42 protein-coding genes and 1 pseudogene (1 of these 43 running past the window's edge) are annotated in these 57,671 nt (G+C 75.0%); 32 read left to right on the forward strand and 11 right to left on the reverse strand.

Annotation, left to right across the window (positions count from 1 at the left end; genetic code table 11):
- Positions 1-212: 212 nt before the first annotated feature.
- From ACZ7JA_RS19660 to dhaK, 3 genes are read right to left on the reverse strand one after another with little or no spacing between them, the layout of a single operon-like run.
- The gene (locus ACZ7JA_RS19660; RefSeq protein WP_351660894.1) at positions 213-623 is read right to left on the reverse strand and encodes a PTS-dependent dihydroxyacetone kinase phosphotransferase subunit DhaM; all 411 of its coding nucleotides are present in this window, start codon (positions 621-623) and stop codon (positions 213-215) included.
- Positions 616-1,230 (reverse strand): dihydroxyacetone kinase subunit DhaL, encoded by a 615-nt coding sequence (dhaL, locus tag ACZ7JA_RS19665; RefSeq protein WP_351660897.1) that lies wholly within the window; start codon positions 1,228-1,230, stop codon positions 616-618. The genes ACZ7JA_RS19660 and dhaL overlap by 8 nt, the downstream gene beginning before the upstream one ends.
- Before the next feature lie 45 nt (positions 1,231-1,275).
- A complete protein-coding gene (gene dhaK, locus ACZ7JA_RS19670) occupies positions 1,276-2,268 on the reverse strand; it encodes a dihydroxyacetone kinase subunit DhaK (RefSeq protein WP_351660900.1) in 993 nt (330 codons plus the stop codon).
- Positions 2,269-2,543: 275 nt separating this feature from the next.
- On the opposite strand from dhaK, the gene ACZ7JA_RS19675 reads away from it, so the two are divergent.
- Positions 2,544-2,909 (forward strand): DUF3040 domain-containing protein, encoded by a 366-nt coding sequence (locus ACZ7JA_RS19675; protein ID WP_470809442.1) that lies wholly within the window; start codon positions 2,544-2,546, stop codon positions 2,907-2,909.
- 141 nt (positions 2,910-3,050) lie between these two features.
- Here ACZ7JA_RS19675 and ACZ7JA_RS19680 read toward each other — a convergent pair whose 3' ends face one another.
- Entirely contained in the window at positions 3,051-3,614 is a 564-nt protein-coding gene (locus ACZ7JA_RS19680; RefSeq protein WP_351660905.1) for a hemerythrin domain-containing protein, read from the reverse strand.
- A gap of 632 nt (positions 3,615-4,246) precedes the next feature.
- On the opposite strand from ACZ7JA_RS19680, the gene ACZ7JA_RS19685 reads away from it, so the two are divergent.
- From ACZ7JA_RS19685 to ACZ7JA_RS19760, 16 genes and pseudogenes are all read left to right on the forward strand, one after another.
- Positions 4,247-5,305: an NAD-dependent epimerase/dehydratase family protein gene (locus tag ACZ7JA_RS19685; protein WP_470809445.1), complete on the forward strand. Its 1,059-nt coding sequence runs from the start codon at positions 4,247-4,249 to the stop codon at positions 5,303-5,305.
- Between the two features lie 34 nt (positions 5,306-5,339).
- On the forward strand, positions 5,340-6,974 hold the full coding sequence (locus ACZ7JA_RS19690) for a carbamoyltransferase family protein (RefSeq protein ID WP_351660910.1): 1,635 nt from the start codon (positions 5,340-5,342) through the stop codon (positions 6,972-6,974).
- The gene (locus ACZ7JA_RS19695) at positions 6,971-7,972 is read left to right on the forward strand and encodes a glycosyltransferase family 2 protein (RefSeq protein WP_351660912.1); all 1,002 of its coding nucleotides are present in this window, start codon (positions 6,971-6,973) and stop codon (positions 7,970-7,972) included. The genes ACZ7JA_RS19690 and ACZ7JA_RS19695 overlap by 4 nt, the downstream gene beginning before the upstream one ends.
- Positions 7,969-8,541, forward strand: a complete 573-nt coding sequence (locus ACZ7JA_RS19700; protein WP_470809447.1) for a D-glycero-alpha-D-manno-heptose-1,7-bisphosphate 7-phosphatase — start codon at positions 7,969-7,971, stop codon at positions 8,539-8,541. Before ACZ7JA_RS19695 ends, ACZ7JA_RS19700 begins: the two co-directional genes overlap by 4 nt.
- Positions 8,538-9,548, forward strand: a complete 1,011-nt coding sequence (locus ACZ7JA_RS19705; RefSeq protein WP_470809449.1) for a glycosyltransferase family 9 protein — start codon at positions 8,538-8,540, stop codon at positions 9,546-9,548. The genes ACZ7JA_RS19700 and ACZ7JA_RS19705 overlap by 4 nt, the downstream gene beginning before the upstream one ends.
- Positions 9,545-10,507, forward strand: a complete 963-nt coding sequence (locus ACZ7JA_RS19710; RefSeq protein ID WP_470809451.1) for a glycosyltransferase — start codon at positions 9,545-9,547, stop codon at positions 10,505-10,507. The genes ACZ7JA_RS19705 and ACZ7JA_RS19710 overlap by 4 nt, the downstream gene beginning before the upstream one ends.
- Positions 10,504-11,742 (forward strand): glycosyltransferase, encoded by a 1,239-nt coding sequence (locus ACZ7JA_RS19715; protein ID WP_351660924.1) that lies wholly within the window; start codon positions 10,504-10,506, stop codon positions 11,740-11,742. Before ACZ7JA_RS19710 ends, ACZ7JA_RS19715 begins: the two co-directional genes overlap by 4 nt.
- A 13-nt stretch (positions 11,743-11,755) precedes the next feature.
- Positions 11,756-12,337, forward strand: a pseudogene (locus ACZ7JA_RS19720) (D-sedoheptulose-7-phosphate isomerase); the annotation flags it as partial.
- A 239-nt stretch (positions 12,338-12,576) separates the two neighbouring features.
- Positions 12,577-14,013 (forward strand): PfkB family carbohydrate kinase, encoded by a 1,437-nt coding sequence (locus ACZ7JA_RS19725; RefSeq protein ID WP_470809453.1) that lies wholly within the window; start codon positions 12,577-12,579, stop codon positions 14,011-14,013.
- A 38-nt stretch (positions 14,014-14,051) separates the two neighbouring features.
- Positions 14,052-15,056 carry a glycosyltransferase family 9 protein gene (locus tag ACZ7JA_RS19730; RefSeq protein WP_470809455.1) on the forward strand — a complete coding sequence of 335 codons (1,005 nt, stop codon included), beginning with the start codon at positions 14,052-14,054 and terminating at the stop codon, positions 15,054-15,056.
- Positions 15,046-15,972 carry a glycosyltransferase family 2 protein gene (locus ACZ7JA_RS19735; RefSeq protein WP_450753339.1) on the forward strand — a complete coding sequence of 309 codons (927 nt, stop codon included), beginning with the start codon at positions 15,046-15,048 and terminating at the stop codon, positions 15,970-15,972. The genes ACZ7JA_RS19730 and ACZ7JA_RS19735 overlap by 11 nt, the downstream gene beginning before the upstream one ends.
- Positions 15,969-16,925 (forward strand): glycosyltransferase family 2 protein, encoded by a 957-nt coding sequence (locus ACZ7JA_RS19740; protein ID WP_470809458.1) that lies wholly within the window; start codon positions 15,969-15,971, stop codon positions 16,923-16,925. The genes ACZ7JA_RS19735 and ACZ7JA_RS19740 overlap by 4 nt, the downstream gene beginning before the upstream one ends.
- A gap of 235 nt (positions 16,926-17,160) precedes the next feature.
- Positions 17,161-17,580: an STAS domain-containing protein gene (locus ACZ7JA_RS19745; protein ID WP_389297304.1), complete on the forward strand. Its 420-nt coding sequence runs from the start codon at positions 17,161-17,163 to the stop codon at positions 17,578-17,580.
- Positions 17,581-17,713: 133 nt separating this feature from the next.
- A complete protein-coding gene (locus ACZ7JA_RS19750) occupies positions 17,714-18,964 on the forward strand; it encodes an ANTAR domain-containing protein (protein WP_351660945.1) in 1,251 nt (416 codons plus the stop codon).
- Between the two features lie 108 nt (positions 18,965-19,072).
- On the forward strand, positions 19,073-19,267 hold the full coding sequence (locus tag ACZ7JA_RS19755) for a hypothetical protein (RefSeq protein ID WP_389297308.1): 195 nt from the start codon (positions 19,073-19,075) through the stop codon (positions 19,265-19,267).
- 192 nt (positions 19,268-19,459) lie between these two features.
- Positions 19,460-19,915 (forward strand): RpiB/LacA/LacB family sugar-phosphate isomerase, encoded by a 456-nt coding sequence (locus ACZ7JA_RS19760; RefSeq protein ID WP_470809461.1) that lies wholly within the window; start codon positions 19,460-19,462, stop codon positions 19,913-19,915.
- Between the two features lie 83 nt (positions 19,916-19,998).
- Here the strand turns inward: ACZ7JA_RS19760 and ACZ7JA_RS19765 are convergent, their stop codons facing one another.
- Positions 19,999-20,367, reverse strand: coding sequence for a DUF6479 family protein (locus ACZ7JA_RS19765; RefSeq protein WP_351660954.1), 369 nt, complete (start codon positions 20,365-20,367; stop codon positions 19,999-20,001).
- Positions 20,368-20,523: 156 nt separating this feature from the next.
- On the opposite strand from ACZ7JA_RS19765, the gene ACZ7JA_RS19770 reads away from it, so the two are divergent.
- The 7 genes from ACZ7JA_RS19770 (at position 20,524) to ACZ7JA_RS19800 (ending at position 29,005) form a co-directional block, all read left to right on the forward strand.
- Positions 20,524-20,895: a four-helix bundle copper-binding protein gene (locus ACZ7JA_RS19770; protein ID WP_351660957.1), complete on the forward strand. Its 372-nt coding sequence runs from the start codon at positions 20,524-20,526 to the stop codon at positions 20,893-20,895.
- Between the two features lie 273 nt (positions 20,896-21,168).
- A complete protein-coding gene (kdpF, locus tag ACZ7JA_RS19775; protein WP_351660960.1) occupies positions 21,169-21,258 on the forward strand; it encodes a K(+)-transporting ATPase subunit F in 90 nt (29 codons plus the stop codon).
- 8 nt (positions 21,259-21,266) lie between these two features.
- Positions 21,267-22,928, forward strand: a complete 1,662-nt coding sequence (gene kdpA, locus ACZ7JA_RS19780) for a potassium-transporting ATPase subunit KdpA (RefSeq protein WP_470809464.1) — start codon at positions 21,267-21,269, stop codon at positions 22,926-22,928.
- Positions 22,928-25,057 (forward strand): potassium-transporting ATPase subunit KdpB, encoded by a 2,130-nt coding sequence (gene kdpB / locus ACZ7JA_RS19785; protein WP_470809466.1) that lies wholly within the window; start codon positions 22,928-22,930, stop codon positions 25,055-25,057. The genes kdpA and kdpB overlap by 1 nt, the downstream gene beginning before the upstream one ends.
- 5 nt (positions 25,058-25,062) lie before the next feature.
- Entirely contained in the window at positions 25,063-25,770 is a 708-nt protein-coding gene (locus ACZ7JA_RS19790) for a potassium-transporting ATPase subunit C (protein WP_389452643.1), read from the forward strand.
- Between the two features lie 99 nt (positions 25,771-25,869).
- Positions 25,870-27,429 carry a phytoene desaturase family protein gene (locus tag ACZ7JA_RS19795; RefSeq protein WP_470809468.1) on the forward strand — a complete coding sequence of 520 codons (1,560 nt, stop codon included), beginning with the start codon at positions 25,870-25,872 and terminating at the stop codon, positions 27,427-27,429.
- 58 nt (positions 27,430-27,487) lie between these two features.
- Entirely contained in the window at positions 27,488-29,005 is a 1,518-nt protein-coding gene (locus ACZ7JA_RS19800) for an acyl-CoA synthetase (protein WP_470809470.1), read from the forward strand.
- On the opposite strand, the gene paaK is transcribed toward ACZ7JA_RS19800, so the two are convergent.
- Complete coding sequence (gene paaK / locus ACZ7JA_RS19805) at positions 29,002-30,297, reverse strand: phenylacetate--CoA ligase PaaK (RefSeq protein ID WP_351660978.1); 1,296 nt, start codon at positions 30,295-30,297, stop codon at positions 29,002-29,004. The genes ACZ7JA_RS19800 and paaK overlap by 4 nt on opposite strands.
- A 197-nt stretch (positions 30,298-30,494) precedes the next feature.
- Between paaK and ACZ7JA_RS19810 the strand changes: the two genes are divergently transcribed.
- The 4 genes from ACZ7JA_RS19810 to ACZ7JA_RS19825 all read left to right on the forward strand — a co-directional run bounded on the left by ACZ7JA_RS19810 (position 30,495) and on the right by ACZ7JA_RS19825 (position 33,342).
- Positions 30,495-31,349 (forward strand): alpha/beta fold hydrolase, encoded by an 855-nt coding sequence (locus tag ACZ7JA_RS19810; protein WP_389452655.1) that lies wholly within the window; start codon positions 30,495-30,497, stop codon positions 31,347-31,349.
- Positions 31,350-31,441: 92 nt separating this feature from the next.
- Positions 31,442-31,681 carry a DUF397 domain-containing protein gene (locus tag ACZ7JA_RS19815; RefSeq protein WP_351660984.1) on the forward strand — a complete coding sequence of 80 codons (240 nt, stop codon included), beginning with the start codon at positions 31,442-31,444 and terminating at the stop codon, positions 31,679-31,681.
- Positions 31,682-31,816: 135 nt separating this feature from the next.
- A complete protein-coding gene (locus ACZ7JA_RS19820; RefSeq protein ID WP_470809473.1) occupies positions 31,817-32,722 on the forward strand; it encodes a universal stress protein in 906 nt (301 codons plus the stop codon).
- Between the two features lie 122 nt (positions 32,723-32,844).
- A complete protein-coding gene (locus ACZ7JA_RS19825) occupies positions 32,845-33,342 on the forward strand; it encodes a glycosyltransferase family protein (RefSeq protein ID WP_351660989.1) in 498 nt (165 codons plus the stop codon).
- A gap of 20 nt (positions 33,343-33,362) precedes the next feature.
- On the opposite strand, the gene ACZ7JA_RS19830 is transcribed toward ACZ7JA_RS19825, so the two are convergent.
- Positions 33,363-35,333, reverse strand: coding sequence for an N-acetylmuramoyl-L-alanine amidase (locus ACZ7JA_RS19830; protein WP_470809475.1), 1,971 nt, complete (start codon positions 35,331-35,333; stop codon positions 33,363-33,365).
- Positions 35,334-35,634: 301 nt separating this feature from the next.
- On the reverse strand, positions 35,635-36,780 hold the full coding sequence (locus tag ACZ7JA_RS19835) for an aminoglycoside phosphotransferase family protein (protein WP_389297328.1): 1,146 nt from the start codon (positions 36,778-36,780) through the stop codon (positions 35,635-35,637).
- A 266-nt stretch (positions 36,781-37,046) separates the two neighbouring features.
- Here ACZ7JA_RS19835 and ACZ7JA_RS19840 point away from each other — a divergent pair, with 266 nt between their 5' ends.
- Positions 37,047-38,540, forward strand: coding sequence for a DNA-binding protein NsdB (locus tag ACZ7JA_RS19840; protein WP_351660996.1), 1,494 nt, complete (start codon positions 37,047-37,049; stop codon positions 38,538-38,540).
- Between the two features lie 58 nt (positions 38,541-38,598).
- Here the strand turns inward: ACZ7JA_RS19840 and ACZ7JA_RS19845 are convergent, their stop codons facing one another.
- A complete protein-coding gene (locus ACZ7JA_RS19845; protein WP_470809478.1) occupies positions 38,599-40,029 on the reverse strand; it encodes a PP2C family protein-serine/threonine phosphatase in 1,431 nt (476 codons plus the stop codon).
- 352 nt (positions 40,030-40,381) lie between these two features.
- On the opposite strand from ACZ7JA_RS19845, the gene ACZ7JA_RS19850 reads away from it, so the two are divergent.
- Positions 40,382-40,795, forward strand: a complete 414-nt coding sequence (locus ACZ7JA_RS19850) for an SsgA family sporulation/cell division regulator (RefSeq protein ID WP_351661001.1) — start codon at positions 40,382-40,384, stop codon at positions 40,793-40,795.
- Between the two features lie 8 nt (positions 40,796-40,803).
- On the opposite strand, the gene ACZ7JA_RS19855 is transcribed toward ACZ7JA_RS19850, so the two are convergent.
- Together ACZ7JA_RS19855 and ACZ7JA_RS19860 are read right to left on the reverse strand one after the other, a co-directional pair.
- Positions 40,804-41,829 (reverse strand): Gfo/Idh/MocA family protein, encoded by a 1,026-nt coding sequence (locus tag ACZ7JA_RS19855; RefSeq protein WP_470809480.1) that lies wholly within the window; start codon positions 41,827-41,829, stop codon positions 40,804-40,806.
- Positions 41,830-41,940: 111 nt separating this feature from the next.
- On the reverse strand, positions 41,941-43,035 hold the full coding sequence (locus ACZ7JA_RS19860; protein ID WP_470809482.1) for a baeRF3 domain-containing protein: 1,095 nt from the start codon (positions 43,033-43,035) through the stop codon (positions 41,941-41,943).
- 463 nt (positions 43,036-43,498) lie between these two features.
- On the opposite strand from ACZ7JA_RS19860, the gene ACZ7JA_RS19865 reads away from it, so the two are divergent.
- On the forward strand, positions 43,499-45,220 hold the full coding sequence (locus ACZ7JA_RS19865; protein ID WP_470809484.1) for a fatty acyl-AMP ligase: 1,722 nt from the start codon (positions 43,499-43,501) through the stop codon (positions 45,218-45,220).
- Positions 45,221-45,410: 190 nt separating this feature from the next.
- Positions 45,411-57,671 carry the 5' portion of an SDR family NAD(P)-dependent oxidoreductase gene (locus tag ACZ7JA_RS19870; RefSeq protein WP_470809486.1) on the forward strand. The gene runs 1,866 nt beyond the window's last position, so the window shows 12,261 of its 14,127 coding nt (coding positions 1-12,261); it begins with the start codon at positions 45,411-45,413; the stop codon falls past the right edge of the window.

Genomic DNA, 57,671 nt, shown 5'->3' on the forward strand with positions numbered 1-57,671 from the left:
GGCCGTGCGGCAGGGCTTGCGTCCGCCGAGCCGTGCGGCAGGGCTTGCGTCCGCCGAGCCGTGCGACAGGCCCTGCGTCCGCCGGGTCGTGCGCAGGGCCTGCGTCCGCCGGGCCGTGCGGCGGGCCCTACGTCCATCGAGCCGTGCGGCGGGCCGCCTTCGCCGGGGCGGGCCCCGGTGGTCGGCCCGCGGTCCGCCGCCGGCCCCGGAACTCACTCCTTGCGGTAGCTGTACGCCTCGGCCGCCGCGGCCTCGACCGCGTCCAGGTCGGCGCCCGTGGCCGCCGTGACCACCGCGGCGACCGCGCCCTCGACGAAGGGGGCGTCCACCAGGCGCGCGCCCTCGGGGAGTTCGTCGCCCTCGGCGAGCAGGGCCTTCACGGTGAGCACCGCGCTGCCGAGGTCCATGAGCACGGCGACACCCGCGCCCCGGTCCACGGCGGCGGCCGCGGCGCTGATCAGCTCGGCGCTGGTGCCGAGCCCGCCGCCCTCGGTGCCGCCCGCCGGGGCGACCGGCACCGCCGTTGCCCCGCCCGCCAGCCCCTTCGCCAGCTCGGCGACCGAGGCGGCGACCTCCGCGCTGTGCGACACCAGCACGATCCCCACCAGCTTCTCGTCACTCACCGCTGACCTCCTCACCGGCCGCCTCCACGAGCCCGGCGATCAGCAGGGCGGAGGACGTGGCGCCCGGGTCCTGGTGCCCGATGCTGCGCTCGCCGAGGTAACTGGCCCGGCCCTTGCGGGCCTGCAGCGGGGTGGTGGCCACTGCGCCCTCCTCGGCGGCCGTGCGCGCCGCGGCGAACCCGTCGCCGAGCGCGTCCACCGCCGGTACCAGGGCGTCGATCATGGTCTTGTCGCCGGGGACCGCCTTGCCGAGCGCCATCACCCCGTCCACGCCCGCGCGGAGCGCCTCGGCCAGCTGCTCCTCGCTCACCTCGGCGGCGTCCCCGAGCGCCTTGCCGGTCCGGCGCAGCAGGGTGCCGTAGAGCGGTCCGGACGCCCCGCCGACCGTCGAGATCAGCAGCCGCCCGGCGAGAGTCAGCACGGCCCCGGGAGTGTCCGGCGCCTCCTTCTCGAAAGCGGTCGTGACCGCCGTGAACCCGCGCTGCATGTTGCTGCCGTGGTCGGCGTCGCCGATGGCCGAGTCGAGGGCGGTGAGCCGGTCCGCCTCCCGGTCGACCGACGCGGCGGTCGCGGTCATCCAACGGCGGAAGAAATCGGCGTCGAGCACTGGATCTCCTTGCGTGGTAGGGGGTTGGCCGCTTCGTCCGCCGCGTCACATCCCCCAGCGCAGCCCGGGGGTCTTCACCGGCGCGTCCCACAGCCGCAGCAGTTCCTCGTCGACCTGGCACAGGGTGACCGAGGCGCCCGCCATGTCGAGGGAGGTGACGTAGTTGCCGACGAGGGTGCGGGCCACGGTCACACCGCGTTCGGTGAGCACCCGCTGCACCTCGGCGTTGAAGCCGTACAGCTCCAGCAGCGGAGTGGCGCCCATGCCGTTGACCAGGACCAGCACGGGGTTGTGCGGGGGCATGTCCTCCAGGATGGCGTGCACCGCGAAGTCGGCGATCTCGCCTGAGGTCATCATCGCCCGCCGCTCCCGGCCCGGCTCGCCGTGGATGCCGATGCCCAACTCCAGCTCGCCGTCCGGAAGATCGAAGGTGGGGCTGCCCTTCGACGGCGTCGTACAGGCACTGAGCGCCACTCCGAAGCTGCGGGCGTTCTCGTTCACCTGGCGCCCGATGGCCTCCACCCGCTCCAGGGGCTGCCCCTCGGCCGCGGCCGCGCCGGCGATCTTCTCCACGAACAGCGTGGCGCCGGTGCCGCGCCGCCCGGCCGTGTACAGGCTGTCGGTCACCGCCACGTCATCGTTGACCAGGACCTTGGCGACCTGGATGCCCTCGTCCTCGGCGAGTTCCGCGGCCATGTCGAAGTTGAGCACGTCACCGGTGTAGTTCTTCACGATGAACAGCACGCCGGCCCCGCTGTCGACGGCCGCCGCGGCCCGCGCCATCTGGTCCGGCACCGGCGAGGTGAACACCTCTCCGGGGCAGGCCGCCGAGAGCATGCCCGGACCGACGAAACCACCGTGCAGCGGCTCGTGCCCCGACCCGCCGCCCGAGACCAGCGCGACCTGACCGGCCACGGGGGCGTCCCGGCGCACGACCACCCGGTTCTCCACGTCCACGGTCAGCTCCGGATGAGCGGCCGCCATCCCGCGCAGCGCATCCGCCACGACGGTCTCGGGGACGTTGATCAGCATCCTCATGGGTGCCTCCTGGCAAGCCTGGCGGGGGGCCGGCGGCCCGGTACCCGCTGTCATATGGGCGATGTGAGAGGGCTGGAGACGTTGCTACTGGCAGTATCGGCCCTGCGGCACGGAAGGTCACGTGCGCGGCCTCGGGTGCGATGGCGCCCGTCCCGGTGGCGGAGGTACCCGCGGCGAACGGCCGCTTCGGGGCGGCCGCACGGGGAACTCGGCTCCCGCAAGAGCCCGGAAGAGGGGGGGCGGGCCGTCGGCCGGTGCGAGGAGGTGCCGTTCCCGTGGACGACTGGGAGACCCCCGAGGACGTGCTGCTCTCGTCGCGCGAGCGGCTCGCGCTGCTGCAGATGGAGGCGAACCTCCGGCAGGACCGCCGGTTCGTCCACCGGATGCGGGCCGCCGAGCGCCGAATGGGCGGGGACCGCCGGAGCACCCGCGGTGAGCGGGGCGTGTGGCTGCCGCTGTCCGTCCTGCTGCTGCTCACCGCGTCGGCCTTCGCGGCCGTCACGGGGGTGCGCACCTCCGCACCCGCACCGCTGTGGTGCTTCGCCCTGCTGTGGCCGCTCACCCTCGTCCAGTCGTTCCGGCTGCTGTGCCGCGTGACCCGCCGGGTCCGGCCCGGCCGCCTGCTCACCCGGTGGCTGTGAGCACCCGCTCCGCGGGCCTCCGCTCGGGACGCGGTGACGGGAGGGCCGTGGACACGGCAGACCCTCCGGCGCCCGCCGCCCCGTCATCAGGGGGCGGCGGGCGCCGGAGGGTCCCGACCGGGCCGGCGGGCGTGAGCCTGCTCAGCTCTCCTTGCCCCGCCCCGACATCGCGTCCCGCAGCCGGTCCACCATGCCGGCGCCGGGCGCCAGCAGCTTGTTGGCCGGGGGCTTGTCCGGGGCCATCGGGTGCGGGCGGGTCGGCGCGGTCTTCTTCGCCTTGCGCACCTTCTCGCCGAGCTCGTCCAGCGCCTCCGGCGGACAGGCCGCCTGGAGCCGCGGGAAGAGGTTCTGCTCCTCGTCGGCCACATGCGAGCGGATCTCGCTCATCAGCCGGGTCATGAGGGTGTCGAACCGGGCGTCGTCCGCGTCCAGGCCCTCCAGGTCCTTCATGATCTGCTCGGCCTGGGCGTGGTCCTCGAGCTCCTTGTCGGCCAGCGCGTCCCCGCCCTCGATGTGCTTGCGCACCGCCGGGTAGAGATAGGCCTCCTCGGCCACCGAGTGACGGACCAGTTCGATGGTGGCCTGGTCGGCCAGCTTCTTGCGTTCCCCGGAGCCGGGAGGCATCGCCTCGATGCGGCCGAAGATCTCCTCGACCTCCCGGTGATCGGTCGTCAGTTCCTGGATGACGTTTCCGCCGTGACCCATGTCGTTGCCTCCTCGGATGCGCGCGGGAGCCGTGCGCGGCCCGCCGCTCGTCGCCGCGCCGAGTGCCCCGTCCCCGCCCGGCCACACGGCCGGGCCCCCGCCGCTCAGTCCATCGAGTGGCGCTGCGCCGCCGTTCGGCCCGTTCCGGGGAGCGCCCGCCCCGCCCGCGGTCCACGATCCGCGCGGACGGCGCACCCGCCTCGGTCACCGCCGGTGGCCCGGCGGCTCCACCCGGCCCTCGCCCGTGCGCCGTCCGTCACCGGAGCGACGGCGGTCACCGGGCCGGCGCACAGGGCACCGCGGGGGGCCGGAAGCCCAGGTCGTCCCGAGGCGTTCCCGGGCCGGCCGATCATCCGGAGTCGCGAGTACCCGGCATTCCGGACATGATGGATTTAAGGTGTGAAGCCAACTGGCAGGGGAACACCACTGCCAGTGCCGTCCAGAAAGCGGCGGCCGACGAGGGCGGTCCTCCGGATCAGCGGGGACCGGGCCCCTTTCCGTCTTCCATCACAGTCCCGCTCGATGAGCCGGCGACGAGGCCGGCCGGGCCGTGACACGCGCCGAGCGCCCGCGGTACGCGGGGTTCCGGGCGCCCCGGCGACGCGGGTGACGTGGACTAAGGACGAGCCTCCATGACTGGTGAGACCTTCCCGGTGCCCTGGCGCCGTGCCGTCGTGACCGGCGGTGCCGGCTTCCTCGGTTCCCATCTGTGCGAACGCCTGCTGGATTCGGGTGCCGAAGTCGACTGCGCCGACAACCTCGTCTGCGGCCGGCGGGAGAACGTCGCCCACCTCGAAGACCGGCCCGGGTTCCGCTACGTGCCCTGCGACGTCAGCGCGCCCGACTGCCCCGAGCGGCTGGCCGGACCGTACGACCTGGTCCTGCACTTCGCCTGCCCGGCGTCGCCCGCCGACTACCTCCGGCTGCCGCTGGAGACCCTGGACGCGGGCAGCCTCGGCACCCGCAACGCCCTGACGATCGCCGGACGCGACGGCGCGCGCTTCCTGCTCGCCTCCACCTCCGAGGTGTACGGCGACCCCTTGGTGCACCCCCAGCACGAGGGATACTGGGGCAACGTCAACCCGGTCGGCCCGCGCAGCGTGTACGACGAGTCCAAGCGGTTCGCCGAGGCGCTCGTCACCGCGCACGCCGGCGCCCGCGGCACCGACGCCGGGATCGTCCGGCTGTTCAACACCTACGGGCCCCGTATGCGCGCCCACGACGGACGCGCCGTGCCCACCTTCATCAGCCAGGCCCTGGCCGGCGAACCCCTCACCGTGACCGGCGACGGCAGCCAGACCCGCTCGCTGTGCTACGTCGACGACACCGTCGACGGGGTGCTGCGGGTGGCGGCCAGCCGGTCGGTGCGGCCCGTCAACATCGGCGGCGCCGACGAGATCACCATGGCCGACCTCGCCCGCCGCGTGGTCGCCCTGACCGGCTCCCGCTCGCCGATCGCGTTCGTCGACCGGCCCGTGGACGACCCCGGCCGGCGCCGCCCCGACACCGCGCTCGCCCGCGAACTGCTCGGCTGGTCCCCGCAGGTGCCCTGGGAGGAGGGCCTGAAGCAGACGATCGCCTACTTCACCGCCCTGTCCCCAAAGGAGCGGACCCTGCCTCCGCGGGAGCCCGCCGGGGCCCCGGACGAGCGGACACCGCCCACGGACGAGGAGCCGGCCGCACAGACCTGACCACCCGCCCCCGCCCGCCGCCCAGGAGACAGCGATGCACGTCCTCGGTATCAACGCACTCTTCCACGACCCTGCCGCCGCCCTGGTGACGGACGGCAAGGTCGTGGCGGCGGCGGAGGAGGAACGGTTCTCCCGTCGCAAGCACGGCAAGCGGCCCCTGCCCTTCTCCGCCTGGGAACTGCCCGGGCTCTCCGCCCGCTGGTGCCTGGAGCAGGCCGGCCTGAGCCCGTCCGACCTGGACGCCGTCGCCTACTCCTACGACCCCGCGCTGGCCCGCCCCGCCGAGCGGATGGGCCTGCACGACCCCTGGGACCACCTCCGCCAGGAGTACGCCCGCCAGGCCCCGAGCTTCCTCGCCGAGGCGCTGCCCGGACTGGACCCGGCCAAGGTCCGCTTCGTCGCGCACCACGTCGCGCACGCGGCCTCCGCCGGACCCGTCTCGCCCTACCCGGACTGCGCCGTCCTCGTCCTGGACGGCCGCGGCGAGTGCGGCTCCCACCTGGCCGGCCGGTACACCAACCGCGAGCTGACCGTCCTCGGCGCCCAGGAGCTGCCCGACTCCCTCGGCCTGTTCTACGAGGACCTCACCCAGCACCTCGGATTCCTGCGCAGCAGCGACGAGTTCAAGGTGATGGCGCTGGCCTCGCACGGCACCCCGCGCTTCGCCGACCGGCTGCGCGAGTACGTCGGGGCCGACGACCGCGGCGGCTTCCGGGCCCGCCCGGTGCCCTGGGCCGACATCGTCCCGCCGCGCGAGGCGGGCGGGGCCTGGAGCCAGGACCACGCCGACCTCGCGGCCAGCGCCCAGAAGTGCCTGGAGGAGACGATGCTGGCCCTCGCCCGGTGGCTGCGCGAGCGCACCGGCGAGGACGCCCTCACCATGGCCGGCGGCGTCGCCCTGAACTGCGTCGCCAACACCCGGATCTGGCGGGAGAGCGGCTTCAGGCACGTGTGGGTGCAGCCCGCCGCCGGGGACGCCGGCACCGCCCTCGGCGCGGCCGCCCACGTGGCCGGCCAGAAGGACACCCTGGAGCCGATGCCGACCGCCGCCCTCGGCCGCGGCTGGAGCGACGCCGAGCTGCGCGACTGGCTCGAACGCGCGGCGGTGCCCTACGAGGAGCCCGCCGACATCGCCGAGACCGCCGCCGAGGCCCTGGCCGCCGACGGGATCGTGGCCTGGTTCCAGGGCCGCGCCGAGTACGGGCCCCGCGCCCTCGGCCACCGCTCCCTGCTCGCCCACCCCGGGCACGCCGCCAACCTGGAACGGCTCAACGCCGTCAAGGGTCGCGAGGAGTTCCGGCCGGTCGCGCCCATGGTCCTCGCCGAACGCGCCGCTGAACTCTTCGACGGGCCGCTGCCCAGCCCGCACATGCTCTTCGTGCACGACGTCGCGGCCGGCTGGAAGGACCGCATCCCGGCCGTGGTGCACGTCGACGGCACCGCCCGCATCCAGACCGTGGACCGCGCGCAGGAGCCGCTCGTCGCCCGGGTGATCGACGGCTTCGAGCGGCGCACCGGACTGCCCGTCGTGGTCAACACCAGCCTGAACACCGCGGGGCGGCCCATGGTGGACGACCCCCGGGACGCCCTGGAGTGCTTCGGCTCCGCCCCCGTGGACCTGCTGGTCCTCGGCCCGTTCGCCGTCCGCCGCGGAAAGGCCTTCGCATGAGCGCCGCTCCCGCCTACACCGTCGTCGTCCCGACGATCGGCCGCCCCTGTCTCGCCGAGTGCCTGCGCGCGCTGGCCGCGGCCGCGGGACACCCCCCGCACGAGGTGATCGTCGTCGACGACCGGCCCGCCACCGACCCCGACACCGGACTGCCCCTGGAGTCCGCCGGACAGCTGCTCGACCGGGTGCGTGCCCTGCACACCGGCGGCAAGGGCCCGGCCGCGGCCCGCAACGCCGGCTGGCGGACCGTCCGCACGCCCTGGACCGTCTTCCTCGACGACGACGTCCAGGTGCTGCCGGACTGGTCCCGGCGGCTCGCCGAGGATCTCCGGGCGGCCGGCGACCACGTCGGCGGCATCCAGGGGCGGCTGCGGGTCCCCCTGCCCCTGGACCGCCGCCCCACCGACTGGGAGCGCACCACCAAGGGCCTGGAGAACGCGGCCTGGGCGACCGCCGACATGGCGTACCGGACCGCCGCGCTCACCCAGGTCGGCGGCTTCGACGAGCGCTTCCCGCGGGCCTTCCGGGAGGACGCCGACCTCGCCCTGCGCATGGAGCGGGCCGGCTGGACCCTGCACCGCGGCACCCGCCTCACCCGGCACCCGGTCCGCCCGTCCCAGTGGTGGGCCTCGCTGCCCGCGCAGCGCGGCAACGCCGACGACGCCCTGATGAGCCGGCTGCACGGACGCGACTGGTGGGCTCGCGCCCAGGCCCCGAGGGGGCGGCTGCCCGGGCACGTCGCCGTGACCGGCGCCGCGCTCGCCTCCGCCGTCTGCGCGCTCACCGGCCGCCGCCGCGCCGCCGCCGTCTGCGCGGCGCTGTGGACGCTGGGCACGGCCGAGTTCGCCCTCGCCCGGATCCGGCCCGGCCCCCGCACCGCCCGCGAGGTCGCCGGGATGCTGGGCACCAGCGTGCTCATACCCCCGCTCGCGGTACGGCACTGGCTGCGCGGGGCCGTCCGCCACCGGGGCGCCGTACCCCTGGGAGGCGCCGCGTGAGCAAGGCCCCGCCGCCCGTCCGCGCCGTGCTGTTCGACCGCGACGGCACCCTGCTCGCGGACGTCCCCTACAACGGCGACCCCGACCGCGTCCGCCCGCTGCCCGGCGCCGCCGAGGCCGTGGCGCTCGCCCGCCGCGCCGGACTCGCCACCGCCGTGGTCAGCAACCAGTCGGGCATCGGCCGCGGCCTGCTGACCGCCGGCCAGGTCCACGCCGTCAACGAGCGGGCGGACGAACTCCTCGGCGGCCTCGGCGTCTGGGTCTTCTGCCCGCACGCCCCCGAAGCCGGCTGCGGCTGCCGCAAGCCCCGCCCGGGCCTCGTCCTCACCGCCGCCGCCCGCCTGGGCGTCCGCCCCGACCGGTGCCTGGTGATCGGCGACATCGCCGCCGACCTGCTCGCCGCCCGGGCCGCGGGCGCCCGGGGCGTCCTCGTCCCCAACGCGGCCACCGCGCCCGCCGAGGTGCGGCGCTTCGCCGCCCAGTGCGCCCCCGACGTCCTCACCGCGGTGCGCACGGCACTGGGCGCCCCGGAGCGCGGACTCCCGCGCGACGGGAGGCGGTCACCGTGAAAGCGCTCGTCGTCCGGCTCGACGCCTTCGGTGACGTACTGCTCGCCGGCCCCGCCGTCCGCGCCGTCGCCGCGCACAGCTCGCACGTCGCCGTGCTGTGCGGACCGCGCGGCGCCGAGGCCGCCCGGCTGCTGCCCGGCGTCGACGAGGTGCTGGTGTGGGAGGCGCCCTGGGAGGGCTTCGACCCGCCCCCGGTCGACGCCGCCGACGTCCACGCGCTCGCCGGGCGGCTGCGCGCGGCCGCCTTCGACTCCGCCCTCGTCCTCACCTCATTCCACCAGAGCCCCCTGCCGACCGCGCTCGTGCTGCGCCTCGCCGGGATCGGCCGCATCGGCGCCGACAGCACCGACCACCCGGGCCGGCTGCTGGACGTCCGCCACCGCAGGCGGCCGGGCCGGCACGAGGTCGAGGCGGCCCTGGACACCGCCGCCGCGATGGGCTTCACCCTCCCGCCCGGCGACGACGGCCGCCCGCGGGTCCTGCCGCCGCCCGACACCGACGCCCTGACCGGCCACGGCCCCTACGTGGTGCTGCACCCCGGCGCCACCGCGCCCGCCCGTGCCTGGAGCCCCCGCCGGTGCGAGGAGGCGGTCGCGCTGCTGGCCGACGCGGGGCACCGCGTGGTCGTCACCGGCGGGCCGGACGAGACGGCGCTCACCCGCCGGGTGAGCGGGGACGTGGCCGTGGACCTCGGCGGCCGCACCACCGCGCCCACCCTCGCCGGCGTGCTCCGCACGGCCGACGCCGTGGTCAGCGCCAACACCGGCCCGGCCCACCTGGCCGCGGCGGTCGGCACCCCCGTCGTCTCGCTGTTCGCGCCCGTGGTCCCGGCCGGCCGCTGGGCGCCGTACGGCGTCCCCGTCATCCTTCTCGGCGACCAGTCGGCGCCGTGCGCGGACACCAGGGCCCTCGTCTGCCCGGTGCCCGGCCACCCCTGCCTGGACGAGGTCACCGGACAGGACGTGGTGCGCGCGGTGCACAAGCTCATCCAGGAGCGGCAGTCATGAACATCCTCGTCTGGCACGTGCACGGATCCTGGCTCACGGCCTTCGTGCGGGGCCCGCACACCTGTCTGCTCCCGGTCACCGAGGACCGCGGACCCGACGGCCTGGGCCGCGCGGTGACCTGGGACTGGCCCGCGACCGTGCTCGAACGCACCCCCGCGCAACTGCGCCACGACGACATCGACCTGATGGTGCTGCAGCGCCCGCACGAGATCGACCTCGCCCGGCGCTGGACCGGTCGCCGGCCCGGTGTGGACGTGCCCGCCGTGTACGTCGAACACAACAGCCCCGACGCCTCCCCGGAGCGGCAGCTCCACCCCCTCGCCGGGCAGACGGAGATCCCCGTCGTCCACGTCACCCACTTCAACCGGCTGATGTGGGACAACGGCAGAGCCCCGGCCGAGGTCGTGGAGCACGGCATCGTCGACCCCGGCCGGCGCTGGACCGGCGAGGAGCTCCGCGCCGCGGTCGTGGTCAACGAGCCGGTGCGCAGGGGCCGTACCACCGGAACCGACCTGCTGCCCCGCTTCGCCCGCGCGGCGCCCCTGGACGTCTTCGGGATGCGCACGGACGGACTCGCCGCACACCTCGGCCTGCCCGCCGAACGCTGCCGCACCCGGGACCTGCCCCAGCACGAACTGCACCGCGAGATGGCCCGCTGCCGGCTGTACCTGCACCCGGTGCGCTGGACCTCGCTCGGCCTGTCCCTGCTGGAGGCCATGTTCCTGGGCATGCCGGTGGTCGCCCTCGACACCACCGAGGTCCGCGAGGCGGTCCCCGCCGGCGCCGGGGTGGTCTCCAACCGGCTCGACGTCCTCGAGGACGCCGTACGGACGTTCCTCGCCGAACCGGAGCACGCCCGCCTGACGGGGCAGGCGGCCCGCGCCGCGGCCCTGGCCCGCTACGGAGAACGGCGCTTCCTCGACGACTGGGAGCGCCTGATCAAGGAGGTCACCCGATGAGCCGCATACTGCCCCCCGCCGGGCGCGTCGCCATGGTCTCCGAGCACGCCAGCCCGTTGGCCGCGCTCGGCGGACCGGACGCGGGCGGCCAGAACGTGTACGTGGCCCAGCTGGCCCGGCAACTGGCCCGCAGGGGATACCGGGTCACGGTGTACACCCGGCGGGACTCCACCGGCCTGCCGGACCGGATGACCCTCATCGACGGCGTCCAGGTGGTGCACGTGCCCGCCGGGCCGCCCGCACCCGTGCCGAAGGACGAACTGCTGCCCCACATGGCCGCGTTCGGCGCCTTCCTGGCCCGGCAGTGGGCCGCGGACCCGCCCGACGTCGTGCACGCCCACTTCTGGATGTCGGGACTCGCCGCCCTGACCGGAACCCGGGGCCTGGACGTCCCCGTCGTGCAGACCTACCACGCCCTCGGCACCGTCAAGAAGCGCTACCAGGGCGCCGACGACACCAGCCCGCCCGAGCGCCTCGCGATCGAGGAGGCCGTCGGCCACGAGTGCGCGCGGATCATCGCCACCTGCTCCGACGAGGTGGCCGAACTGAGGGCCATGGGCCTGCCGGAGGACCGCGTCGCGGTCGTGCCCTGCGGCGTGGACCCCGACCAGTTCACGCCGTCCGACCGCGCCCGGACCCTGCCCGGCGGCCGCAGGCGGCTGCTCGCCGTCGGCCGGCTGGTGCCCCGCAAGGGCTTCGACCGCGCCATCCGCGCCCTGGCCCGGATACCCGACGCCGAACTCCTCGTCGCAGGCGGCCCCGAGGCGGACCTGCTGGGCGCCGAACCGGAGGCCAGGAGACTGCAGGCGATCGCCGGCGAGTACGGCGTCACCGACCGGGTGACCCTGCTCGGCGGGGTCGGCCGGACCCGGATGCCGCGCCTGATGGCCGGCGCCGACCTCGTGCTCTCCCTGCCCCGCTACGAGCCCTTCGGGATCGTCCCGCTGGAGGCCATGGCCTGCGCCACCCCGGTCGTCGCCACCGCGGTGGGCGGCCAGCTCGACACGGTCGTGGACGGCGTCACCGGCGTCCACGTCCCGGCGGACGACGACCACCACCACCTCGGCGACGTCGTCCGCGAACTGCTCGACGACCCGGACCGGCTCGCCCGCCACGGCGCCGCCGGCCGCGAACGGGTGCTGGCCCACTACACCTGGGACCGCGTGGCCGACGGCGTGGCCGGGGTGTACCGCGCCGTGTCCTCGATGCCCTCGCTCTCCGAAGTGGCCCGGTGAAGGGAGCCGACCGATGAAGACCGCCAGCGTCACCGACACCGCGCACTGCGACGACCTGATGAAGGCCCTGGAGGCGTTCCGCGACCAGGGCCCCCTCATCGAACGCTGGGGCGCCGAACTCGCCCGCCGGCTGGGCTCGGGAGCCCGGCTGCTCGTCGCGGGCAACGGCGGCAGCGCCGCCCAGGCGCAACACCTCACCGCCGAACTCGTGGGCCGCTACCGGGACGACCGGGCGCCGTTCTCCGCGCTGGCCCTGCACGCCGACACCTCCTCCACCACCGCGATCGCCAACGACTACGGCGTCCAGGAGGTGTTCGCCCGCCAGACCGCCGCGCACGGCCGCCGGGGCGACGTGCTGATGCTGCTGTCCACCAGCGGCGCCAGCGCCAACCTGCTGGCCGCGGCCGACCGCGCGCACCGGCTCGGCATGACCGTCTGGGCGCTGACCGGCCGGCCCCCGAACCCGCTGCACCTGGCCGCCGACGACGCGCTGTGCGTGGACGCGCCGGTGGCCGCCACCGTGCAGGAACTGCACCTGGTCGCGGTGCACATGCTCTGCGAGTCGTTCGACCGCGCCGTCGAGCGGGGCGCCGCGGACGCGGACGCGGCGGACGCAGGCGCAGGGGACGGCCGGGGTGACGGCCGGCCCGGCGCGCGAAGCCGGACGGACGGCCGGGTGGACGGATCGGGCGGCGGCCGTACGGACGGATCGGACCGCGGCCGGGTGGACGGCGCCCGCACGGACGGCCGGGGCGGCGCCGCGGGCCGGACGGCCGGCCGGTCGGCGGGCCCGCGCACCGCGAACGCCCGGGCGCGCCGCGCGGAAGGAGACGCATGAACACCCCCCGTACCCCGCTGGTCGTCGTCGGGGACGCGCTGCTCGACCACGACCTGTGCGGTCGGGCCGAGCGGCTGGCCCCCGACGCGCCCGTGCCGGTGGTACACGGCACCCGGCGCAGCTCCCGCCCGGGCGGCGCGGCCCTCGCGGCCTGCCTGGCCGCCTCCGACGCCCGCCCGGTCACCCTGGTCACCGCCCTCGGCGACGACGGGACCAGCGGCATCCTGCGCGAGCTGCTGGCCGGCCGCGTGGACCTGGTCGAGGTGCCGCTGGACGGCGAACTCTGCAGCAAGACCCGTGTCCTCGCCGGAGACCGCCCGCTGCTCCGCCTCGACGACGGCGAGGGACGCGCCCGCGAGGCGAGCCGGGCCGCCCTGGCCGCGGTCCGCGCGGCGGACGCCGTCCTGGTCGCCGACTACGGCCGGGGCACCGCCGACGTCCTGCGGGACGCGCTGACCGGCGCCGCCGCCCGGGCGCCCGTGGTGTGGGACCCGCATGTGCGGGGCGGCCCGCCGGTCCCCGGGGTACGGCTGGCCACCCCCTCCGCGCAGGAGGCCCGCCTCCTCGCCCGGCGGACGGCCGAGGACACCGGCGCCCCGCCCGGCGACGGAGCAGTACTGCGCACGGCCGCCCAGGACGCCGACGCCCTCGCCCGGGCCTGGCGCGCGCACGCCGTGGTGGTCACCCTGGGCGAACGCGGCGCGCTGCTGTCGCAGGGCGAGACCCCGCTGCTGGTGCCGGCTCCGGCCACCGCGGCGGGCGACCCCTGCGGTGCCGGGGACCGGTTCGCCGCTGCCGCCGCCGGACTGCTCGCCGACGGCGCCTTCACCGAGGCGGCCGTCCAGGCCGCCGTGCACGCCGCCACCCGCTACGTCGCCGAGGGCGGCGCCCGCGCGGTCGCCGTGCCCGAGGAGCAGGACACGGCGCCGGAGCGGCCGGCCGGCGAGGACTCCGCGGCCGCCGCCCGGCGCACCGCGGCACGGGTACGCGCCGCGGGCGGCACCGTGGTCGCCGCGGGCGGCTGCTTCGACCTGCTGCACGCCGGGCACGTCGCCCTGCTGCAGGCCGCGCGCCGGGCCGGCGACTGCCTGATCGTCTGCGTCAACTCCGACGACTCGGTGCGCCGGCGCAAGGGCGGCGGCCGGCCCCTGGTCCCGGCGGCCGACCGGGTGCGCGTGCTGAGCGCGCTGGAGTGCGTCGACGCGGTCGCCGTCTTCGACGAGGACACACCCGAACGCCTCCTCGGCGAGCTGCGCCCCCACATCTGGGCCAAGGGCGGCGACTACGCCCGCACCCGGCTGCCCGAGCAGTCGCTCGTGGAGAGCTGGGGCGGCCAGGTCCTGCTGCTGCCCTACCTCGACGGCCGCTCCACCACCGGCCTCGCCCGCCGCGCCGCGCTGGCGCCCGCCCGCACCGGAGGACCCGTCCAGTGACCCGCTCCCCACGCCCGCCGTCCGGGGGAGCCGGTCCGGTGACGCCCCGCCCGCGCCCCCCGACCGTGCTGGTGCTGCGCGCCCTGGGACTGGGCGACCTGCTCGCCGGGGTGCCCGCGCTGCGCGCGGTCCGGCGGGGCTTCCCGGGACACCGGGTGGTCCTCGCCCTGCCGCCCGGACTGACCGGCGTCGCCCTGTCCACCGGGGCGGTCGACGAGGTGTTCCCGGCCGAAGCGCCGGGCCGGGCCGTGCCCTCCCTCGCACACTGGCCGGGACCGCCGCCGGACGTCGCGGTCGACCTGCACGGCAACGGCCCCGAGAGCCGCGACGCGCTGGCCGCCCTGCGTCCGCGCCGGCTGCTCGCCCACGCCCTGCCGGACGGGCCGCCCTGGCAGCCGCACGTCCACGAGCGGGAGCGCTGGTGCGCCTTCCTGCGCGCCCACGGCATCCCGGCCGACCCCCTCGACCTGCGCCTGCCGGCGCCGTCCACGCCGTCCCCGGCGCCCGGCGCGGTCGTGGTGCACCCGGGGGCCGCCTCGGGCTCGCGCCGCTGGCCGGAGGAACGGTTCGCCGCCGTCGTACGGTGCCTGCGCGCGGCCGGACACCGCGTGGTGCTGACCGGCGGCCCGGGGGAGGACGCCCTGGTGCGGTCCGTCGCCGAACGCGGCGGCCGGCCGGCGTCCGACGTGTTCAGCGGCGGCCTGTCCCTGGACCGGCTCTCGGCGCTGGTGGCCGGGGCGTCACTGGTGCTCAGCGGCGACACCGGCATCGCCCATCTGGCGGTGGCCCACGGCACCCCGTCGGTCACCCTGTTCGGGCCGGTCTCCCCGCGGCTGTGGGGCCCGCCGCCCGGCCACCGCCACCTGGCCCTGTGGAAGCCGGGCCCGCCCGGGGACCCGCACGGCCGCAACCCGGACGCCCGGCTGCTGCGCCTGCACACCGGCGAGGTCGCCGCCGCCTGCCTGATACAGCTCCGGGGCCGCAGGCCGGGCGCCGGAGCACCGGGAGCAGCAGGACGGGCGGTGGCGACGCGTGTCCACTGACCGGGCCCCCGGACCCACCCGCCGCGCCACCGCCGGACCGGACCCCCGGATCACGGTCGCCGTCATCACCCGCGACCGGTCCGGCAGCCTGCTGCGCACCCTCGACGCCCTGGCCGCACTGCCCGAACGGCCGCCCGTGATCGTCGTCGACAACTCCCGCCACGACACCACCCGCAGGGCGGTGCGCGGCCACCCGGCGGTCTCCCGGCTGCTGCGCCCGGCCACCAACACCGGCGCCCTCGGCCGCAACCTGGCCGTCCGGCACGCCCGCACCCCGTACGTCGCCTTCAGCGACGACGACTCCTGGTGGGCCCCGGGCTCCCTGCGCCACGCGGCCGACCTGCTCGACCGGCACCCACGGCTCGGTCTGCTCGCGGCCCGCACCCTGGTCGGCGAGCGGGGCGCCGAGGACCCGCTGAACGCCGTCCTCGCCGCCTCGCCCCTGCCCCGCGAACCGGACCTGCCCGGCCGCCCGGTGCTCGGCTTCCTCGGCTGCGCCTGCGTCGTGCGCCGGGACGCCTTCCTGGGCGCGGGCGGCTACCACCCGCTGCTCTTCTTCGGCGGGGAGGAGACCCTGCTCGCCTACGACCTCGCGGCCGGCGGCTGGGCCCTCGCCTACGAGCCCTCCCTGTGCGTCCTCCACCACCCCGAGACCGAAGGCCGTACCGGGCGCTCCAGCCTGGTCCGGCGCAACCACGTGCTCACCACCTGCCTGCGCCGTCCCTGGCCGGTGGCCCTGCGTGCGGGCGCCGACCTCGCCCTGGCCGCCGTCGCCGCCCGGCCCGGCGCCCGCCGCGCCCTGCGCGAGACCCTCGTACGGCTGCCCGCCGCCGTCGCCCGGCGCCGGCCGCTGCCACCGGAGGTCGAACGCGCGGCGCGCCTGCTCGACCGGCAGACCACCGGCGGCGCCCGATGACCCGGCCACCCAGCGGGGGAGCCTCGGACGGCCGTACGACCGTCGTTGCCGGGGGAGCCCCGGACTGCCGTACGACCGTGGTGCTGATCACCCACGACCGCCGCGACGAACTCCTGCGCACCCTCACCCGGCTACGCCGGCTCCCCGAGCGGCCCCGGCTGATCGTCACCGACAACGCCTCGTCGGACGGCACCACCGAAGCCGTCGCCCGGCACTTCCCGGAGGCGACCCTGCTGTGCCCCGGCCGCAACCTCGGGGCCGTCGGCCGCAACCTGGCGGTCCGCCACGTCCGCACGCCCTACGTCGCCTTCTGCGACGACGACTCCTGGTGGGAGGCGGGCAGCCTGCGCCGGGCCGCCGACCTGCTCGACGCCCGGCCCCGCCTCGCGGGCGTCACCGCGCGGATCGTCGTCCAGCCCGAGGGCATCGAGGACCCCGTCGTGCGCGAGCTGCGCGAGTCGCCGTTGTCCGGCCCGGGCTGGCTGCCGGGACCCGCGCTCGGCTCGTTCCTCGCCGCCGCCACCGTGCTGCGCACGGACGCCTTCCGCGCCGGCGGCGGCTTCCACCCCGGGTTGTGGCTCGGCGGCGAGGAGGAGCTGCTCGCCTGCGACCTGCTCCGCCAGGGGTGGTGGCTCGCCTACGCCGAGGAACTCACCGTGCACCACCAGGCGTCCCGGCAGCGCGACAGCACCGCGCGCCGCGTCCTCGGCATCCGCAACACACTGTGGTTCACCTGGCTGCGCCGCCCCCTGCTGCCCGCGCTGCGCCGCACCGGGCACCTGATGCGCACGGTGCCCCGCGACGCCGCCTCCGCGCGGGCGTTCGCCCGCGCCACCGCCGGGCTGCCCTGGGTGCTGCGCCTGCGCGATCCGGTGCCGCCGGAACTGGAGCACCGGCTCGCCGCGCTGGAGCGGGCGCGCCGGACGTCGCCGGCACGGCGGTACGTGGGGTAGGCACCCGCAGCCGGGCAGCCGGGCAGCCGGGCAGCCGGGCAGCCGGGCAGCCGGGCAGCCGGGCAGGCGGGCGGGCCGGGCGGGGGATCGAGGAGCTGGGAGCCGGTGCGTCGGGCCCGGCCGCGACACGCCCGGAGACGCGTCGTTGCTTCGGGCACCCGCGGGCGGCACAGTGGTCCCCTCCCCGGTCAAGAAGCGGCTGGCCGAGCCCTCCCTCCCAGGAAGTGCCCCGCCCATGGAAAAAGGCCAGCTTCCCGCTGCCCCCCTGCTGCTCCGCGCCGTGCGGGAGAGCCGCCCCGAGTCCGGCCGGATCACCCTTCTCAAGGCCCGTGGAACGGTCGACGCGTCCAACGCCACCGAGTTCTCCGAGGCCCTCGCGGAGCATCTCCGCCAGTCCGACCGGGCCGGCGAACACCTCGTGCTGGACATGACCGAGGTGTATCTCGCCAGTGCCGTCGCGGTGCGCTCGCTGGACCGGGCCACCGGCGGGCTCGCCCTCACCGGCCGTTGCCTGCCGATCGTCCAGCCCCGGCCCCATGTGCGCGAGGCGCTGCGGCTCGCCGGTCTGCCGGGCGTCCGGGTGCACGCCACCACGGCGTCCGCACTGGAGTCCCTGCCGGCCGGCGAACCGGCGGGGCCCGGCGGACCGCACTGACGCGAATCGCCGGCCGGACCCCCGCGCGGTGCGGTTGAGGGCCGGGCACCGAGCGTGCAAGGTGGTGGTCCAAGGTCAGAAAGAGGCCTTTGCGGATATTCGAGGCTTTGTGACGTTCTGGTGTGGTGATGCCGTGAAATCCTCCTCCGCCCGCCCGGGCGCACCGGCCCCTCTCGTCATCGAGTCGTCCCTGGTGGAGGGCCTGCCCGCCGAGGGCGCCCTGCTCCTGCGCATGTCCGGCACCCTGAGTCCGGACGGGGCGGAGGCCTGGTCGGACGAGCTGCGCGGCCATCTGGAGGAAGCCGACCGCGCCGGGCTGCGGCCGGTCCTCGACATGGCGCACGTGCAACTGGGCGGCGCCGCCGTCCTGCACGCGCTGAGCGAGACCACCCGGGCCCGTGCCGGACGGCCCGATCTGATCATCATCCGGGCCCGCCCCGGCGTACGCGAGGCCGTGCACCTCGCCCGGCTCGACGGCGTGCTCCTGTACGCCACCCTCGACGAGGCGCTGCGGGAACTGGCCCGGGCCTCGGCGCCGGTGGAGGACCTGCCGGCCTGGCGCTCGCAGATGGCCGACCTGTGGCGTCCGTCGTACGAGGACCTGCACAAGGAGGTCCGGGCTCTACGGGCCCGGGTACGCACCGCTCCGGTGATCGGCATGGCGCAGGGCACGCTGATGGCCCGCTACGGCCTGCCCGACTCCGGCAGCGCCTTCCGGGTGCTGCGCGAGGCCTCCCAGCGGTTCAACGTGCCGCTGCGCGTCCTGGTCTCCGCCGTCGTGGTGGCCCGGCCCCCGGACGGCGCGGTGTGGTTCCCGGGCCGCCGGGCCCTGCCCCTGCCGCAGCTGCGCATCCTGGCCCGGGAAGGCCGGGACCCGCGCTGCCGGCGCCAGATGATCGACGCCGCGCTGCACGAGGCGCTGGCCGTCGGCCGGGCCACCGCCGGGTACGTGCAGTTCGTGGACCCGGCGGTCAACGCCCTGACGCTGGAGACCCACTACGGCTGTGACGAAAGGTTTCTGGACCACCTCGTCCGCGGCCAGGACGAGGGCATGGCCGACGCGGTCGCCCGGATCAGGGGCCGCCGGGTCGGCGTGCCCGACGTGGCCGCGGAGCCGCTGCTGTCCGACGAGGCCAGGCGCGCCCTGCTGGCCACGGACACCCGCGCGCTGCTCAGCGTGCCCGTCGTCTCCGCCGCCGGCTCCTGCACCGGCGTGATCACACTGCACTGGCCCGCGACCGGACAGTTGCCGGACGGCGCCCGGAGCGAGACCCTCGACGTGCTCGCCGCCGACACCGCCGCCTGGCTGAGCTGGTACCACCGCTCGGTGCTCCTGGACGCGCTGGAGCACATGCACCGGCTGCTGACCAGGCGCGCGCCCTGAGACGGTGCGGTGCCCGGGACCACGGGTGCGCCGCGGCGTGCGTCACCCGTGGCCCCCTGGGAACCCGGACCCCGCAAGCAGCACGTACACCCGGAGGGAGCCCGGCGCATGTCCAATCCGCAGCAGCCCGAACAGCGGCGCAGTGACAAGGGGGGCGGTACCCCGCAGGACAGCGGCGAACTCAAGGCCCGCCAGACGGCCGAACGCGATGCGGGCGGCCGCCCGCACGGCTCGGACAAGGGCGGCAAGGGCGGGGGAGAGGGCGGCGGAGTGCCCCCGGCGCAGCAGCCCGACCACCCCTGACCGCCGAGGAACCCGCAGACCGACCGCCCGGCCCCGGAGACGTCACCCGACGGCTCCGGGGCCGCTCGTCGCCTGAGGCGCCTTCGAGCCGGGATCGCCTCCTGGTCGGGGGGCCCGCTTCGGGGCGGCCGCTTCCGTCCGGGCGCTTCACCGCCCGGGCTGCCCGTCGCGGCAGCCGCTAGGCTCCGGAGCATGCGGATCTCCGTCTCCTCCGACATGGACGAACCCGTGGCCCGCCACCTCGTCGACGAGTTGCGCCGGCGCGGCCACGAGGTGCGTGAGCACGGCGCGCTGCGCCCCGAAGCCGACCCGCGGTGGGCGGTGTGCTCCGAGGCCGCCGCCCGGGAGGTCGCCGACGGCGCGGCCGACCAGGCGGTGGTGTGCTGCTGGACCGGTACCGGCGCCTCCATCGCGGCGAACAAGGTGCCAGGTGTCCGCGCGGCCCTGTGCACGGACGCCGCCACGGCGGAGGGGGCGCGGCGCTGGAACGACGCCAACGTCCTGGCGCTCGGACTGCGCCTCACCTCGGCGCATGTGCTGGGGGAGATCCTCGACGCCTGGTTCGCGGCCGAGCCCAGCCAGGACCCCGAGGACCTGCGCAACGTGGCCCACCTCGGCCGCCTGGACGCGTCCGGGAAGGACGCCTGACGGCACACAACGACCCGGCGGGGGCCGGGTGCGGGCGGCTCCCGCCGGGTCCCGAGGGCCGGGTTCCGGGCCGGGGTCCGGGGTCAGTGTGCGCCCAGTCCTCCGCCGCCGAACGAGCCGCTCGAGCCCTTGCTCCAGCGCGGACGGTCCTTGGACTCGCTGGTCCTGGAGTCGATGTTGGTCAGCTCGTAGGGGGTGAGCGGGCGACCGCCCTTGGGAATGACGGGTACCTCCTGGGACTCCCTGTTCTCCCGGATCTCGTGCACCGCGCCCTCCGGCGGCAGGTGCGGTTGCTCCTCGGGGCGCGGCCGGGGCGGCTCGCGGTACTTCTCCCGTGAGTTCAGCCAGAAGCCGCCGGCGAGCAGCGCCAGCACGGCCACGGCTATGACGAAGAGGACCAGGCCCATCAGGCCGCTTGCCGCGGCCAGCTGCTGCATCTGTGCGGTACTCATAGCTCAGGGATACCCCGCCCAGAACGGGACGAACCGGACACCTTGCGTGGCCGCCCGTCACGGCCGGCGACACGCCGCGGGGACGCTTCCCGAGTTGCGGCGTCCCCCTTCGAGGTATATGCGTTTGCCCGGTTCGGGACCGGCTACCCGCCGGGTGTGACATCGCCGACGCAGCAGCAGCTCTATCGGTTCCTCGAGGACCGGTTCACGTGCGCCCAGGCGTGCGCGGAGTGCGCCAGGGCCTGCGCGGTGCGCGCCAGCCTCCTGGACCCGGACGGCACCGAGCGGCAGGAGCGCGTACGCCGGCTGGGGATCATGTGCGCCGAGGTGTGCGACGCGACGTGCCGCACGCTCTCCGAGCAGAACGGCCAGGACGAGGACGGGATCCGGGTGCAGCTCGAATGGTGCCGCTCGGTCTGCCTCGAGTGCGCCCACGCCTTCGACGAGCACCCCGGCGCCGAGTCCGCCGCGGCGGTGTGCCGGGCCTGCGCCGTGGCGTGCACGGACTTCATGGTGGCGCTCGACTGAGTCCGGGCGGCGGGCGCACCCTCTGACGGCTCCACCGGGGGCCGCGGACGAGGACTCCGGGGCGCGGGACATCAGGGTCCCGTCAAAGCCGGACGCACGGCCGTAAGAGAGCCGTCAACGGCGGTCGCGACCGGTCGCGGAGGCGGTTTCCTCGAACCGTCCGATGCAACCGCACCCATTCCAGGAGTTCACGATGGCCGATCTGGCCTTCGTCGTCACCGTGCTCGCGGCCTTCGCGCTGGTGGCCCTCGTCGCCAAGGGGGTGACCAAGCTGTGACCGCCGAGAACATCGTCGGCCTCGTCGTGGCCGTCGCCCTGCTGGGCTATCTCGTCGTCGCCCTCCTCTTCCCGGAGAGGTTCTGAGCGCGCACATGGGTCCCGTACTCGCCGGCGTGCTCCAACTGCTCGCCCTGACGGGCGCGCTGGCGCTCGTCCACGTCCCGTTCGGCAACTACATGGCCCGGGTCTACTCCTCCGGCAAGCACCTCAGGGTGGAGAAGTGGATCTACAAGGGCATCGGTGCCGACCCCGGCGCCGAGATGACCTGGTCCGCGTACCTGCGCGCGGTCCTCGCCTTCTCGGTCGTCGGCGTCCTCTTCCTCTACCTGCTGCAGCGCCTGCAGGGCGTCCTGCCCGGCTCGCTCGGCTTCTCCTCGGTCGGTCCGGCGCAGTCGTTCAACACGGCCGTGTCGTTCGTGACCAACACCAACTGGCAGTCCTACTACGGCGAGCAGACCATGGGGCACGTCGTGCAGACGGCCGGTCTGGCCGTGCAGAACTTCGTCTCCGCGGCCGTCGGCATGGCCGTCGCCGTTGCGTTGGTGCGCGGCTTCGCCCGCTCCCGCACCGGTGAGCTGGGCAACTTCTGGGCCGACCTGGTGCGCGGCACCCTGCGGATCCTGGTGCCGGTCGCCGCGGTCGCCGCGGTGGTCCTGGTGGCCTGCGGTGCGATCCAGAACTTCTCCGGCATCCACGAGGTCGGGCAGTTCATGGGCGGCTCGCAGCAGTGGAACGGCGGGGCGGTCGCCTCCCAGGAGGCCATCAAGGAGTTGGGCACCAACGGCGGCGGCTACTTCAACGCCAACAGCGCTCACCCCTTCGAGAACCCGACCCCGTTCAGCAACCTCTTCGAGATCTTCCTGATCCTGGTGATCCCGTTCGCGCTGACCCGCACCTTCGGCGTGCTGGCCGGAAGCGTGAAGCAGGGCTACGCGATCCTCGTCACGATGTTCACCATCTGGCTGGGCTTCGTCGCTCTGATGATGGCGACCGAGTTCGCCCACCACGGCGCGGCGCTCCAGGCCGCGGGCGGCGCGATGGAGGGCAAGGAGACCCGGTTCGGAGTCGGTGCTTCCTCGATCTTCGCCGTGTCCACGACCCTGACCTCGACCGGTGCGGTGGACTCCTTCCACTCCTCGTTCACCGGGCTCGGCGGCGGCATCACCATGCTGAGCATGATGCTGGGCGAGATCGCGCCCGGCGGCACCGGTTCCGGCCTCTACGGCATCCTGATCATGGCCGTCATCGCGGTGTTCATCGCGGGTCTGATGGTCGGCCGCACCCCCGAGTACCTGGGCAAGAAGATCGGCGCCCGCGAGATGAAGCTCGCCGCGGCCTACATCCTCGTCACCCCGGCGCTGGTGCTGGTCCTCACCGCCGCGTCGATGGCGCTGCCCACCCCGCCGCACTCGATGCTCAACTCCGGCCCGCACGGCTTCTCCGAGGTGCTGTACGCCTTCACGTCGGCGGCCAACAACAACGGTTCGGCCTTCGCCGGCCTGAACGCCGACACGGACTGGTTCAACACCATGACGGGTCTGGCGATGCTGCTCGGCCGGTTCCTGCCCATGGTGTTCGTGCTGGCCCTGGCCGGCTCACTCGCCCGGCAGCGGCCGGTGCCGGTGACCGCGGGCACCCTGCGCACCGAGAAACCCCTGTTCACCGGCCTGCTGGTCGGCGCGATCCTCATCATCACCGGCCTCACCTACTTCCCGGCCCTCGCGCTGGGCCCGCTCGCGGAAGGGCTCGCGTGATGACCACCGACACCGAGAAGCACGAGGACTCCATGTCCACTCCCACCCTCGCGCCCCACCAGGACGCGCCGACCGGACACGAACCGGCCGGGAGCCGCGTCGGCGCGGGCCTGTTCGACCCCGGACAGCTGCTCAGGTCCCTGCCCGAGGCCTTCCGCAAGCTCGATCCGCGGGTGATGGTCAAGTCGCCCGTGATGTTCGTGGTGTGGATCGGCTCGGTGCTGACCACCGCCTTCTCCGCCAAGGACCCCGGCGACTGGTTCGGCTGGACGATCAGCGCCTGGCTCTGGCTGACCGTGCTCTTCGCCAATCTCGCGGAGGCGGTCGCCGAGGGCCGGGGCAAGGCCCAGGCCGACACCCTGCGCAAGGCCAAGACCGGCACCGTCGCGCGCCGGCTCGTCAAGGACGGCCCCGAGGAGCGGGTCCCCGGCACCGAGCTGACCGTCGGCGACCTGGTGGTCTGCGAGGCCGGCGACGTCATCCCCGGTGACGGGGACGTGGTCGAGGGCGTCGCCAGCGTCGACGAGTCCGCGATCACCGGTGAGTCCGCTCCCGTCATCCGCGAGTCCGGGGGCGACCGCAGCGCGGTGACGGGCGGCACCAAGGTGCTCTCGGACCGGATCGTCGTCCGCATCACGACGATGCCCGGCGAGACCTTCATCGACCGGATGATCGCCCTCGTCGAGGGCGCCGCCCGGCAGAAGACGCCCAACGAGATCGCGCTGAACATCCTGCTGGCCTCGCTCACCATCGTCTTCCTGCTGGCCTGCGCCACGCTGCCGCCGTTCGCCGACTACGCGGGCACGCATCTGACGACGGTGGTGCTGGTGGCGCTGCTGGTCTGCCTCATCCCGACCACCATCGGCGCCCTGCTCTCCGCGATCGGCATCGCGGGCATGGACCGTCTGGTGCAGCGCAACGTGCTGGCCATGTCGGGGCGCGCGGTCGAGGCCGCAGGCGACGTGTCGACCCTGCTGCTGGACAAGACGGGCACCATCACCCTGGGCAACCGCCGGGCGGCGGAGTTCGTGCCGGTGAGCGGGACGACGGAGGCCGAGGTCGCCGACGCCGCCCAGTTGTCGTCGCTGGCCGACGAGACTCCCGAGGGCCGCTCGATCGTCGTCCTGGCGAAAGAGAGGTACGGGCTGCGCGAGCGGCACCAGGGCGAGCTGGCGCGCGCCGACTGGATCGCCTTCACCGCCCGGACCCGGATGTCGGGCGTGGACGTCGACGGCCACCGGGTCCGCAAGGGCGCCGCGGCCTCCGTCATCGCCTGGGTGCGGGAGCAGGGCGGGGAAGTCGCCTCCGACGCACAGGAGCTGACCGACCGGATCGCGGCGGCCGGCGGTACCCCGCTACTGGTCGCCGTCCACGACGCCGACGGCGCCCGTGTGCTCGGCGTCATCCACCTCAAGGACGTCGTCAAGCACGGGATGCGGGAACGGTTCGAGGAACTGCGCCGCATGGGCATCAGGACGGTCATGATCACCGGCGACAACCCGCTGACCGCGAGGGCGATAGCCGAGGAGGCCGGCGTCGACGACTTCCTCGCCGAGGCCACCCCCGAGGACAAGATGGCCCTGATCAAGCGGGAGCAGGCCGGCGGCAAACTGGTCGCGATGACCGGCGACGGCACCAACGACGCCCCCGCGCTGGCCCAGGCGGACGTCGGCGTGGCGATGAACACCGGAACGTCGGCCGCCAAGGAGGCCGGCAACATGGTCGACCTCGACTCCAACCCGACCAAGCTGATCGAGATCGTGGAGATCGGCAAGCAACTCCTGATCACCCGGGGCGCGTTGACGACGTTCTCCATAGCCAACGACGTGGCGAAGTACTTCGCGATCATCCCGGCGCTGTTCGCGGCGGTCCACCCGGGCCTGGACAGGCTGAACATCATGCGGCTGTCCTCGCCCGACTCCGCGATCCTGTCCGCCGTCGTCTTCAACGCGCTGATCATCGTCGCGCTGGTGCCGCTCTCCCTGCGGGGCGTGCGGTACCGGCCGGTCGGCGCCGACCGGATGCTGCGCCGCAACCTCGCGATCTACGGCTTCGGCGGACTGGTCGCGCCGTTCATCGGCATCAAGCTCATCGACCTGCTCATCTCCCACATCCCCGGAATCGGCTGATCGGCATGAACAACTCCTCCGTGAACACCGCCCGGTTGCTGGGCGCGGGTCTGCGCGCGCTGCTCGTGCTGACCCTGGTCACCGGCGTCCTCTACCCGCTGGCCGTCACCGGGATCGCCCAGGCGCTGTTCCCCGGCAGGGCGAACGGCTCCGAGGTCGAGGCCGACGGCAGGGTCGTCGGCTCCTCCCTGATCGGGCAGTCGTACGACCTGCCGCCGCGGCACGGCCGGCAGACCCCCGCGCCCGACCTGAGGTGGTTCCAGGGCCGCCCGGCCGGCGGACTCGGCACCAACAGCGTCAACACCCAATACCGACTGATCCTCTCCGGCGCGACCAACCTGGCCGCGGACAGCGGCGCGGTGCACGGCGCGTGCCCCGCCGAGCCCGCGGACGGCACGCTCTGCGCGCAGGTGCTCGCGGCGAAGGCGGCCGTGGTCCGGGACAACTCGGTCCCCGGCTACACCGTCCGGCCGTCCGACGTCCCCGCCGACGCCGTCACCTCCTCCGGCTCCGGCCTGGACCCGGCCATCTCCCCGCGGTACGCCGAACTCCAGGCACACCGGGTCGCCGCACGGAACGGCCTCCCCGTCGCACGCGTGCAGAAACTGATCGAGGACCACACCGAGGCCCGCACCCTCGGCTTCATCGGCGAGCCCCGCGTCAACGTCCTGCAACTCAACATCGCCCTGAAGCAACTCACAGCGAAGGGGTGACGCCCTCGCGCGCCCGCCGGCACCCGGAGCCCGGCGGGCACCGAGTCCGCACCCCGCACGCCTCTGGCCCCTCTTGATCATCGCGTGTTACCAAGGACCATGCCTGCCATCGAGGGAACCCGCAGCTACGACGCCGTCATCGTCGGCGGTGGTCACAACGGACTGGTCGCCGCCGCCTATCTGGCGCGGGCCGGGCGGTCCGTGCTGGTGCTGGAGCGGCTCGGCCACACCGGCGGGGCCGCCGTCTCCACGCGTCCGTTCGCCGGGGTGGACGCCCGGCTGTCGCGCTACTCGTACCTGGTCAGCCTGCTGCCGGAGAAGATCGTGCGCGATCTCGGGCTCCGGTTCGAGGTGCGCGGGCGCACCATCTCCTCGTACACGCCGACCGAGCGCGGCGGGCGGGCCACCGGGCTGCTCGTCGGCGGCGGGGAGCGGCGCACCCGGGAGGCGTTCGCCCGGCTGACCGGCGGCGAGCGGGAGTACGCGGCCTGGCAGCGCTTCTACGGCATGACGAGCCGGGTGGCCGAGCGGGTGTTCCCCACGCTCACCGAACCGCTGCCCGACCGGGAGGACCTGCGCCGGCGCATCGACGACGAGACGGCCTGGCGGGCGCTGTTCGAGGAACCGATCGGGGTCGCCGTCGAGGAGAACTTCACCGACGACCTGGTGCGGGGCGTCGTCCTCACCGACGCGCTCATCGGCACCTTCGCCGACGCCCACGACCCCGGCCTCGCCCAGAACCGCTGCTTCCTCTACCACGTCATCGGCGGCGGCACCGGCGCCTGGGACGTGCCCGTCGGCGGCATGGGCGCCCTCACCGACGCGCTGGCCGCCGCCGCGCGCACGGCCGGCGCGGTGATCGCGACCGGACACGAGGCGGTCCGCGTCGAAACCGACGGGAAGACCGCCGAGGTCACCTACCGCACGGCCGACGGCGAGGGGGTCGCCGCCGCCCGGCACGTCCTGGTCAACGCCTCGCCGCAGGAACTGGCCCACCTCATGGGCGACCCGTCGCCGGAGCCGGCCGAGGGCGCCCAGCTCAAGGTCAACATGCTGCTCACCCGGCTGCCCAGGCTCCGCGACGACTCGGTCGACCCCCGGGAGGCCTTCGCCGGCACCTTCCACATCGCCGAGGGCTACCGGCAACTGGCCACCGCCCACGCCCAGGCGGCCGCCGGCGAACTCCCCGCCGCGCCGCCGTCGGAGATCTACTGCCACTCCCTGACCGACCCCACCATCCTCGGCCCCGACCTCGCCGGACGCGGCTACCAGACCCTCACCCTCTTCGGTCTGCACACCCCCGCCCGGCTGTTCGCCCGGGACAACGACGCCGTCCGCGAAGAGCTGCTGAGGTCCACCCTGGCGCAGCTCGACGCCCATCTCGCCGAACCCCTCGCCGACTGCCTGGCCACCGACGCCGACGGCCGGCCCTGCATCGAGGCGAAGACCCCGCTCGACCTCGAACGAGACCTGCGCCTGCCCGGCGGCAACATCTTCCACCGCGCCCTGTCCTGGCCGTACGCCCAGGAGGGCACCGGCCGCTGGGGCGTGGAGACCCGGCACCCGGGCGTGCTGCTGTGCGGCGCGGGCGCGGTGCGCGGGGGAGGGGTCAGCGGGGTGCCGGGGCACAACGCGGCGATGGCCGTGCTTGAGGCGTAGCGGGCGAGCGGCGACGGGTTCTTGACCCGCACGTCCGGCGGGTCAAGGATCTGCTGTCATGACGCAGGGACACGGCAGCACGGTCGACGGGGTGCTGCGGCGCAGCGCCCGGCGCACCCCGGCACGCACCGCACTGGAGTACGGCGGACGCGACTGGACCTACGAGGCGCTGGACGACGCCGTCACGCGCGCGGCCGGGCTGCTGCGCGCGGAGGGACTCGCCCCGGGGGACCGGGTCGCCGCCTACGGGCACAACTCCGACGCCTATCTGATCGCCTTTCTGGCCTGCGCCCGGGCCGGCCTGGTCCACGTGCCGGTCAACCAGAACCTGACCGGCGAGGACCTGGCGTACATCGTCGGCCAGTCGGGCAGCTCCCTGGTCCTCGCCGACCCGGACCTCGCCGGCCGGCTCCCGGACGGCGTACCGGTGCTGCCCCTGCGCGACGCCGACGGCTCGCTGCTCGCCCGGCTGGCGGACGCGCCGCCGTACGACGGGCCAGAGCCGCGCACCGAGGACCTGGTGCAACTGCTGTACACCTCCGGCACCACCGCCTCGCCCAAGGGCGCGATGATGACGCACCGCGCGCTGGTGCACGAGTACCTGAGCGCGATCACCGCCCTCGACCTCAGCGCCGGCGACCGGCCCGCCCACGCGCTGCCGCTGTACCACTCGGCGCAGATGCACGTCTTCCTGCTGCCCTACCTCGCGGTCGGCGCGACCAGCGTGCTGCTCGACGCCCCGGACGGGGACCGGCTCTTCGACCTGATCGAACAGGGCCGCGTGGACAGCCTGTTCGCGCCGCCCACCGTGTGGATCGGCCTGGCCAACCGGCCCGACTTCGCCACCCGCGACCTCGACGGACTGCGCAAGGCCTACTACGGCGCCTCGATCATGCCCGTTCCGGTGCTCCAGCGGCTGCGCGAACGCCTGCCGGGGCTCGCCGTCTACAACTGCTTCGGACAGAGCGAGATCGGACCCCTCGCCACCGTGCTGGCCCCCGACGAGCACGACGGCCGGCCGGACTCCTGCGGCCGGCCGGTGCTGTTCGTGGACGCCCGCGTGGTGGACGAACGCGGCGAGGACGTGCCCCCCGGCACACCCGGTGAGATCGTCTACCGCTCACCGCAGCTGTGCGAGGGCTACTGGAACCTGCCGGAGGAGACCGCCGAGGCCTTCCGGGACGGCTGGTTCCACTCCGGCGACCTCGCGGTGCGCGACGCGGAGGGCTACTACACGATCGTCGACCGGGTGAAGGACGTCATCAACTCCGGTGGCGTGCTGGTCGCCTCCCGCCAGGTGGAGGACGCCCTGTACACCCACGACGCCGTCGCCGAGGCCGCCGTCGTCGGCCTGCCCGACGAACGGTGGATCGAGGCCGTCACCGCGGTCGTGGTCCGGCGCGGTGACGTGACGGAGGAGCAACTGGTCGCGCACGTACGGGAGAAGCTCGCCCCGTTCAAGGCCCCCAAGCGGGTGGTGTTCGTGGACGAGCTGCCCCGCAACGCCAGCGGCAAGATCCTCAAGCGCGAACTGCGCGACCGGTTCGACGCCGCTCCCGGCCCCGGCCGGCCCTAGCGGGGGCGCAGATCCACGATCCGGCGGATCTTGCCCACCGAGCGCTCCAGCGACTCCGGCTCCACGATCTCCACGCCCACGGACACCCCGACCCCGTCCTTCACGGCCGCGACGATGGAACGGGCCGCCGCGTCCCGCGCCTCGGGTGTCGCGCCGGGCCGGGCCTCGGCGCGCACCGTGAGCGCGTCGAGCCGGCCCTCGCGGGTGAGGCGCAACTGGAAGTGGGGCGCCACGCCGGGGGTGCGCAGCACGATCTCCTCGATCTGGGTGGGGAACAGGTTCACCCCGCGCAGGATCACCATGTCGTCGCTGCGCCCGGTGACCTTCTCCATCCGCCGGAACACCCGGGCCGTGCCGGGCAGCAGCCGGGTCAGGTCCCGGGTCCGGTACCGGATGATCGGCATGGCCTCCTTGGTGAGCGAGGTGAACACCAGCTCGCCCCGCTCGCCCTCCGGCAGCACCTCGCCCGTGATCGGGTCGACGACCTCCGGGTAGAAGTGGTCCTCCCACACGTGCAGGCCGTCCTTGGTCTCGACGCACTCCTGCGCCACCCCCGGGCCCATCACCTCGGACAGCCCGTAGATGTCGACGGCGTCGATCGCGAACCGCTCCTCGATCTCGCGCCGCATCCGCTCGGTCCAGGGCTCGGCGCCGAAGACGCCCACCCGCAGCGAGGTGCCGCGCGGGTCCACGCCCTGCCGCTCGAACTCGTCCAGCAGCGTCAGCATGTAGGACGGGGTGACCATGATGACGCCGGGTTCCAGGTCCCGGATGAGCTGGACCTGGCGGGCCGTCATGCCGCCCGACGCGGGGATCACCGTGCAGCCGAGGCGCTCGGCGCCGTAGTGGGCGCCCAGCCCGCCGGTGAACAGCCCGTACCCGTAGGCGACGTGCACCGTGTCGCCGGGTCGCGCGCCCGCCGCCCGGAGCGAACGCGCGACCATGTCGGACCACACCGAGAGGTCGTTGTCCGTGTAGCCGACCACCGTGGGCAGCCCCGTGGTGCCACTGGAGGCGTGCAGCCGGCGCACCCGCTCGCGGGGCACGGCGAACATCCCGAACGGGTACTGCTCGCGCAGGTCGGCCTTGGCCGTGAAGGGGAAGTGCGCCAGGTCGGCGAGCGAACGGCAGTCCTCCGGGCGGACGCCGGCCTTGTCGAAGGACTCGCGGTAGAACGGCACGTTCTCGTACGCGTGCCGCAGCGAGGCGCGCAGCCGCTCGAGCTGGAGCACGCGCAGCTCCTCGGGACCGAGCTTCTCGCCCGCGTCGAGCAGGTCCGTCGCATCCGCCATCGGGACTTCTCCCTCACCAGCCACACATTCCGGACGACCGATCATTCGGTCGTTTCGTTCGAGGTCAGTAATTCAGGCCACCCGGCCGGCAGGCAAGAGGTGAGCCCGAAATTTTCCGGACGGGACGCGCGGGGCAGGGGGCTCCGACCCGGGCAAAGGCGTTGCGGCCGGGCCGCCCGGCCCTGAATGATCACCGCATGCCGACCTTCACCGCCGCCGACGGGACCGAGCTCGCCTACCACCTCAGGGGCCGGGGCGCACCCCTCGCCGTCCTGCCCGGCGGGCCCATGCGCGCCTCCGCCTACCTCGGCGACCTCGGCGGCCTCACCGCGCACCGCCGGCTCGCCCTGCTCGACCTGCGCGGCACCGGCGACTCCGGGACACCGGACGACCCGGCCACCTACCGCTGCGACCGCATGGTCGACGACGTGGAGCGGTGGCGGGTCCACCTGGGCCTGGAGCGGATGGACCTCCTCGCCCACTCGGCGGCCGGAAGCCTCGCGCTGCTGTACGCGGCCCGCCACCCCCACCGGATCCGGCGGCTGGCCCTGATCACCCCCAACCCCTCGGCCCTCGGCCTGCGGGCCACGCCCGCCGACCGGCTCGCCGCCGCCCGGCTGCGGGCGGACCAACCGTGGTTCGGCCGGGCCTTCCCCGCCTACCAGGCGTGGCTCGCCGGCGACGCCGACTTCGACGAGGTGTTCCTGCCGTTCTTTTACGGCCGCTGGGACGACACGGCCCGGGCCCACACCGAGCACGAGGAGGCGCAGACCAACGACGAGGCGGCCGAGCGCTACTCCGCCGAGGGCGCCTTCACCCCGGACGCCACCAGGGCCGCGCTCGCCGCCCTCACCGCCCCGGTCCTGGTCCACGCCGGCGAGTACGACGGCGGGCCCACCCCCGCCCTGGCCCGCCGGGCCGCCCAGCACCTTCCCGGCGCCGAGGTGAGCGTCCAGCCCGGCGCCGGTCACTACCCCTGGCTGGACGACCCCGGGCACTTCGTCCGCCGGGTCCTCGCCTTCCTCGGCGAGGACGGCGCCGCGCCCCGGTGAGGCGACCCGAAAGTCCTTCTCACGTGGCCTGTCCGCCGTGCGGACCGGTCGCTAGGCTGGCTCGCGGACGACGAACCGGGAGGAGCACGGACGTGGCCGAGACCATCACCCAGCAGCCGCTCGTGGGCTGGGACAAGCCGGAGCTGGACCTCAGCGGGGCCGAGTGGCAGTCCAGCAGCCGAGGACTGGGCGATGTGCAGATCGCCTTCGTCGAGGGCTTCATCGCCATGCGCAACAGCGGCCGCCCGGAGAGCCCGTCCCTGATCTTCACCCCGGCGGAATGGGGCGCCTTCGTCTCCGGCGCGCGCGAAGGAGAGTTCGACCTCACCTGAGCCCGTCGCACGCCGATCCGGGGGTGTCGCCCGCCTGATTCCGGACACGCGACCCACAGCGCCCTGCCGGGGCCGCCGCCTGCGCGAGGCTGGACCCCAGCAAGGGGAAGGTCGTGTTCCGGAGGTGGGCAGGGAATGAGCACATCGCCGGTCATCGCCGCGGTCGACGGCTCCGAGGACAGCAGAAGGGCCCTGGAGTGGGCCGTGGACGCCGCCCGGCGCCGCGCCGCACCGCTGCGGGTGGTGCACGTCCGGCAGTACGCCGCCTGGGGCCAGGCCGACGTCCTGGTCGCCGGGCCGGCCGCGCCCGAGGAGGGTGACCCGGTCCTCGACGAGGTCCGCGCCCGCCTGCGGGACGGCGCGGACGCCCCGAGCGCCGAGTACGTCGCCGTCGAGGGCGTGCCCGGTGCCGTACTGCCCGAACTGGGCGCCGACGCCCAGTTGTTGGTGCTCGGCTCGCGGGGCCGGGGCGGCTTCGCCAGCCTGCTGCTGGGCTCCAACTCACTGGCCGCGGCACGCGACGCCGACTGCCCCGTGGTCATCGTGCCCCGGCCCGGCCGGGAGATCCCCGAGGGCGCCCCCGCCGGGCCCGGCCCCCGGGTGGTCGTCGGCCTGCACGCCGACAGCCCCGACCCGGCCGGCCTGGCGTTCGCCTACACCGAGGCCGCCCTGCGCCGGGCCCGCGTCCAGGTGATCGCCGCCTACCCGTGGCCGGCGCAGACCTGGTCGGCGCCCGGCCAGACGGTGCCGCCCCCCGTCGACAGGGACGCCGTCGAGCACGAGACCCGCTCCCTCGTCGAGGGCTTCCTCGCCCCGCACCGCGTGCGGCACCCCGGCGTCGACACCGAGGTGCGGGTCCTGCCCGGCGACGCCGCCGGCCATCTCGTCACCGCGTCCGGGAACGCCGACCTGGTCGTCGTCGGCCGCCACCGGCGGCGCCTGCTCGCGCCCGCCCGCATGATGGGCTCCGTCACCCAGGCCGTCCTGCTGCACGCGGTCTGCCCGATCGCGGTCGTCCCGCCGGCCCCGCCGAAGGAGTGACACCACCGCCCCCGGGAGCCGCCCGGACGGGCCGGAAGATCCAGGCCGGCCGGGGGAATCGGGGCGCCGTCGTGCGGACGCCCGTACGGCGGCGGACGCCCGCGTGCACGTACCATTGCGGCATGTCGTTCCTCCGCCGCCGCAGCGCCACCCCCGCCGGACCCGAATTCGACGTGCTGGCCATGGACCCGGGCGACTGGCCGGGCAACCTCGGCGCGGGCCTGCTGCCCGCCCCCGACGGATCCTGCCAGGGCGTCTTCCTGCGCTACGACCTCTTCGGCGGCCGCGGTCCCGCCATGATCATCGGCAATCTCCCCGACGGCTCCCCGGCCCGCGAGGTGGCCGAGGGCGAGATCCCCTTCGAGGTGGGCCAGCTCCTGCTGGCGCTGGAGAACGACGAGGAGGTCACGGTCGTCGGCACCGAGGACACCCCCGTCCTCCAGGGCGACAACCTGCTGATCGTGCGGCGCCTGAAGCTCTCCGAGAGCCGGATCTCCTGCGTGCAGTTCGACCGCAGCGACGGCGTCCTGGTGACCATCGCCGCCTGGGACCGCCCCATCACCGACGACCTGTACGCCCTGCTGAAGCCGCTCCCGGCGGAGCTGTTCCAGCAGGGCTGACGACAGGCCCGGGACCGGTCCTAGCGGGCCGCCCCCGCCACGGTGACGTCCGCGGCGCGCACGAACGCCACCCGGTGCCCGTACTGGATCTCGTAGTACAGGTCCTTGCCGACCACCACCCGGTGCGAGTCAGGGGTGAAGGTGACCGCGTAGTAGTACTCGCCGGGCATGAGGTCGCCGACCGCGTACTTCTGCCCGGCCGGGATCGTGTACTTCAGCGGCACCACCGGCTGCGCGGGCACTCCCGCCGGGTAGGCCTCCTTCTCCGGGTACGCCCTGCCGTACACCGGGATGCTCGCCGCGCCGTCCTTCGGGGTGACGACGAGACCCGCGGCGCGCACCGCGGTCGGCTGCTTGCGCGGGTTGTGGAACCAGGCCTTCTGCCCGAGGTACCAGATCGCCGTCCAGTCGCCCCAGCGGTCGGCGACCGCGAACCGCTGACCGGTCGAGACCCGGGACGACAGGTCGTTGACCCCGTCGGTCGGCGCCGTGCCCAGACCGACGTCCTGGATCAGCGGGGCGCTCTCGTCGTGGTCGGAGTACAGCCGCACCTCGCTGGAGCCGTGCGCCGCGCAGGGCTCGCCCTTGGTGGCGCATCCCGTGTACACGGGCTGGTTGGCGGCGTAGTCCGGCAGGATCGTCACCAGCGCGGAGTTCTTGCCGCCGGCGCGCTTGAACGGGTGGCCGAGGAGCTGGAAGTAGTGCCGCCAGTCCCAGTACGGACCCGGGTCGGTGTGCATGCCGGGGACGGTGGAGGCCGTCGGACCGGGCACGTTGTCGTGGCCCAGGATGTGCTGGCGGTCCAGCGGGATGCCGTAGCTGCGGGACAGGTACTTCACCAGGCGTGCCGACGACCGGTACATCGCCTCCGTGTACCAGGCGTCCGGCGAGGTCAGGAAGCCCTCGTGCTCGATGCCGACGGACCGGGCGTTGACGTCCCAGTTGCCCGCGTGCCAGGCGACGTCCTTCGCCTTCACGTGCTGGGCGATCAGACCGTCGGTGGAGCGGATCGTGTAGTTCCAGGACACGTACGTGGGGTCCTGGATCAGGTTCATGACGCCGTCCCAGGAGCCCTCGGTGTCATGGATGACGATGTACCTGATGCGCTGCGACTCCGGGCGGTCGCCCAGGTCGTGGTTGCCGTAGTCGTTGTCGCCGAACTCCTCGTACGGCGCCGGGACCGACTCGCAGGACACCGACTTCGGGCACTCGACGTCGTCCGCCGGGGCGGTCCGCAGCCCGGTCCGCTTCAACTGCCCGGTGTCCGGCTTCAGTCCGGGCTGAGCGGCGAGCGCCATCCGCAGGCCCTGGTCCGTGACGCGTTCCTCGCCGGTGCGCAGCACGTCGTAGACGTCGTCGGCGTACGCCGCCGCGGTCGCCGTGTCGTCGGCGCCGGAGAAGCGGGCCACCGCGCCGTACCAGCCGGCCGGACCGGCGTCGAGCGGCTCGCCCAGCTCCTTCTGCGCGGCGGCGAGCAGCGCGGCGCCGCCGGCGATGTTCGCCGCCGGGTCGGTGCGCAGCTCGGCCGCCGGCAGGCCGGTCAGCTCTGCCGCCCGGGGCAGGGTCCGGAGACGGGCCGGCAGCGCGGAGCCCGCGGGTGCCTTGACGTCGGGGCGCAGCGCCGGGCGGGCGCTGTCGCCGCGGGCGTCCTCGGTCCCCTCGGCGAAGTGCTCGGCCGTGGCGAGCGCGGTGCGCGCGTCGGTGAGGTGCATGGGGCCGTAGCCGCCGGTCACGCTGGGCGCCCCGGCGTGGGTGTCCCAGCGGGACTGGAGGTAGGAGACGGCCAGCAGGACGCTCTGCGGCACGTGGTACTCGGCGGACGCGGTGGCGAACGCGCTCCGCAGCTCACCGGCGGAGGACTCGGGGACGCTCTGGGCCGGGCCCGCGCCGAGCAGCGGCAGCAGCAGGCCCGCGGAGGCCAGGGTGACGGCGGTGCGCCGCAGATGTCTCCGGCCGGGGGTGGACGTGGGGTCGGTGGCGGATCCTCGCAATGCGGACTCCTGTGACAGGCGGGTCGTGGCGGGGCGTGCGGGGCCGAGCTTGGTCAGTGGTACCTGCTTGCCGACGATCCGTCAATGATGCCTTCGCCGGGGTGATTTCCCATGTCACGGAGGGGTTCGGCGAGTTTCGCAGCGGTGGTGCACGGGCCTGCGGAGCGTCAGTGGCGTACACCAGTGGGAGTGCCCGGCGGGACGGAGCCGCGCTCGGGAGAGAGGCTCCGCGCGGAGCCCGTACGCACGAAGGTCCGCGGTGCGCCGCCGCTTCGGGCGCACCGCGGACCTTCGTCCCGCGTCAGCGGGTGCCGACCGCCGCGCGCACGGCCCGGCGGGCCAGCTGGCAGTCGTCGTGCAGCCGCCTGAGCAGCAGCCGCTGTTCCTCACCGGTCGGGGCGGAGCCGGGGAGGGCCGCGCCCGGGGCCGCCGGAGCCGCCTCGTGCATCGAGCGCTGCACGGCCGTCTCGTAGGTGCGGATCTCACGGGTCAGCACGAGCATCAGGTTCACCAGGAACGCGTCCCGGGAGGCCGGTCCCGCGGACTGGGCGATCTGGCTGATCTGACGCCGCGCCACCGGCGCGTCCCCGAGCACCAGCCAGAGCGTCGCCAGGTCGTACCCCGGCAGGTACCAGCCCGCGTGCTCCCAGTCCACCAGCACCGGACCCGTCGGTGAGAGAAGGACGTTCGAGAGTAAGGCGTCACCGTGGCAGAACTGGCCCATCCCCTGACGGCCCGCCGCGTGCGCGATGCCGTGCAGCAGCTTCTGCAGGTCGCCCAGGTCACGGTCGGTCAGCAGACCCAGCTCGTGGTACCGGGCGATGCGCGCCGCGTAGTCCAGCGGGGCGTCGAAGGTGCCCGCCGGGGGCCGCCAGGCGTTCAGCCGGCAGATCGCGCCGAGCGCGGCCCGGATGTCCGGCCGGGGCGGGGCCTCGACCGGGTGCCGCTGGAGCGCGGCCACCCGGCCCGGCATGCGCTCGATCACCAGGGTGCAGTTGTCCGGGTCCGCCGCGATCAGCCTCGGCACCCGCACCGGCGGGCGGTGCCGGACGAACGAGCGGTATGCGGCTATTTCGTGGCGGAACCGCTCCGCCCAGGCCGGCGACTGGTCCAGCAGACACTTGGCCACGGCCGTGCTGCGTCCCGTCGTCCCGACCAGGAGGACCGAGCGTCCGCTGCGGCGCAGCACCTGCACCGGGGCGAACTCCGGGCAGATCCGGTGCACCGAGGCGAGCGCGGTGCGCAGCTGCGCGCCCTGCGGACCGGAGAGGTCGAGTCTGCCGCTGAGCGGCTGTGCGCCGGGCTGCCCGGGAACGCGCCGCGGCCGGCCCGCGCCCAGCACGGGGGCCGTCGGCCGGGCCGCCGGGTCGAGGTAGGGTCCGCCGCCCGCCGGGCGGGGACGCAGCGGCCGGGGCGGAGCGGACACGGAGGATGATGCTGCGTACATGGGAGATACAGATCCCTTCGTGTGCCTGCGGTGCCTGCCTGTACATCCACGCTGTGCGTGCGCCGACCCGTCCCGGCCGCCCGGGCACACCCTGGGGAGTGGGCCCGCATCGGATGGTGACGGCCGGGGCGGGGTGGCGCGTTCCTACTCGACACCCGATGCCCAGTGGCACACCATCTGGCGCACCCTGGCGAACCCTGGCGAATAGTCGCCCGGCAACCTTCACGGGGCTACTGTCAAGTCAGCCGAGAACCTGGGGGCTTGACGTGAGCGGACATCCCAACACCCGCCTGGCGGACCTGTTCGGCCTGGCCGGCTGGTCGAAGGGCGAACTCGCGAGGCTGGTCAACAAGCAGGCGGCGGCCATGGGCCACCCCCAGCTGTCGACCGACACCTCCCGGGTGCGGCGTTGGATCGACACGGGAGAGATCCCGCGCGATCCCGTGCCGCGGGTGCTGGCAGCCCTGTTCACCGAGCGTCTCGGCCGTGTCGTGACCATCGAGGACCTCGGTCTGGTACGGCACGGGCGTGCGGGAAGACGGCAGGGCGACGGGATCGAGGAACATCCCGACGGTGTGCCGTGGGCGCCCGAACGTACCGCCGCGGTCCTCACCGAATTCACGGGAATGGACCTCATGCTCAACCGACGCGGCTTGGTGGGCGCGGGTGCCGCGCTCGCCGCGGGATCCACACTCAGCAGCGCCATGCACGACTGGCTGCACACCGACCCTGCCCTCAAGGCCGACGCCCCTGTCGTCCACGACCCCCTGCACGCCGACCCCGCTGGGTACGACCGCTACGAGGCCGCCCCCATCGGGTCGCAGGAGATCGAGGAACTGGAGCGCTCCGTAGAGGTGTTCCGGGCCTGGGACGCGGCCCGCGGCGGCGGGCTGCAGCGCAAGGCGGTCGTGGGCCAGCTCAACGAGGTGGGCGGCATGCTCGCCTACCACCACCCACCCCATCTCCAGCGGCGCCTGTGGGGCGTCGCCGCCAACCTCGCCGTGCTGGCGGGCTGGATGTCGCACGACGTCGGCCTCGAACCCACGGCCCAGAAGTACTTCGTCATCGCCGCGCACGCCGCCCGCGAGGGCGGCGACCGGCCCCGTGCCGGGGAGGCGCTGTCCCGGGCGGCCCGCCAGATGGTGCACCTGGGCCGGCCCGACGACGCGCTGGACCTGATGAAGCTCGCCCAGTCGGGGGCGGGGGAGCGGCTGCAGCCCCGTACGAAGGCGATGTTCCACACCATCGAGGCCTGGGCGCAGGCGTCGATGGGCAAGGGACAGGCGATGCGCCGCACGCTCGGCCAGGCGGAGGACCTGTTCGTCTCCGACCGGCAGGACGCGCAGCAGCCGGGCTGGATGCAGACCTTCAAGGACGAGGATCTGTACGGCATGCAGGCCCTCGCCTACCGCACGCTCGCCGAGTTCGACCCGGACGCGGCCGTGCACGCCCAGCACTACGCGCAGAAGGCCCTGGCGCTGCGGGTGGACGGCAGGGAGCGGTCGAAGATCTTCGACCATCTCTCCATGGCCTCGGCCTGCTTCATCGCCGACGACCCCGAACAGGCCGACCGCTACGCACGGCTGGCCCTGATGTCCATGGGCTCGAACTCATCCCGACGCACGTGGGACAGGCTGCGGGAGATGTACCGGCTCACCGCCGAGTACGCCGGCTACCCGAAGATCCACGAGCTGCGCGAGGAGATCGAGCTCGCCCTGCCGAAGCCCAGAGGAAGGGGCGACGGCAGCGCACCGGCATAGGGTCTCCGCCCCGCGCGAGTCGGTGCGGTCCGAGGGTCCGCCGCTTCGGGGCGGCCGGTCAGCCGGTCACCCTGGCCACGAGGACGCAGGCGTCGTCCTCGCGCTCGGCTCCGCCGAACTCCTCCACGACCGTGCGTACACAGTCCTGGGCGGTGCGCACCGCGCCGAAGCGGGGAGCGAGGCCGAGCAGACGGTCCACGGCGCTCGTGGAGTCGTGGCCCGGTACGAGTCCGTCGGTGTGCAGCAGTACGAGATCACCGGGTTCCAGGGTGACTTCGGCCTGCCCGTAGTCGGCGCCCGTGGTGGCGCCGAGCAGGACGCCGGCCGGAGCGTTCAGCGCACGCCCCGTCCCGTCGCGGTACATGAGCGGGGCGGGGTGTCCGGCCTGCGCCCACACCAGGGTGCGGTCCTCCGGCCGGTAGCGGCAGCAGACGGCGCTGCCGAGGGCGGGTTGCACGGTGGCGTCCAGTAACTGGTTGAGCATGGTCAGCAGTTCGCCGGGCCGGGTTCCGGCCATGGCCATGCCGCGGACCGCGCCGAGCAGCATCGCCATGCCGGAGGTGACGGCGACGCCGTGCCCGGTGAGGTCGCCGACGCTGAGCAGGGTGGCGCCGTCGGCCAGCTCCAGCGCGTCGTACCAGTCGCCGCCGATCCGGGGGCCGGCCGTGGCGGGGAGGTAGTGGGCGGCCAGGTCGAGGGTGCGCGGCCCCTGGTGCGGCAGCCGCAGCGAACCGCGCCAGGGCGGCAGCACGGCCTCCTGCAGCTCGGCCACGAGCCGGTGCTCGGTCTGTGCCCGCCTGCGGTGGTGCTGAAGCGAGTCGTGGCTGTCGCGCACCGTCCGCCGGTGCCGGCGCAACTCGCTGACGTCCCGCAGCACGGCCCACATCGAGGTGGTGCCGCCGTCGGGGCCGAGCACGGGCTCGCCCATCATGTGCACCGTCCGCGCCGAGCCGTCCGGCCGTACGACGCGGAACTCGCCGTCGATGGGCCGCGCGTCCACCAGGCAGTCGGTCACCATCGCGGTCAGTTTCGGCCGGTCCTCGTCCAGGACCAGGGAGGGCAGCTCGTCCAGGGTGAGCGCGGGGGCGGCCGGGTCGCGGCCCAGGATCTCGTACAGCTCCCCGGACCAGCTCGCCTCGTCCGTCAGGAAGTTCCACTCCGCGCTGCCGACCCGGCTGAGCAGGGAGCCGCGGCTGGGGCCGGCGGGCGCCGGCCGGACCGCCGGGGCCTCGGCCGGTTCGGCCTCGGCGGGCACCGGGCCGTCCCGGAGCTGGGCCAAGTGGGCGTCCAGATCGTCCAGTTGGTGCAGCGCGAGGTCGTACAGGGCCCGCTGCCAGCGCTCCTCGGGGTCCGATCCGTCGTTCCGCGTGTCCCGCCGCACCGCGGCCATGTCGCCTTTGAGCCGCCGCGTCTGCGTTATCAACGCCTCGACCGAGCCGCGCCCTGGCGGCTGGGCGGCTGAGCGGTCCGCGGAGACTGGGGACGGCATGACGCACTCCGATGGGGAGGGGACGGTACGGCCAAGAAGGACGGAGGGACCGTTATGACTGTTGCACAGCCCGCGACGCCCTGTAAGGGATTTGGCAACACACGATACGGTGGTGCTTCCGGCATATGCCAGAGTCTTCCCGGAGTGTTCCGAAGATACGCTCGACGTACGCGGACGGGGAATCAAGTCGTAGGCGGACTACGGGACTTGTGCCATGGCGGCGCGTCGTCGGGTCGCGCTCATCCGGGTGTTCGACGCTCTGGTGTTCCATCGCCGTGCGCGCTGTTCGACGCGCATCAATTCTGTCCGGAATTGACGTCCTGTGAAACGCCTTGGCGGACTCCTTAATTGCATGGAGCTCATTGTCGAACAGTCCGCCACCGCCCGTCTCATCACCGCCGAGGACCGGGAACTGCCGGTGTCGGCGACCCTGCGCTACACGGCGGACGATCCCCTGGCCGTCTTCGTGGACTTCCCGCCCGAGGCCACCCTGGTGGGCGACGAGGTCACCTGGACCTTCGCCCGCTCGCTGCTGGACCAGGGCCTGCGGGCCCCGGCGGGCCACGGCGACGTGCGGATATGGCCGTACGGCCGCACCCGGACGGTCCTGGAGTTCCACTCGCCGTGCGGCCTGGCCCTGCTGCAGTTCCCGACCTCGGCGCTGCGCCGCTTCCTGCTGAACAGCCACGCCCTGGTGCCGGCCGGACAGGAGGACGTGGCGGCGGTCGTGGAACGGGGGCTGAGCAGCCTGTTCGACGGGGTCTGAGCGCCGGGTCAGCGGCCGGCGCCGGCGTACAGGGCCGGGCGCGGGGCGAGTTCGACGGCCGTCCGGCCGCCGGTCTCCAGCGCCCGGACCCCGGCCTCGGCGACGGCGGAGGCCGCGTAGCCGTCCCAGACGTCCGGGCCGGTGACCTCGCCGCGCCGGCAGGCGTCCACCCACGCCCGCACCTCGCGGTCGTAGGCGTCGGCGAACCGGACCAGGTAGTCCTGCGCCACCTCCTCGCCCGCGCCGCCCCGGGTGGTGACGACCATCGAGTGCTCGTCGCCGATCCGGGCGCTGCCCGCCTCGCACACGGCCTCGCAGCGCACCTGGTAGCCGAAGCCGCAGTTGACGAAGACCTCCACGTCGACCAGCGCGCCGCCCTCGGTCTCGAGGAGCACGAACTGCGGATCGGCCAGTCCCGCGGGCGCGCCCGCCGAGGGGGCCGGACGCAGCACGGTCACCGCCGTCAGCTCCTGCCCGAGCAGCCAGCGGGCCGCGTCGATCTCGTGCGACACGGAGCTGTTGATCAGCATGTCGCTGGTGAAGTGACCGGGCGAGGACACGTTGCGGTGCGTGCAGTGCAGCATCAGCGGACGCCCCAGGGCGCCGCCGTCGAGGAGCGCCTTCAGCCGGCCGTACTCGGCGTCGTAGCGGCGCATGAAGCCGATCTGCGCCAGCCGGCGGCCGAGCCGGGCCTCGGCCTCGACCACCCGCAGCGCACCCGCCGGGTCCGGCACCATGGGCTTCTCGCACAGCACCGGCAGACCCCGGCGGAAGGCCGCGAGCAGCGCCTCCTCGTGCGCGGGCCCGGGGGAGGCGATCAGTACGGCCGCGACGCCGGGCGCGTCCAGCGCGGCCACCGGATCCGTGTGCACGGTGACGCCGTCGATGCCGGCGACCGCCTCCTTCGCCCGCTCGGGCTCGGGATCGGCGACGGCGGCCACCCTGGCGCCACTGACCATTCGGTCCAGGCGCCGTATGTGGTCGGCTCCCATGTGTCCGGCACCCAGTACGGCCACACCCAGCAGGTCACCCATGCGCGCGCTCCCTCCCGACGACGATCACGCCGAAGCGTACGCCGCCGGGCAAGCGCCGTCCGTGGGGCGCCTCGGCACCGCGGCGGGCGCCTCAGTACCCCACCGGACACCTCAGTACCGCAGCACCCCCGCGATCCCGCCCGCGTCGCCCAGCGCGCCGTCGGGCACGAAGCGCACGTCGGCGCCGGTCTCCAGGCACTGCTCGACGATCTCGTCGACGATGTCGTCCCGGGCGTCCAGGTCGCCGGGCTCGGCCGGGACGAGGTGGTCGCCGTCGTCGCGGACGGTCGTGCGGTAGTTCTCCTCCACGGCGAGCAGCCGCACCCGGCCCTCCCGGGCGTTCTGCCACAGCTCGTCCACGCCGGCCGCGAAGTTCCGCCGGCCCCGCGCGGAGACCAGTTCCCCGACGATCAGGTCGGTGCCCTTGAAGTCCTCCTCCCGCAGCACGGGCTGCAGCGCCTGCCAGACCGCCTCGGGACCGGCGTGCGCGAGGCCGCCGTGCCGGACGTGGACGGCGTCCGCCGCGATGTGGCCGACCTCCTCCATCAGCGACAGCGCCGCGTCCTCGCCGGTGATGTACAGCCGGCGGGGCTGGTCGCGCAGGACCGCGCTCATCGCGGTGTCCGCCTCGCGCAGGAACCGCCGCGTGCCCTCGTCGGTGAAGGTGCTCGGCAGGTCGCCGCGGCGCATCTCGCGCTCGGCGTCGAAGTTCTCCTGTCTGCGGATCAGCGGGAAGCCGCCCGCGTGGTCCTCGGTCACCCGCTCCTCGCCGCCGCTCCACAGCGTGACGCGGTCGGCGGAGACCGACATGGCCCAGAAGGGGCGCTCGGCGACCTGCGCGGAGACCAGGTTGCGGGTCAGGAAGGTGTCCGAGAGCACCACCCGCTCGGGGACGGTGCGGGACAGGGACCAGACCTGGTGCTCTCCCGGGGCGGCGAAGATCACCAGACCGTCCTCGGCGTGCGCCAGATCCACCTCCGCCAGCGCACGGTCGAGCTGGGTCACCACCTCGGCGCGCCGCTCCCGGGTGACCGAGGGGTCGGATTCCAGCCGCTTCTTGGCTTCGGCGACCACGTTGCGCAGCCGGACGGGGTCCTGCCCGTTCTCGGGTTCTCGGCGGTGTGTCGGCGTCAGGACGGACACCGCCGGGTAGGGACGCGGGCGCCGCAGTTCGGCGAGGGTCGCGGGACTCAGTGCGTGCTCCATGACAGAACGATAGGGCGGTTTCACATATCCGGCACTTGGGCCGAAAGGGCGACACCGGGTCGCGCTGTGTGGTGTTCCGGACGCGTACCGCGAGGGGCCCTGTGTACGGCCCGGAGGCGGCGGCGGGGGCCTCGCACGGCCGCCGCCGCGGCGGGGGACGGCCGTCCGGTCGGGCCCGTTCACGCCGTCGTCATCGACGCGCTTCCGGCCGGCGTGCTTGATACGAAGCGTTTACGCGCAGTCGGCATTCGGGCCGAACAGGCTTGCTATGGTGCAACTCGTCGGTAGCAACTGCTGCGGGGGGACCGCGAGGAGCCGTCGGACCACGGCGCTTCGAGCGGAGGGTCGAGCTTGACGACCCGGCAACGAGGCCGGGCCGCTACGGGCTTCGGGGTGTGCGCGTTCCGTCGCGCCCACAACTGCCGTCTCCTCGCCATCGATTCAGACAGGTGAGACTCGTCCCATGGCACGATCCCTGGTCGGATTACTGGCCACGCACGCCTCTGAACACCCCGAGCGCACCGCGTACCGTCACCTCGTCACCGGTGACTGCGACGGGCAGATCCAGGAACTCACCTACCAGCGGCTGGCCGTGCGCACCCGTGCCGTCGCCGCCTGGCTCCAGGACCGCGGGCTGGCCGGCTCACGGGCCATGCTGCTGTACCCGACCGGCCTGGAGTTCATCTGCGCCTACCTGGGCTGCCTCGCGGCCGGGGTGATCGCCGTACCGGGCGTGCCTCCGCAGGGCCGCGCCCAGAACCACCGGGCGCTGACCCGGATGAAGCGCCTGATGGCGGACGCGGACGCCAAGGTGGTGCTGGCGGACCGCGGCGTGCTCGCCGCGCTCGACGGCATGGCCGAGCATCTGCCCGAGCTCGACCGGATCGACCGCGTCGCCACCGAGGACATCCCCGACGAGGCCGCGGCCGGCTGGCGCGAACCCGAACTCACCCCGGACACCGTCGCGTTCCTCCAGTACACGTCCGGCTCCACCTCCGCGCCCCGCGGGGTCGCCGTCACCCACGGCAATCTGCTGGACAACGAGGCGGTCATCACCGAGCGCATGAGCCACACGCCCGAGGCGCTGGCCGAGCACGACCACGAGCTGTACGTCAGCTGGCTGCCGGTCTACCACGACATGGGCCTCATCGCGCCGGTGCTGAACACGCTCTACCTGGGCGCCACCGCCACCCTCTTCTCGCCCCTGCACTTCCTGCAGCAGCCGGCCCGCTGGCTCACCGCCGTCAGCCGCTACCGCCCGCACACCAGCGGCGGCCCCAACTTCGCCTACGAACTCGCCCTGAAGCACGCGTCCCCCGAGCTCCTCGACAGCCTGGACCTCAGCTCGTGGAAGGTCGCCTTCAACGGCGCCGAACCGGTGCGCGCGGCCACCCTGCGCCGGTTCGCCGACACCTTCGGCGCGGCCGGCTTCCGCCGCGAGGCCCTGTACCCCTGCTACGGCCTGGCCGAGGCCACCCTGATGGTCACCGGCGGCACCGTGGGCACCCCGCCGACCCTGCTCGCCGCGGACGACGGGTCCCCGAACGCGGGGGAGGCCGACGCGGCCGCCGTCGCCTGCGGCCGGCCCGGTCCGGGAGTCACCGTGGCCGTCGTCCACCCGGAGAGCGGGCACGAGCTGCCCGAGGGCGAGGTCGGCGAGATCTGGGTCGGCGGAGCCAGTGTCGCCAAGGGCTACTGGCGCAACACGCTCGCCACCCGCCAGACGTTCCGGGCCGAGATCACCGGCCGCGAAGGCCGGTTCCTGCGCACGGGCGACCTGGGCCTCCTGCGGGACGGCGAACTGTTCGTCACCGGCCGGCTGAAGGACCTCATCGTCATCGACGGCCGCAACCACTACCCCCAGGACCTGGAGCTGACCGCCGAACTCACCCACCCGGCGCTGCGCCCCGGCTGCACCGCCGCGTTCTCCGTGGACGCCGGGGCGGACGGCGAACGGCCGGTGATCGTCGCCGAGATCGCCCCGGAGAACGCCGGCGAGGCGGAGAAGATCACCGACGTGATCCGGGCCGCCGTCGGCGACGCGCACGGCCTGTCGCTGCGCGACGTGGTGCTGGTCCGGCCGGGCACCATCCCCAAGACGTCCAGCGGGAAGATCCAGCGCCGCGCCACCCGGGACGCGTACTCCCGGGGCACGCTCGCCGTGGTGACCGAGCCCGCCGTGTGACACCGCCCGCCGCCGGCGCCCGGACCGGCGCCGGCGGCCCGGCACGCCCCGGCGCCGCCGCACGGCCCGGTGCGGGGCGTGAGCCCCCACTTCGCCGCACCGCGCACCCGAAAGTACTTCGCCGTACCGCGCACCCGAAGTCCGGTACGGAGCCCCGCCTGAGCCCGAGTTCACGAGGACAGCTGCCCAGATGCCTGCGAACGAGTCCCCGAAGCAGACCCCCGAGCCGTCCCTGACGACCTCCGAGGGCGTCCGGGCCTGGCTGATGACGGCCGTCGCCGAGGCCGCCGGGACCGACCCGGCCCACCTCGACCCGCGCCGTCCACTCGCCGAACTCGGCCTCGGCTCACGGCAGCTGGTCACCCTGGCCGCCGAACTCGGCACCCTGACCGGGCGCTCCCTGGAGCCGTCCCTCGTCTTCAACCACCCCACGATCGACGCCGTCGCCGAGGCGGTCTTCGCCCCGTCCACGCCGGCCACCGCGGGCGCCGTCACCGAGGGCGTCGAGCATGGCAGCTCCGGCACCGGTGACGACGTGGCGATCATCTCCATGGCCTGCCGCTTCCCCGGCGGCGCGGATCACCCCGAGGCCCTGTGGCGGCTGCTGGACGCCGGACGGGACGCCATCGGCGAGGTCCCGCCCGGCCGTTGGGACACCAGCGGGCTGTACGACCCCGACCCGGAGGCCGCCGGCAAGGCCTACACCCTGCGCGGCGGCTTCCTCGACGGCGGCATCGACCGCTTCGACGCGGCCTTCTTCGGCATCTCACCGCGCGAGGCCGCCGCCATGGACCCCCAGCAGCGGCTGCTCCTGCAGACCTCGTGGGAGACGTTCGAACGCGCCGGCATCCTCCCTGAGTCCCTGAACGGCAGCGCCACCGGCGTCTACCTCGGTCTGTACGACAGCGGCTATCTCGCCGCCGCCTCGCTGGGCCAGCTCGACGGGCACGTCGGCACCGGCTCGGCGGCCAGCGTGGCCTCCGGGCGCATCGCCTACACCCTCGGCCTGCAGGGGCCCGCGGTGACCGTGGACACCGCCTGCTCGTCCTCGCTGGTCGCCCTGCACCTGGCGGCCCGCGCGCTGGCGGGCGGGGAGTGCGACCTCGCCCTGGCCGGCGGCGCCACCCTGCTGGTCACCCCGCGCGGACACGTGGAGTTCAGCCGACTGCGCGGGCTGTCCCCGTCCGGGCGGTGCAGTCCGTTCTCCGCCGACGCGGACGGGGTGGTGTGGGCCGAGGGCTGCGGTCTCGTGCTGCTCAAGCGGCTCGCCGACGCGCGCCGGGACGGCGACCGGATCCTGGCCGTCGTCAGGGGCTCGGCGATCAACCAGGACGGCCGCAGCCAGGGCCTGTCCGCGCCCAACGGACCGGCGCAGGAACGGGTGCTGCGGGCCGCCCTGCACGCAGCAGGGCTCGGCCCGCAGGACCTGGACCACGTCGAGGCGCACGGCACCGGCACCCGGCTCGGCGACCCCATCGAACTCAGGGCGCTGGCCGACGTGTTCGGCCCGGACCGCCCGGCCGACAGGCCGCTGGTCATCGGCTCCCTGAAGTCGAACATCGGCCACACCCAGGCGGCCGCGGGCATCGGCGGCGTCATCAAGACCGTCCTCGCGCTGGAGCACGAGCGCATACCGGCCTCCCTGCACGCCGAGCGCCCCACCGACCACATCGACTGGTCCGGCACCGGGCTGCGGGTGCCGTCCGAGGGGCTCGCCTGGCCGCGCGGCGCGGACCGGGTACGCCGGGCGGGGGTCAGCGCCTTCGGCATCAGCGGCACCAACGCCCACGTGATCATCGAGGAGGCGCCCCCCACCCCGGCCGCCACCACCGCTCCGACGGACGTCGCCCCGGCCGCCACCACCGCTCCGGCGGACGCCGCCCCGGCCGGCCTCACTACCGCGGCGGACGCCGCCCCGACCGGCACCGCAACTTCGGGAGGCATCGCCCCCACCTCTGTCGCCACCTCGGCGGAGATCGCCCCGGCTGCCGCTGCCACGGCGGGGGACGCCGCCTCGGCTGCCAGCGTCACTTTGGCGGACGCCGCCCCGACCGGCACCGCCACTCCGGCGGACGCCGCCCCGACCGGCACCGCAACTTCGGGAGGCATCGCCCCGACCGCTACCGCCACCCCAGCGGACATAGCCCCGGCTGCCAGCGTCACTCCGGCGGACGCCGACCCGGCCGGCCTCGCCGCCCCGGCGGACCCCGCCCGGGTCCACACCGCCGCTCCGGCGGACATCGCCCCGACCGCTACCGCCACCCCGGCGGACCCCGCCCCGGCCGCGGCCGCCCCCGCCGAGCTGCCCGGACCCGTCCTCTTCCCCCTCTCCGCCCGGAGCCTGCCGTCCCTGCGGGGGCAGGCCGTGCGGCTGCTGGAGGCGCTGGAGGGCCGGCCCGGGCTGCCGCTGGCATCGGTCGCCGCGACCCTCGCGCACCACCGCACCCACTTCGAGCACCGCGCCGTGCTCCACGCATCCGACCGCCCGGGGCTCCTGGAGGCCCTGCGCGCGCTCGCCGACGGCCGGTCCGACCCCGACCGTGTCACCGGGCCCCCGCAGGCCGCCCCCGCCGGGAAGCTGGCCTTCGTCTTCCCCGGCCAGGGCAGCCAGTGGGCCGGGATGGCCCGCGATCTGCTGGAGCGGGACCCCGTGTTCGCCGACGAGCTCGACCGCTGCGACGCCGCCCTGCGCCCCTTCACCGACTGGTCGGTGGCGGCCGTGCTGCGGGGCGACCCGGGCGCCCCGTCGCCGGACCGCGTGGACGTCGTCCAGCCCGCCCTGTTCGCGGTGATGGTGTCGCTCGCCGCCGTGTGGCGGGCCCGGGGCGTGGTCCCGGACGCCGTGATCGGGCACAGCCAGGGCGAGGTGGCCGCGGCCTGCGTCGCCGGCGCCCTCAGCCTCAACGACGCGGCCGCCGTGGTCGCCCTGCGCAGCCAGGCCCTGACCGGGCTGGCCGGTACCGGCGGCATGGCCGTCGTGGCGCTGCCCCACGCCGAGGTGGAGCCCCTGCTCGGCGACGGCGTGTCGGTCGCCGCCGTCAACAGCGGCCGGGCGACCGTGGTCGCGGGCGCCGTCGAACCGCTCGAGGAACTGCTCGGGCTTCTCGAGGCGGGCCAGGTGTTCGTCCGCCGCCTCGACGTCGACTACGCCTCCCACAGCGCCCTGGTCGAGCCCGTCCGTGCGACGGTCCTCGACGAACTCGACGGCGTCGTCGCCTGCCCCACGGACACCGCCTGGTACTCCACGGTCACCGCCGAACCGGTCACCGCGGAACTGGAGGCCGACTACTGGTACACCAACCTGCGCGAGACGGTCCGCTTCGCACCCGCCGTCGACCGCATGCTCGCCGACGGCTACCGCCACTTCGTCGAACTCAGCCCCCACCCCGCCCTGCTCACCGCGCTGCGCACCCTCGGCGAGGACACCGGACACGAACTGACGGCCGTCGGTTCACTGCGCCGCGACGAGGACGGCCCCGGCTGCCTGGACCGGGCCGCCGCCGAACTCCACGTCCACGGGCGCCGGATCGACTGGCGCCGCCTGGTCCCCGCAGGCACCGGCGCCGAGCTGCCCACCTACGCCTGGGACCTCGCGCGCCACTGGACCGAGCCCGAGTCCGGCGCGGGCGGCCCCGCCCTGTTCGACCGCGCCGCGCACCCGTTGCTCGGCGTGCAGCTCCAGTCCGCCGACGAGACCCGCTGGACCTTCCGCGACGAATGGTCCCCGGCCACCGCCGACTGGCTGCCCGACCACACCGTCTTCGGCCGCACCGTGGTCTCCGGCACCACCCTGCTGGAGCTGTGCCGCGCCGCGCTCGCCGTGGCCCGCCCGGACGAGGACGCAGACGTCACCGACCTGCTGCTGGTCGCCCCGCTCGTCCTGCCCGGCTCGGGCACGGTCGAGGTCTCCGTCGAGGTCGTCACCGCCGGTCCGGTGCCCGAGATCACCGTGCACAGCCGCCCACGCGGCCAGGACGCCCCCGGCTGGACCCTCAACGCCACCGCCTCCGCCGCGCCGTCCGCCCCGCTCACCGCGGAATCCCCGCCCGCCTGGCCGGAGTCCGCCGAGGAGGCCTGGTCCGAGGGGACCTACGACCGGCTGGCCGGGCTCGGGCTCGGCTACGGGCCCGCCTTCCAGGGCGTGCGGTCGGCGGTCGTCACCGGCGACGGGGAACTCCTCGCCCGGCTCTCGCCGCCCGCCGGCGTCCGCGACACCGCCGGCCCGTACCCCGTGCACCCCGCTCTGCTGGACGCCGCCCTCCAGGTGACGGCCGCGCTCGGTCCGGCGGGGCAGCGCGCCCTGCTCCCGGCCGCCGTGGGCCGCTGCGTCCTCCCGGCCGTCGCCGCGGGCGAGCTGACCGCGCGGGTGCGGCGCACCGGTGACACCGGTACCGACCTCACCCTCGACGTCACCCTCTGGGACGCCGACGGCCTCCCCGCCGGACGTCTGGAGTCGGTCCGCCTGCGCGCCGCCGACGCGGCCGACCTCGACGCGGGTTCGGAGAACGCCCGGCATCTGTACGAGGTGACGTGGACGGCCGCCGGCGAGTCCGCCGGCGCGATGGACCTCACCTGGGACGTGGCCGGCGACGCCGCCGACCCGCACGTCACCGCCGCCCGGCACGGCCTGCCCGGCGCCGAGGACCGTGCCGACGTCGCCGTACGCTTCTGGCCGCGGCCGGCGCCGGACGCCGATCCGGCGGCCGTCGCGCACGAGACGGCCACCGGCGCCCTCGATGAACTGCGGCGGCTCATCGCGCTCCCCGAGGACCGCGCACCCGCGCGCACGGTGTGGGTGACCCGCGGCGCGGTCGCCGCCGCCGGCGGGGACCGGGCGCCCGCCTACGCCCAGTCGGTGCTGTGGGGCCTGGTGCGCAGCGCGCGGGCCGAACACCCGGACCTGGGACTGACCCTGCTCGACCTGGACGACGCCGGCCCCGATCCCCTTCCCGCGCTGAGGGCGGCCGCCGCGCTCACCGGTGAACCGGAACTGGCCTGGCGCGACGAGGAGTTGCTGGCGCCCCGGCTGGTGCGGTCCCGGACGGGGAAGGCCGGAGGCGGCTCGGAGCCGGACCGTGACCGGTCCGCCGTGCCGCCCACGGACGGCACCGTCCTGATCACCGGCGGTCTCGGGGCCGTCGGCGGCCACATCGCCCGGCTGCTCGCCGAACGCGGCGTGCCCAGGCTGCTGTTGACGGCACGCGCCGGCGCCGGGGACCCGCGCGCCCGGGACGCCGTCGCCGCCCTGGCCGCGCTCGGCGCGCGGGCCGAGGTCGTCGCCTGCGACGTCACCGACCCGGCCGCGATCGCGGGCGTGCTCGCCGAGGTGGGGGAGGAGTTCCCGCTGCGCGGTGTCGTCCACTGCGCCGGAGTCCTCGACGACGGCGTCATCGGCGAACTGACCCCCGAACGGCTGGAGCGCGTGCTGCGCCCCAAGGCCGACGCCGCCGCCCACCTGCACCGGCTCACCGCCGGCACCCCGCTCGACCTGTTCCTGCTGGTGTCGTCCGCCGCCGGCGTCGTGGGCAACCCGGGCCAGGGCAACTACGCGGCCGCCAACGCCTTCCTCGACCAACTCGCCCACCACCGGCGGGCCTCGGGCCTGCCCGCTCTGTCGCTGTCCTTCGGCGCCTGGGCGGGCGAGGGCCTCGCCGCCGCCCACGCCGACCTCGACCGCATGGCCCGGCTCGGACACCGTGCCCTCACCCCGGAGCAGGGCCGCGACCTGGTGGCGCTGGCCCTGCGCGGCGGCGCCCCGCACCTGGTCGGCTGGGTCCTGGACCTGCCCCGCCTGCGCACGACGGACGCCGCGGGCACCGCGCTGTGGCGCACCCTGCTGCCCGCGCCCCGGACCGCCGCAGCGCCGGGCGGCTCCCTGGCCGGCCGGCTGGCCGGGCTGCCCGAACCCGAACGGGCCGAACGCCTCCTCGCCCTGGTCCGCGAGGAGGCGGCCCGCGCGCTCGGCCTGCCCTCCGCCGAGTCCGTACCCGCCGGCCGGCCGCTGCGCGACCTCGGCATGGACTCCGTCACCGCCGTCGAACTGCGCAACCGCCTCGCGGCCCGGCTCGGCGTCCGGCTGCCCGCCACCCTGCTCTTCGACCACCCCACCGCCGACCGGCTGGCCGCGTACCTGCAGGCCCACGTGCTCGGCGACACCGCCCCGCGGACGGCCCCGGCCCCGGCGCGCCGCAGCGGTCCGGCCGGCGACGAACCCATCGCCGTCGTGGCCATGGCCTGCCGGCTCCCCGGCTCGGTGGACGACCCGGAGGACCTGTGGCGGCTGGTCGCCGAGGGCCGCGACGCGGTAGGCCCGTTCCCGGCGGAACGCTGGGACGTCGACGCGCTGTACGACCCCGACCCGGACGCCCCCGGCAAGTCCTACGCCCGCGAAGGCGGCTTCCTCGACGACATCGAATCCTTCGACGCCGGCTTCTTCGGCATCACCCCGAAGGAGGCCGCCGCCATGGATCCCCAGCAGCGGCTGCTGCTGGAGACGGCCTGGGAGGCGCTCGAACGGGCCGGCATCGTGCCCGCCCGGCTCGCGGGCAGCACCACCGGCGTCTACGTCGGCATGTTCGGCAGCGACTACCTGGCCGGCTCCCGGCTCGACCAGCTCGACGGCTACGTCGGCACCGGCTCGGCCCTCAGCGTCGCCTCCGGACGCCTGGCGTACGCGCTCGGCCTGCACGGCCCGGCGCTGACCGTGGACACCGCCTGCTCCTCGTCCCTGGTCGCCACCCATCTCGCCGTCCAGGCGCTGCGCGCCGGCGAGTGCGACCTGGCGCTGGCCGGCGGAGTGACCCTGATGGTGACCCCGCAGACCTTCGTGGAGTTCAGCCGGCTGCGCGGGCTGTCCCCGACCGGGCGCTGCCGCGCCTTCTCCGACGACGCCGACGGCGCGGTCTGGGCCGAGGGGGCGGGCATGCTCGTCCTCAAGCGCCTCGGCGACGCGCGACGGGACGGCGACGAGGTGCTGGCCGTGCTGCGCGGCACGGCGGTGGGCCAGGACGGCCGCAGCCAGGGCCTGTCCGCGCCCAACGGACCGGCCCAGGTGCAGGTCGTACGCCGCGCGCTGGAGCAGTCCGGACTCGGCCCCGCCGACATCGACTACGTCGAGGCCCACGGCACCGGCACCACCCTCGGCGACCCGATCGAGGCGAACGCCCTCGCCGAGGTCTTCGCCGGCTCCCGGACCGGGGACCGCCCGCTCTACCTGGGCTCGCTGAAGTCCAACATCGGCCATGCGCAGGCCGCTTCGGGCGTCGCCGGACTCATCAAGGTCGTCCAGGCGATGCGGCACCGGACCCTGCCGCCCACCCTGCACGCCGGCACGCCCAGCCGGCACGTCGAGTGGGAGGGCAGCGGACTGCGGCTGCTCCAGGAACCGGTGGACTGGCGGACGACGGGGGAGCGGCCGCGGCGGGCCGGTGTCAGCGCCTTCGGGATCAGCGGCACCAACGCCCACGTCATCGTCGAGGAGGCCCCCGCCCAGCCCGCCGAGGTAACGGAAGTCCCGCCCGGCAAGCGGCTGTTCGTGCTCTCCGGGCGCAGCGAGGCCGGGCTGCGCGGACAGGCCGCCCGCCTCGCCCGGCACATCACCGCGGACACCGCGCTCCCCGGCGTCGCCCACACCCTGGCCCGGCACCGCAGCCACTTCGAATGGCGCACGGCGGTCGTCGCGGACGGCCGGGAGGAACTGCTCTCCTCGCTCCGGGCGCTGGGCAGCGGCCGCAAGCCCGTGCCCGTGCCCCGCGAGGAGCAGTCCGGCAAGGTCGCCTTCGTGTTCGCCGGGCACGGCGGTCAATGGACCGGCATGGGACTCGGGCTGATGTCCGGGTCCGAGGCCTTCCGGACGGAGCTGACCCGGATCGACGCCGCCGTCGAACGGCACGCCGGCTGGTCGGTGCTCAACGTGCTGCGCGCACCGGAGGAGTTCTCCCCGCTCGACCGCACCGAGTACCTCCAGCCCGTCCTGTTCGCCGTGAACGCGGCCCTCGCCGCCGCATGGCGCGAACTCGGCGTCACCCCGGACGCGGTGGTGGGCCACAGCCTCGGCGAGATCACCGCCGCCTACGGCGCGGGCGCCCTCACCCTGGACGAGGCCGTGACCGCCGTCACCGGCCGCGCCCAGGCGGTGGTCCCCCTGGTCGGGCACGGCGGCATGCTCGCCGTGGAACTGCCGCCCGCCGACGTCGAGGAGCTGCTGCGCCCCTACGCCGGCAAACTGTTCGTCGGGGCGGTCAACGGGCCCACCGCCACCGCCGTCTCCGGCGAGTCGGAGGCGCTCACCGCGCTCCGCGCGGAACTGGCCGGACGAGGCGTCCCGCACCGGGTGCTGTCGACCCCGTTCGCCTCCCACACCCCGCTCATGGAACCCCTGCGCGCGGACCTCCTCGACCGCCTCTCCGGCATCGGCGGCACCCGCACACCGACCCCCCTCTACTCGTCGGTGCTCGCCGAACCGGTCCCCGGCGACCGCCTGGACGCCGACTACTGGTGGGCGAACCTGAGCCGGCCGGTGCGCTTCGCGGACACGATCGCGAGGATGCTGGAGGACGGCTACCGCTACTTCGTCGAACTCAGCCCGCATCCCTCGCTGCTCCCGGCGATCGAGGCGGTCGCCGGCGAAGCGGGCGTCGACGCGGCCGGCGTCGGCTCGCTGCGCCGGGGCCGCGACGGGCACGACGTACTCCTCGGCAGGCTGGGGGAGTTGTACACGGCCGGGTACACGCCCGACTGGACCGCGCTGTACCCGCGCGGCCCCCGCGCCGACCTGCCCACCTACGCCTTCGCCCGGGAACGCCACTGGCTCGCCCCGGTCCAGTCGGGCGGCACCGCGGGGTCACCGCTGCTCGGCACCCACGTCCAGGCCAGCGACGAGCCCGGCCGTGACCTCTTCCAGACCGAGATCGACCTGAACGACGGCCGGTTCGCCTACCTGACCGACCACCGCGTCACCGGCGAGCTGTGGCTGCCGGGCGCCGCCCTCCTCGACATGGTGCTGGAGGCCGCCACCGCCCTGGCGCCGGACGCCGACGGGGTGGAGCTGGCCGACGTCCGGTTCGTCCGGCCGCTGCGGCTGGACGCCGAGCGGCCCGTACGCCTGCAGCTGGTGCTCCGCCCGGCCGAGGACGGCCACCGCGACTTCACGGTCGCCTCCGCCCCCGCCGGCCGTCCGCGGTGGGAGCGACACGTCACCGGCCGCATCGTCCTGAGCCCCGCCCCGGAATCCGGCGCGGCCGCCGGACCCGGGCTCGCCGCGCTGCGCGAGCGGTGCACCGAGCCGGTCGACGTGAGCGCCGTCTACGCGGGCCTCGCCGCCCTCGGCATCGAGTACGGGCCCGCCTTCCGGGGCCTGGAGGAGGGCCGCCGGGACGGCGGCACGACAGCCCTCGCCCGGCTGGCCGCCCGGCCCGCCGCCGGCCACCTGCTGCACCCCGCCACCCTGGACGCCTCCTTCCACAGCGCGGCCCTGCCCGCCGCCGCGCCCGCCGGCCGGGCCTTCGTCCCCGCCGGCGCCGGCCGTGTGCGCCACGGCGGCACGCGCACCGCACCCGCCTGGGTGAGCTGCGACCTGCGCTCGGTGGACGGCGACACGGCCGCACTGGACCTGCGCCTGTGGGACGAGGACGGCCACCTCGTGCTGTCCGTCGACGACTTCCGGCTCGCCGCGCTGTCCCCGCTGGACGGCGCGCTCTTCGAGACCCACTGGCAGCCGCGCCCCGAGGCACAGGAACCGCCCGGCGAGGGCGGCTGGCTGATCCTCGCCGACGAGACCGGCACGGCGGACGAACTCGCCTCTCGGCTGGACGGCCTGGTGCCGTACGCCGTCGCCCGCCGGGGCGCCGAGTACGCCGTCGAGGCCCCCGGCCGCCACGTCCTCGACCCGGCCGACCCCGCTCAGCTCGCCCGCCTGCTGGACGAGGCCTTCGCGGGCACGCCGCCCGAGCGGATCGTCCAGCTCTCCGCGCTCGACGCCCCGCCGGTCGCGGACGGCCGAAGCGCGCGGGAAGCGGCCCGGCTGTGCTGCCTCACCACCCTCCACCTGGTCCGGGCCCTCACCGGACCCGGCCGGCCGCGGGGCGGGGCGCCGCGCCTGTTCGTCGTCGTACGCGGCAGCCAGGCCGCCGGCGACAGCACCGCCGTCGCCCATCCGGAGCAGGCCCTCGCCTGGGGCTTCGCCCTCGCCGCGGCCCAGGAGCACCCGGAACTCGCCACCACCCTGATCGACCTGCCCGCCGAGGGCGGCACCGACCGGCTGTGGACGCAGCTGTGGCACGCCGACGACGAACGCCTCGTCGCGCTGCGCGACACCGGCCGGCTCGTCCCGCGGCTGGCCCGCACCCGCCCCGACGACGGCGGCCGCCCCGAGCGGCCGGACGGCGTGCACCTGATCACCGGCGGCCTCGGCGGGCTCGGCCGGGTCGTCGCCGAACGGCTGGTCCGACGGGGCGCCCGGCGGATCGCCCTGCTCGGCCGCGGGGCCCCGGACGCGGCCGCCGGCGCCTGGCTCGACAGCCTCGGACAGCGTGGCGTGCGCGTGCACCTCGCCCGCGCCGACGTCGCCGACCGCGACGGGCTCACGGCCGCCCTGGACGCCGTACGCCGCGACGCCGGACCCATCACCACCGTGGTGCACACGGCCGGCGTCCTGGACGACGCCACCCTCGCCAACCTCACCGAGGAACGCGTCCTGCGCGTCCTCGCGCCGAAGGTGCTCGGCACCGCCCTCCTCACCGAACTGGTCCCCGAAGCGGACGACCTGGTGCTGTTCGCCTCGGCGGCGGGTCTGCTCGGCTCGGCGGGACAGAGCCCGTACTCGGCGGCCAACGCCTTCCTCGACGCCTGGGCGCACCACCTCTCCCGCACCGGCCGGCGGGCGCTCAGCCTGGACTGGGGCGCCTGGGCCGGAGTCGGCATGGTCGCCGGTTCCGGCGCCCGCGCCGCCGAGACCGGCCGCTCGGGCCTGGTCGCCCTCTCCCCGCAGGACGGCGGCGAGCTGTTCGACCGGGTACTGGCCACCGGCCGCCGCCAACTCGCCCCGATGGCACTCGACATGGAGCTGCTCGCCCTCGATCCGGACGTCGCGCGCGGCCGTCCCCTGCTCGCCGACCTGGTGACCGTCCCGGTCTCCGGCGCGGACGGCGACGACCTCGTGCGGCGGGTGCTCGCGGCCACCACCGGGCAGGAACGCGCCGAGTGGCTCGAAACCTACGTACGTGCGCGGGTCGGCGAGGTCTCCGGCGGCGCCGTGGACGTGTTCGCCACCACCGCCCTGAAGGAACTCGGCCTGGACTCCCTCATGCTCGTCCGGCTGCGCAACGCCTTCGCCCGCGAACTGGGCGTCGAACTCCCGGCCGCCGACGTGTTCGCCGCCGCCGACATCCGCGGCCTCGCCCGCGCACTCGCCGAAGGGCTGCCCGAGCGCACGGCACCGGCCGAAGCCGGCCGGGAAGCACCGGCCCGTGAGGTGCCGGAGACCGAACTGCGGCCCGCCACGCGGGACGTCGTACGCCTCCTGCGCAGCGCCCAGCCGGACATGCCGCACGCGGCCCACGGCGTCGGCCTCGCCGTACGGCTCACCACCCCGGTCACCCGGGAGGAGCTCACCGGCATCCTGGACCGGCTCGTCGCCCGGCACGCCGCCCTGCGCACGGCCGTCGTGACCGGCGCCGAGGGCGGACGGCAACTCCGGGTGGACCGGGAGCTGCCCGCGCCGCCGCTGCGCTGGACCGACGGCACGGACATCGACCCCGCCGAGCGGCTGCGGCTGCTGCTGGAGCCGCCGTTCGACCTGGCGGCGCCGCCGCTGTGGCGGTTCGAACTGGCCGACGGCGGCCCGCGGGGCCAGGTGCTGGTGTTCGGCGCCCACCACGCGGTCAGCGACCTGCAGTCCCTGCTGCTGGTGGCCGCGGAGATCGACACCGAACTGTCCGGCACGCCGCTGGACGGCGCCGTCACCAACCGGGACGTGGACCTGCTGATCGAGGCCCAGCAGGACGGCGGGGAGGGCCCCGGCGAGGAGTGGCGCGACGCCTTCCGGGGCAGCGAACGGCTCGACCTGACCCTCGCGCGTCCCCGCCCGGACACCCGCTCCTACCGGTCCGGCAGCGTCACCGTGACCGTCCCCGACGGGCTCACGCGGCGCGTCGCGGACGCCGCGAGCGCCTTGGGCGTCACCCCGGCCGCCTTCTGCCTCGGCACCCTGACCGTGCTGTTGGCCCGGACGCGGGAACGCGAGCGGTTCGTGCTCGCGGTGCCGGTGGACACTCGTATCCACGCCGACGCCTTCGGCGCCGTGGGCTTCTTCGGCGTCCCCGTGCCGTTCCCCGCGCAGGCGGAGGCGGGCGAGCGGGTCGCGGACGTGCTGCTGCGCACCGACCGCCGGCTGCGGCAGATCCTGGCGAAGGGCGCCATGTTCTCCGACGTGCTCGCCACCCTCGCCCGGCAG

The sequence above is a fragment of the Streptomyces sp. NPDC038135 genome (assembly GCF_055601245.1).

What these genes read in the sequence shown, in the direction of transcription:
- ACZ7JA_RS19690 (WP_351660910.1), top strand. Translation starts at nt 5,340, where the DNA reads ATGCACGTCCTCGGTATCAACGCACTCTTCCACGACCCTGCCGCCGCC.
- ACZ7JA_RS19835 (WP_389297328.1), bottom strand. Translation starts at nt 36,780, where the DNA reads ATGTACGCAGCATCATCCTCCGTGTCCGCTCCGCCCCGGCCGCTGCGT.
- kdpA (WP_470809464.1), top strand. Translation starts at nt 21,267, where the DNA reads ATGGGTCCCGTACTCGCCGGCGTGCTCCAACTGCTCGCCCTGACGGGC.
- ACZ7JA_RS19845 (WP_470809478.1), bottom strand. Translation starts at nt 40,029, where the DNA reads ATGCCGTCCCCAGTCTCCGCGGACCGCTCAGCCGCCCAGCCGCCAGGG.
- ACZ7JA_RS19745 (WP_389297304.1), top strand. Translation starts at nt 17,161, where the DNA reads ATGGAAAAAGGCCAGCTTCCCGCTGCCCCCCTGCTGCTCCGCGCCGTG.
- kdpB (WP_470809466.1), top strand. Translation starts at nt 22,928, where the DNA reads ATGACCACCGACACCGAGAAGCACGAGGACTCCATGTCCACTCCCACC.
- ACZ7JA_RS19795 (WP_470809468.1), top strand. Translation starts at nt 25,870, where the DNA reads ATGCCTGCCATCGAGGGAACCCGCAGCTACGACGCCGTCATCGTCGGC.
- ACZ7JA_RS19715 (WP_351660924.1), top strand. Translation starts at nt 10,504, where the DNA reads ATGAGCCGCATACTGCCCCCCGCCGGGCGCGTCGCCATGGTCTCCGAG.
- ACZ7JA_RS19850 (WP_351661001.1), top strand. Translation starts at nt 40,382, where the DNA reads ATGGAGCTCATTGTCGAACAGTCCGCCACCGCCCGTCTCATCACCGCC.
- ACZ7JA_RS19710 (WP_470809451.1), top strand. Translation starts at nt 9,545, where the DNA reads ATGAACATCCTCGTCTGGCACGTGCACGGATCCTGGCTCACGGCCTTC.
- ACZ7JA_RS19825 (WP_351660989.1), top strand. Translation starts at nt 32,845, where the DNA reads ATGTCGTTCCTCCGCCGCCGCAGCGCCACCCCCGCCGGACCCGAATTC.
- ACZ7JA_RS19865 (WP_470809484.1), top strand. Translation starts at nt 43,499, where the DNA reads ATGGCACGATCCCTGGTCGGATTACTGGCCACGCACGCCTCTGAACAC.
- ACZ7JA_RS19680 (WP_351660905.1), bottom strand. Translation starts at nt 3,614, where the DNA reads ATGGGTCACGGCGGAAACGTCATCCAGGAACTGACGACCGATCACCGG.
- ACZ7JA_RS19765 (WP_351660954.1), bottom strand. Translation starts at nt 20,367, where the DNA reads ATGAGTACCGCACAGATGCAGCAGCTGGCCGCGGCAAGCGGCCTGATG.
- ACZ7JA_RS19740 (WP_470809458.1), top strand. Translation starts at nt 15,969, where the DNA reads ATGACCCGGCCACCCAGCGGGGGAGCCTCGGACGGCCGTACGACCGTC.
- ACZ7JA_RS19800 (WP_470809470.1), top strand. Translation starts at nt 27,488, where the DNA reads ATGACGCAGGGACACGGCAGCACGGTCGACGGGGTGCTGCGGCGCAGC.
- ACZ7JA_RS19860 (WP_470809482.1), bottom strand. Translation starts at nt 43,035, where the DNA reads ATGGAGCACGCACTGAGTCCCGCGACCCTCGCCGAACTGCGGCGCCCG.
- ACZ7JA_RS19820 (WP_470809473.1), top strand. Translation starts at nt 31,817, where the DNA reads ATGAGCACATCGCCGGTCATCGCCGCGGTCGACGGCTCCGAGGACAGC.
- ACZ7JA_RS19725 (WP_470809453.1), top strand. Translation starts at nt 12,577, where the DNA reads ATGAACACCCCCCGTACCCCGCTGGTCGTCGTCGGGGACGCGCTGCTC.
- ACZ7JA_RS19695 (WP_351660912.1), top strand. Translation starts at nt 6,971, where the DNA reads ATGAGCGCCGCTCCCGCCTACACCGTCGTCGTCCCGACGATCGGCCGC.
- ACZ7JA_RS19755 (WP_389297308.1), top strand. Translation starts at nt 19,073, where the DNA reads ATGTCCAATCCGCAGCAGCCCGAACAGCGGCGCAGTGACAAGGGGGGC.
- dhaK (WP_351660900.1), bottom strand. Translation starts at nt 2,268, where the DNA reads ATGAGGATGCTGATCAACGTCCCCGAGACCGTCGTGGCGGATGCGCTG.
- ACZ7JA_RS19810 (WP_389452655.1), top strand. Translation starts at nt 30,495, where the DNA reads ATGCCGACCTTCACCGCCGCCGACGGGACCGAGCTCGCCTACCACCTC.
- ACZ7JA_RS19760 (WP_470809461.1), top strand. Translation starts at nt 19,460, where the DNA reads ATGCGGATCTCCGTCTCCTCCGACATGGACGAACCCGTGGCCCGCCAC.
- ACZ7JA_RS19855 (WP_470809480.1), bottom strand. Translation starts at nt 41,829, where the DNA reads ATGGGTGACCTGCTGGGTGTGGCCGTACTGGGTGCCGGACACATGGGA.
- paaK (WP_351660978.1), bottom strand. Translation starts at nt 30,297, where the DNA reads ATGGCGGATGCGACGGACCTGCTCGACGCGGGCGAGAAGCTCGGTCCC.
- ACZ7JA_RS19790 (WP_389452643.1), top strand. Translation starts at nt 25,063, where the DNA reads ATGAACAACTCCTCCGTGAACACCGCCCGGTTGCTGGGCGCGGGTCTG.
- ACZ7JA_RS19685 (WP_470809445.1), top strand. Translation starts at nt 4,247, where the DNA reads ATGACTGGTGAGACCTTCCCGGTGCCCTGGCGCCGTGCCGTCGTGACC.